Source organism: Paenibacillus taihuensis (assembly GCF_003386535.1).
In the GTDB taxonomy this organism is placed as follows: domain Bacteria; phylum Bacillota; class Bacilli; order Paenibacillales; family Paenibacillaceae; genus Paenibacillus_Z; species Paenibacillus_Z taihuensis.
This window is the reverse complement of record NZ_QTTN01000018.1, coordinates 57,672-115,342: the sequence shown is the minus strand read 5'-3', so window position 1 is coordinate 115,342 and position 57,671 is coordinate 57,672. Positions and strand designations below refer to the sequence as shown.

The 57,671-nt window shown below is 47.3% G+C and carries 59 protein-coding genes, 1 pseudogene and 1 riboswitch (2 of these 61 cut by a window edge); of the genes and pseudogenes, 52 read left to right on the top strand and 8 right to left on the bottom strand.

Annotated elements, in window-relative coordinates:
• Positions 1 to 183, bottom strand: the 5' portion of a protein-coding gene (locus A8990_RS16245; protein ID WP_116190092.1) for an ArsR/SmtB family transcription factor. The gene continues 132 nt to the left of window position 1, outside the view; only the first 183 of its 315 coding nucleotides appear in the window; its start codon is at positions 181 to 183; its stop codon lies beyond the left edge, outside the window.
• Between the two features lie 207 nt (positions 184 to 390).
• Here A8990_RS16245 and pstS point away from each other — a divergent pair, with 207 nt between their 5' ends.
• The 6 genes from pstS (at position 391) to A8990_RS16215 (ending at position 5,332) form a co-directional block, all read left to right on the top strand.
• The gene (pstS, locus tag A8990_RS16240; protein WP_220376815.1) at positions 391 to 1,455 is read left to right on the top strand and encodes a phosphate ABC transporter substrate-binding protein PstS; all 1,065 of its coding nucleotides are present in this window, start codon (positions 391 to 393) and stop codon (positions 1,453 to 1,455) included.
• A gap of 108 nt (positions 1,456 to 1,563) precedes the next feature.
• On the top strand, positions 1,564 to 2,562 hold the full coding sequence (pstC, locus tag A8990_RS16235) for a phosphate ABC transporter permease subunit PstC (RefSeq protein ID WP_116190090.1): 999 nt from the start codon (positions 1,564 to 1,566) through the stop codon (positions 2,560 to 2,562).
• The gene (gene pstA, locus A8990_RS16230; protein WP_220376814.1) at positions 2,559 to 3,413 is read left to right on the top strand and encodes a phosphate ABC transporter permease PstA; all 855 of its coding nucleotides are present in this window, start codon (positions 2,559 to 2,561) and stop codon (positions 3,411 to 3,413) included. Before pstC ends, pstA begins: the two co-directional genes overlap by 4 nt.
• Positions 3,414 to 3,423: 10 nt before the next feature.
• The gene (pstB, locus tag A8990_RS16225; RefSeq protein ID WP_116190110.1) at positions 3,424 to 4,182 is read left to right on the top strand and encodes a phosphate ABC transporter ATP-binding protein PstB; all 759 of its coding nucleotides are present in this window, start codon (positions 3,424 to 3,426) and stop codon (positions 4,180 to 4,182) included.
• Between the two features lie 35 nt (positions 4,183 to 4,217).
• The gene (locus tag A8990_RS16220; protein WP_116190088.1) at positions 4,218 to 4,922 is read left to right on the top strand and encodes a winged helix-turn-helix domain-containing protein; all 705 of its coding nucleotides are present in this window, start codon (positions 4,218 to 4,220) and stop codon (positions 4,920 to 4,922) included.
• A gap of 101 nt (positions 4,923 to 5,023) precedes the next feature.
• The gene (locus A8990_RS16215; RefSeq protein WP_116190087.1) at positions 5,024 to 5,332 is read left to right on the top strand and encodes an ArsR/SmtB family transcription factor; all 309 of its coding nucleotides are present in this window, start codon (positions 5,024 to 5,026) and stop codon (positions 5,330 to 5,332) included.
• A 39-nt stretch (positions 5,333 to 5,371) separates the two neighbouring features.
• Here A8990_RS16215 and A8990_RS16210 read toward each other — a convergent pair whose 3' ends face one another.
• Entirely contained in the window at positions 5,372 to 5,824 is a 453-nt protein-coding gene (locus tag A8990_RS16210) for an arsenate reductase ArsC (protein ID WP_181909612.1), read from the bottom strand.
• Between the two features lie 475 nt (positions 5,825 to 6,299).
• On the opposite strand from A8990_RS16210, the gene A8990_RS16200 reads away from it, so the two are divergent.
• From A8990_RS16200 to A8990_RS16060, 26 genes and pseudogenes are all read left to right on the top strand, one after another.
• On the top strand, positions 6,300 to 6,647 hold the full coding sequence (locus A8990_RS16200) for an ArsR/SmtB family transcription factor (RefSeq protein WP_116190084.1): 348 nt from the start codon (positions 6,300 to 6,302) through the stop codon (positions 6,645 to 6,647).
• A 56-nt stretch (positions 6,648 to 6,703) separates the two neighbouring features.
• Positions 6,704 to 8,122: an NAD(P)-binding domain-containing protein gene (locus tag A8990_RS16195; RefSeq protein ID WP_116190083.1), complete on the top strand. Its 1,419-nt coding sequence runs from the start codon at positions 6,704 to 6,706 to the stop codon at positions 8,120 to 8,122.
• Between the two features lie 575 nt (positions 8,123 to 8,697).
• Positions 8,698 to 10,020, top strand: a complete 1,323-nt coding sequence (locus tag A8990_RS16185; protein ID WP_116190081.1) for a TniQ family protein — start codon at positions 8,698 to 8,700, stop codon at positions 10,018 to 10,020.
• 2 nt (positions 10,021 to 10,022) lie between these two features.
• Positions 10,023 to 10,382, top strand: a complete 360-nt coding sequence (locus tag A8990_RS16180; RefSeq protein ID WP_116190080.1) for a hypothetical protein — start codon at positions 10,023 to 10,025, stop codon at positions 10,380 to 10,382.
• A gap of 83 nt (positions 10,383 to 10,465) precedes the next feature.
• A complete protein-coding gene (locus A8990_RS16175) occupies positions 10,466 to 13,186 on the top strand; it encodes a Mu transposase C-terminal domain-containing protein (protein WP_181909610.1) in 2,721 nt (906 codons plus the stop codon).
• Position 13,187: 1 nt separating this feature from the next.
• A complete protein-coding gene (locus A8990_RS16170) occupies positions 13,188 to 14,429 on the top strand; it encodes an AAA family ATPase (protein WP_116190078.1) in 1,242 nt (413 codons plus the stop codon).
• 126 nt (positions 14,430 to 14,555) lie between these two features.
• Positions 14,556 to 15,926: a TniQ family protein gene (locus A8990_RS16165; protein ID WP_181909609.1), complete on the top strand. Its 1,371-nt coding sequence runs from the start codon at positions 14,556 to 14,558 to the stop codon at positions 15,924 to 15,926.
• 102 nt (positions 15,927 to 16,028) lie between these two features.
• Entirely contained in the window at positions 16,029 to 16,292 is a 264-nt protein-coding gene (locus A8990_RS16160; protein ID WP_116190076.1) for a hypothetical protein, read from the top strand.
• 549 nt (positions 16,293 to 16,841) lie between these two features.
• Complete coding sequence (locus A8990_RS16155; RefSeq protein WP_116190075.1) at positions 16,842 to 17,051, top strand: hypothetical protein; 210 nt, start codon at positions 16,842 to 16,844, stop codon at positions 17,049 to 17,051.
• A 38-nt stretch (positions 17,052 to 17,089) separates the two neighbouring features.
• Positions 17,090 to 17,410 (top strand): ArsR/SmtB family transcription factor, encoded by a 321-nt coding sequence (locus A8990_RS16150; protein WP_245996056.1) that lies wholly within the window; start codon positions 17,090 to 17,092, stop codon positions 17,408 to 17,410.
• Positions 17,411 to 17,458: 48 nt separating this feature from the next.
• Positions 17,459 to 17,935: an ArsI/CadI family heavy metal resistance metalloenzyme gene (locus A8990_RS16145; protein WP_116190073.1), complete on the top strand. Its 477-nt coding sequence runs from the start codon at positions 17,459 to 17,461 to the stop codon at positions 17,933 to 17,935.
• The gene (locus A8990_RS16140; protein ID WP_116190072.1) at positions 17,926 to 18,414 is read left to right on the top strand and encodes an arsinothricin resistance N-acetyltransferase ArsN1 family A; all 489 of its coding nucleotides are present in this window, start codon (positions 17,926 to 17,928) and stop codon (positions 18,412 to 18,414) included. The genes A8990_RS16145 and A8990_RS16140 overlap by 10 nt, the downstream gene beginning before the upstream one ends.
• A gap of 137 nt (positions 18,415 to 18,551) precedes the next feature.
• Positions 18,552 to 18,983, top strand: coding sequence for an arsenate reductase ArsC (locus tag A8990_RS16135; protein ID WP_116190071.1), 432 nt, complete (start codon positions 18,552 to 18,554; stop codon positions 18,981 to 18,983).
• Positions 18,984 to 18,995: 12 nt separating this feature from the next.
• On the top strand, positions 18,996 to 19,310 hold the full coding sequence (locus A8990_RS16130) for an ArsR/SmtB family transcription factor (RefSeq protein ID WP_116190070.1): 315 nt from the start codon (positions 18,996 to 18,998) through the stop codon (positions 19,308 to 19,310).
• 18 nt (positions 19,311 to 19,328) lie between these two features.
• Positions 19,329 to 20,774, top strand: coding sequence for an arsenic transporter (locus tag A8990_RS16125; protein ID WP_116190069.1), 1,446 nt, complete (start codon positions 19,329 to 19,331; stop codon positions 20,772 to 20,774).
• Positions 20,774 to 21,199 carry an arsenate reductase (thioredoxin) gene (arsC, locus tag A8990_RS16120; protein ID WP_181909608.1) on the top strand — a complete coding sequence of 142 codons (426 nt, stop codon included), beginning with the start codon at positions 20,774 to 20,776 and terminating at the stop codon, positions 21,197 to 21,199. Before A8990_RS16125 ends, arsC begins: the two co-directional genes overlap by 1 nt.
• Positions 21,200 to 21,713: 514 nt before the next feature.
• Positions 21,714 to 22,109 carry a hypothetical protein gene (locus A8990_RS16110; protein WP_116190067.1) on the top strand — a complete coding sequence of 132 codons (396 nt, stop codon included), beginning with the start codon at positions 21,714 to 21,716 and terminating at the stop codon, positions 22,107 to 22,109.
• Positions 22,110 to 22,126: 17 nt separating this feature from the next.
• Entirely contained in the window at positions 22,127 to 22,753 is a 627-nt protein-coding gene (locus A8990_RS16105) for a right-handed parallel beta-helix repeat-containing protein (protein ID WP_181909607.1), read from the top strand.
• Positions 22,728 to 22,979: a right-handed parallel beta-helix repeat-containing protein gene (locus tag A8990_RS16100; RefSeq protein WP_116190065.1), complete on the top strand. Its 252-nt coding sequence runs from the start codon at positions 22,728 to 22,730 to the stop codon at positions 22,977 to 22,979. Before A8990_RS16105 ends, A8990_RS16100 begins: the two co-directional genes overlap by 26 nt.
• Before the next feature lie 136 nt (positions 22,980 to 23,115).
• Positions 23,116 to 23,386 (top strand): annotated as a pseudogene (locus tag A8990_RS16090) (S1C family serine protease); the annotation flags it as partial.
• A gap of 361 nt (positions 23,387 to 23,747) precedes the next feature.
• Positions 23,748 to 23,924, top strand: coding sequence for a cold-inducible protein YdjO-related protein (locus A8990_RS16085; protein WP_116190062.1), 177 nt, complete (start codon positions 23,748 to 23,750; stop codon positions 23,922 to 23,924).
• A gap of 49 nt (positions 23,925 to 23,973) precedes the next feature.
• Positions 23,974 to 24,450, top strand: coding sequence for a GntR family transcriptional regulator (locus tag A8990_RS16080; protein ID WP_116190061.1), 477 nt, complete (start codon positions 23,974 to 23,976; stop codon positions 24,448 to 24,450).
• An 80-nt stretch (positions 24,451 to 24,530) separates the two neighbouring features.
• A complete protein-coding gene (locus tag A8990_RS16075) occupies positions 24,531 to 25,673 on the top strand; it encodes a YecA family protein (protein WP_116190060.1) in 1,143 nt (380 codons plus the stop codon).
• Positions 25,674 to 25,803: 130 nt separating this feature from the next.
• Positions 25,804 to 26,787: an SWIM zinc finger family protein gene (locus A8990_RS16070; protein ID WP_116190059.1), complete on the top strand. Its 984-nt coding sequence runs from the start codon at positions 25,804 to 25,806 to the stop codon at positions 26,785 to 26,787.
• Between the two features lie 2 nt (positions 26,788 to 26,789).
• Positions 26,790 to 27,296 (top strand): hypothetical protein, encoded by a 507-nt coding sequence (locus A8990_RS16065; protein WP_116190058.1) that lies wholly within the window; start codon positions 26,790 to 26,792, stop codon positions 27,294 to 27,296.
• Positions 27,297 to 27,419: 123 nt separating this feature from the next.
• On the top strand, positions 27,420 to 28,307 hold the full coding sequence (locus tag A8990_RS16060) for a fructose bisphosphate aldolase (RefSeq protein ID WP_116190057.1): 888 nt from the start codon (positions 27,420 to 27,422) through the stop codon (positions 28,305 to 28,307).
• A 353-nt stretch (positions 28,308 to 28,660) separates the two neighbouring features.
• Here A8990_RS16060 and A8990_RS16055 read toward each other — a convergent pair whose 3' ends face one another.
• Complete coding sequence (locus A8990_RS16055; RefSeq protein ID WP_181909606.1) at positions 28,661 to 30,937, bottom strand: helix-turn-helix domain-containing protein; 2,277 nt, start codon at positions 30,935 to 30,937, stop codon at positions 28,661 to 28,663.
• 266 nt (positions 30,938 to 31,203) lie between these two features.
• Here A8990_RS16055 and A8990_RS16050 point away from each other — a divergent pair, with 266 nt between their 5' ends.
• The 7 genes from A8990_RS16050 (at position 31,204) to A8990_RS16020 (ending at position 39,040) form a co-directional block, all read left to right on the top strand.
• Positions 31,204 to 32,109, top strand: coding sequence for an ABC transporter permease (locus tag A8990_RS16050; RefSeq protein WP_116190109.1), 906 nt, complete (start codon positions 31,204 to 31,206; stop codon positions 32,107 to 32,109).
• A 60-nt stretch (positions 32,110 to 32,169) separates the two neighbouring features.
• On the top strand, positions 32,170 to 33,006 hold the full coding sequence (locus tag A8990_RS16045) for a carbohydrate ABC transporter permease (protein ID WP_425463911.1): 837 nt from the start codon (positions 32,170 to 32,172) through the stop codon (positions 33,004 to 33,006).
• Between the two features lie 50 nt (positions 33,007 to 33,056).
• Complete coding sequence (locus A8990_RS16040; RefSeq protein ID WP_116190054.1) at positions 33,057 to 34,685, top strand: extracellular solute-binding protein; 1,629 nt, start codon at positions 33,057 to 33,059, stop codon at positions 34,683 to 34,685.
• Positions 34,686 to 34,773: 88 nt separating this feature from the next.
• A complete protein-coding gene (locus A8990_RS16035) occupies positions 34,774 to 36,528 on the top strand; it encodes a glycoside hydrolase family 35 protein (protein WP_116190053.1) in 1,755 nt (584 codons plus the stop codon).
• Between the two features lie 35 nt (positions 36,529 to 36,563).
• A complete protein-coding gene (locus tag A8990_RS16030; protein ID WP_116190052.1) occupies positions 36,564 to 37,826 on the top strand; it encodes a Gfo/Idh/MocA family protein in 1,263 nt (420 codons plus the stop codon).
• 148 nt (positions 37,827 to 37,974) lie between these two features.
• Entirely contained in the window at positions 37,975 to 38,628 is a 654-nt protein-coding gene (locus tag A8990_RS16025) for a M48 family metallopeptidase (protein WP_116190051.1), read from the top strand.
• A gap of 16 nt (positions 38,629 to 38,644) precedes the next feature.
• Positions 38,645 to 39,040 carry a hypothetical protein gene (locus A8990_RS16020; protein ID WP_116190050.1) on the top strand — a complete coding sequence of 132 codons (396 nt, stop codon included), beginning with the start codon at positions 38,645 to 38,647 and terminating at the stop codon, positions 39,038 to 39,040.
• Between the two features lie 121 nt (positions 39,041 to 39,161).
• Here A8990_RS16020 and A8990_RS16015 read toward each other — a convergent pair whose 3' ends face one another.
• The 3 genes from A8990_RS16015 to A8990_RS16005 all read right to left on the bottom strand — a co-directional run bounded on the left by A8990_RS16015 (position 39,162) and on the right by A8990_RS16005 (position 42,960).
• Entirely contained in the window at positions 39,162 to 39,752 is a 591-nt protein-coding gene (locus A8990_RS16015; RefSeq protein ID WP_147306819.1) for a PilZ domain-containing protein, read from the bottom strand.
• 143 nt (positions 39,753 to 39,895) lie between these two features.
• Positions 39,896 to 40,540 (bottom strand): PAS domain-containing protein, encoded by a 645-nt coding sequence (locus A8990_RS16010; RefSeq protein ID WP_181909604.1) that lies wholly within the window; start codon positions 40,538 to 40,540, stop codon positions 39,896 to 39,898.
• Between the two features lie 75 nt (positions 40,541 to 40,615).
• Positions 40,616 to 40,697: riboswitch (cyclic di-GMP riboswitch) on the bottom strand.
• Positions 40,698 to 40,914: 217 nt separating this feature from the next.
• Positions 40,915 to 42,960 carry a methyl-accepting chemotaxis protein gene (locus A8990_RS16005; protein ID WP_116190048.1) on the bottom strand — a complete coding sequence of 682 codons (2,046 nt, stop codon included), beginning with the start codon at positions 42,958 to 42,960 and terminating at the stop codon, positions 40,915 to 40,917.
• A 232-nt stretch (positions 42,961 to 43,192) separates the two neighbouring features.
• Between A8990_RS16005 and A8990_RS16000 the strand changes: the two genes are divergently transcribed.
• The 5 genes from A8990_RS16000 to A8990_RS15980 all read left to right on the top strand — a co-directional run bounded on the left by A8990_RS16000 (position 43,193) and on the right by A8990_RS15980 (position 48,177).
• Positions 43,193 to 45,568 (top strand): polyprenyl synthetase family protein, encoded by a 2,376-nt coding sequence (locus tag A8990_RS16000; protein WP_116190047.1) that lies wholly within the window; start codon positions 43,193 to 43,195, stop codon positions 45,566 to 45,568.
• A 229-nt stretch (positions 45,569 to 45,797) separates the two neighbouring features.
• Complete coding sequence (locus tag A8990_RS15995; protein ID WP_116190046.1) at positions 45,798 to 46,379, top strand: TetR/AcrR family transcriptional regulator; 582 nt, start codon at positions 45,798 to 45,800, stop codon at positions 46,377 to 46,379.
• A 17-nt stretch (positions 46,380 to 46,396) separates the two neighbouring features.
• Entirely contained in the window at positions 46,397 to 47,044 is a 648-nt protein-coding gene (locus A8990_RS15990; protein WP_181909603.1) for a DUF2306 domain-containing protein, read from the top strand.
• 1 nt (position 47,045) lies between these two features.
• The gene (locus tag A8990_RS15985) at positions 47,046 to 47,660 is read left to right on the top strand and encodes a VC0807 family protein (RefSeq protein ID WP_116190044.1); all 615 of its coding nucleotides are present in this window, start codon (positions 47,046 to 47,048) and stop codon (positions 47,658 to 47,660) included.
• Between the two features lie 16 nt (positions 47,661 to 47,676).
• Positions 47,677 to 48,177 (top strand): GNAT family N-acetyltransferase, encoded by a 501-nt coding sequence (locus A8990_RS15980; protein ID WP_116190043.1) that lies wholly within the window; start codon positions 47,677 to 47,679, stop codon positions 48,175 to 48,177.
• A gap of 2 nt (positions 48,178 to 48,179) precedes the next feature.
• Here A8990_RS15980 and A8990_RS15975 read toward each other — a convergent pair whose 3' ends face one another.
• The gene (locus A8990_RS15975) at positions 48,180 to 48,659 is read right to left on the bottom strand and encodes a CcdC family protein (protein WP_116190042.1); all 480 of its coding nucleotides are present in this window, start codon (positions 48,657 to 48,659) and stop codon (positions 48,180 to 48,182) included.
• Positions 48,660 to 48,920: 261 nt separating this feature from the next.
• Between A8990_RS15975 and A8990_RS32150 the strand changes: the two genes are divergently transcribed.
• From A8990_RS32150 to A8990_RS15955, 4 genes are all read left to right on the top strand, one after another.
• Entirely contained in the window at positions 48,921 to 49,382 is a 462-nt protein-coding gene (locus A8990_RS32150; RefSeq protein ID WP_245996053.1) for an SEC-C metal-binding domain-containing protein, read from the top strand.
• Positions 49,383 to 49,615: 233 nt separating this feature from the next.
• Complete coding sequence (locus A8990_RS15965; protein ID WP_116190041.1) at positions 49,616 to 50,692, top strand: ABC transporter substrate-binding protein; 1,077 nt, start codon at positions 49,616 to 49,618, stop codon at positions 50,690 to 50,692.
• Between the two features lie 31 nt (positions 50,693 to 50,723).
• The gene (locus A8990_RS15960; protein ID WP_116190040.1) at positions 50,724 to 51,641 is read left to right on the top strand and encodes an ABC transporter permease; all 918 of its coding nucleotides are present in this window, start codon (positions 50,724 to 50,726) and stop codon (positions 51,639 to 51,641) included.
• Positions 51,641 to 52,435, top strand: a complete 795-nt coding sequence (locus A8990_RS15955) for an ABC transporter ATP-binding protein (RefSeq protein WP_116190039.1) — start codon at positions 51,641 to 51,643, stop codon at positions 52,433 to 52,435. Before A8990_RS15960 ends, A8990_RS15955 begins: the two co-directional genes overlap by 1 nt.
• A gap of 266 nt (positions 52,436 to 52,701) precedes the next feature.
• On the opposite strand, the gene A8990_RS15950 is transcribed toward A8990_RS15955, so the two are convergent.
• Positions 52,702 to 53,562: a LysR family transcriptional regulator gene (locus tag A8990_RS15950; protein ID WP_116190038.1), complete on the bottom strand. Its 861-nt coding sequence runs from the start codon at positions 53,560 to 53,562 to the stop codon at positions 52,702 to 52,704.
• 162 nt (positions 53,563 to 53,724) lie between these two features.
• Between A8990_RS15950 and A8990_RS15945 the strand changes: the two genes are divergently transcribed.
• From A8990_RS15945 to A8990_RS15930, 4 genes are all read left to right on the top strand, one after another.
• A complete protein-coding gene (locus A8990_RS15945; protein ID WP_116190037.1) occupies positions 53,725 to 54,231 on the top strand; it encodes a GNAT family N-acetyltransferase in 507 nt (168 codons plus the stop codon).
• 86 nt (positions 54,232 to 54,317) lie between these two features.
• The gene (locus A8990_RS15940; RefSeq protein WP_116190036.1) at positions 54,318 to 55,814 is read left to right on the top strand and encodes a stalk domain-containing protein; all 1,497 of its coding nucleotides are present in this window, start codon (positions 54,318 to 54,320) and stop codon (positions 55,812 to 55,814) included.
• A 353-nt stretch (positions 55,815 to 56,167) separates the two neighbouring features.
• Entirely contained in the window at positions 56,168 to 57,157 is a 990-nt protein-coding gene (locus A8990_RS15935; protein ID WP_342772885.1) for a glycosyltransferase, read from the top strand.
• Positions 57,154 to 57,671 carry the 5' portion of a glycerol-3-phosphate acyltransferase gene (locus A8990_RS15930; protein WP_116190034.1) on the top strand. Its footprint extends 100 nt past the window's final position, so the window shows 518 of its 618 coding nt (coding positions 1-518); it begins with the start codon at positions 57,154 to 57,156; its stop codon lies off the right edge, out of view. The genes A8990_RS15935 and A8990_RS15930 overlap by 4 nt, the downstream gene beginning before the upstream one ends.

Here is a 57,671-nt window from a genome sequence, read left to right as displayed (position 1 = left end):
ATTGATGATCCCACCAGTTTTTAATTTTTTCAGGTGTTGGCTTACATTAGGTTGTGTTGTCTTGAGAATTTCAACGATATCGCATACGCACATGTCCTTATGCTTCAATAAGGCGAGTATGGTTAGTCGCGTTTTATCAGACAAAAGTTTAAGGGATTCTGATATTTCTTCAATCGATTCCAATTAAGTTACACTCCTTTCGGGCTTAGTATCTTATTTCACTATGTATTATACTCACCGTCACTTATATAAGTAAAGCGTTATATTAGTGATCACTAATTTAATGTTTGGATGACATTTCGTTAACATTGTGAAAACAATTGAGCTCTAACATTGGGAATGCATCGAGATATTATCATGTACTAATATACAAACAAGGAGTGGGAAGTAGTGTCAAAAAAATGGAAGTGGTTTTCTATCGGAATGGTGGCAGCAATGACAGTTGTAGTTTCTGCTTGTGGTTCAAATCAAGGTGAAACTTCGGATAATTCTTCATCCTCAAAGGAAATTACAATTACTGCCGCAGGTTCAACATTCGTTAACCCATTGTTCTCTAAAATGTTCTCCGAATATAACAAACTTCATCCAGAAATCAAGATCAATTATCAATCCATCGGTTCCGGTGGCGGCGTGAAACAACTCACAGAAGGAACTATCGATTTCGCGGCTTCTGATGCCTTCATGTCAGATGAGGAAATCGGTGCAGTGAAGAATGGTGTTGTACACATCCCGGTTACTGTAGGCGCTGAAGCAATTATTTACAATATTGATGGTGTCGATAAAGGTCTCAAGTTAACTCAAGAAACGATATCTGATATTTACTTAGGAACAATTAAAAAGTGGAACGACCCGAAACTAAAAGCCGATAACCCAGATTTGAACCTTCCGGATCTAGAGATTACTCCTGTGTATCGTTCCGACGGTAGCGGCACAACCGCGATCTTTACGGACTACCTCAGCACGGTTAGCCCGGAGTGGAAGGAGAAAGTTGGACAAGGTAAATCCGTACAGTTCCCAGTTGGGGTTGGCGGTAAAGGCAATGAGGGTGTTGCTGGGCAAGTAAAGCAGACACCTGGTTCCATCGGTTACGCGGAACTTGCGTATGCAGAAAACAATCATATCAATTACGCTCAGCTGCGTAACAAAGACGGAAAGTTCGTTTATCCATCTCTCGAGGCAGCTACGATCGCAGCTGATGATGCAGCTCAAAACATGCCGGCAGATACACGTGTCTCCATTGTAGAAAAAGCAGGGGAGAAGGCATACGGCATCGTTGGCATTAGCTGGGCGCTTCTGAATACAAATTACGCTGACGCAACGAAGAAGCAAGTAATTACGGATCTAATCAAGTGGGTATACCGAGATGGCCAGCAATATTCGGAGCCGCTATTCTATGCTAAGATCCCTGATGGCATCGCAAAGATCAACGATGACAATGTAGCGAAAATTAAATAACGAACCTGGTATTACATGCTGATTGTTCAAAGGTATAAGTTGGTGTTGATTCACCTCCTTATACCTTTTGTTATCAGCTATTATCCACTGGGAAGGGGAACTGAATTTATGAACAGCCATGCTCAGCTTCAAACTGAAGTTCAGCAGAATGCCTCCTTGCAGCAGAAGATTTACCAAAAAAGGCGCTTTCGCTGGATGGATCATGGTTTTAAGTGGTTAACTTTCAGCTTTGGTTGCATCATTCTAATCATGTTTGTCTGGATTATTCTAGAGCTCACAAACGAGTCAAAGCAATCGATATCCAAGTTTGGACTAGGGTTTATCTTTAGTCAGGATTGGAACCCTGTGAAAGGTGAATTTGGTGCTCTCCCTTTCATATATGGAACAATCGTCTCGTCTCTGATTGCGATTATTATTGCAGCCCCAATCAGCATAGGGATTGCATTATTCTTAAATGAGATGGCTCCGAAGTGGTTAAAGCAGCCAGTTGCCTTCATGATCGAACTTCTTGCAGCTATCCCAAGTATATTGTATGGACTTTGGGGATTGTTTGTTATGGTTCCGTTTATCCGGGATTGGCTTCAAAAGCCGATATCTAAATACCTTGGTGGATTTCCCTTGTTTTCTGGAGCACCAATTGGACTTGGCATGCTCACTGCGGGCATATTGCTGGCCATTATGATCATTCCGATTATTACGGCGTTAGCTCGTGATGTGATTCGCGTTGTTCCGACCTTGCAGAAGGAAGGGTACCTTGCTTTAGGAGCAACAAAGTGGGAAGTCATTTGGAAAATCATTTTACCATTTGCAAGACCGGGCATCTTAGGGGCTTGTATTCTTGGACTCGGTCGAGCATTGGGCGAAACCATGGCTGTCACGATGGTTATTGGAAACCGCGCAGAGATAAAAGCTTCATTGTTCGCTCCAGGGCACTCAATGGCAGCTGTAATAGCAAATGAATTTACTGAGGCAACCGATGATATTTACCTTTCTTCATTGATTGAAATTGGATTGTTGCTGTTTCTAGTTACTTTTGTATTAAACGCAGGAGCTCGCTTCCTTATTTGGACAGTAGCCAAGGGATCCAAGGGAGGGGTAAAAGGGTGAATCCAAAACGATCAAGCAGAAGAAGAAGGATGAATGTTGTAATGCTCGTTATTGTCGTCTTATTAACGTCATTAGCACTTATCCCGCTGATAAGCATTTTGAGTTATATCATCTATAAAGGTGCGCCGGCGATTAACCTTGATTTCTTCACTAAACTTCCAGCAGCTGTGGGGGAAACCGGTGGAGGCATAGGCAATTCCATTGTCGGGACATTCGTATTGATCTTAATTGCTTCATGCGTGGGGCTTCCCGTTGGGATTATGGCAGCCATATATCTCAATGAATATATGCCAAAGGGCATGTACTCATCGACGATTCGCTTTGTAATAGATGTGCTACTCGGTATTCCTTCCGTTGTTATTGGCATTTTTGCATATCTGGCATTTGTAAAGCCAATCGGGCATTTCTCAGCTTGGTCAGGTGGTTTAGCATTGGCTATCATTATGATTCCCATCGTCACCCGTTCGACTGAGGAGATTTTAAGACTTACACCGAATTCCATGAGAGAGGGTTCCTATGCCCTCGGCATTTCGAAATGGAGAACCATTCTGCATATTGTCCTTCCCTATTCAATCAAAGGTATTGTGACTGGTATTATGCTTGGTATTGCTCGTGTTGCTGGTGAGACGGCACCACTTCTGCTTACTGCATTCGGAAATCATTTTTGGAATACATCGATCTCAGAGCCCATCGCATCTTTGCCGGCTCAGATTTTTGAATATGCAAAATCTCCATTTGATGACTGGATACAGAAAGCCTGGGGAGCTGCATTTGTCCTAATCATGCTCGTCCTGCTAATTAACATTGCAGCACGGTCTTTGACGCGCAGCAGACTCAAAAATGTGGACTGAGGTGAACGTAATGGCTCAAAGAATGAGAACAGAAAATTTGAAGGCCTGGTATGGAATGAATCAAATCCTTAAGGGCATTACGATGGATATTGAGAAAAACGCAATTACAGCAATCATAGGACCATCTGGATGTGGCAAATCCACATTCATCCGATGTTTAAATCGCATGCATGAAGTAAATGAGGGCACCAGGGTTGAAGGGAAGGTTTGGTTTGAAGACCAGGATATCTATGCCCAGAGCATCGACCCTGTGGAATTACGAAGCCGAATTGGAATGGTTTTTCAAAAGCCAAATCCATTTCCTACAATGTCTATTTTTGAAAACGTAGCTGCGGGTTTAAGATTACATGGTATTCGTCGAACTTCAGAGCTTAATGATGCTGTCGAGGAAAGTCTACAAATGGCCGGCTTATGGAATGAAGTAAAAGATCGTCTCCAGCACCCAGGGGTAAGTTTGTCCGGTGGACAACAGCAACGGTTATGTATTGCACGAGCTCTCGCCGTTAAACCTGAAATATTACTTATGGATGAGCCTGCTTCCGCACTGGATCCGGTTTCAACAGGTCATATTGAAGATTTGGCTATCAAATTAAAACATCAGGTCACGATTGTAATTGTTACTCATAATTTGCACCAAGCAGCAAGGATTTCAGATCGTACAGCTTTCTTTCTAAGCGGCGATCTAATCGAATATGATAATACCAAGGACATGTTTATTTCGCCATCTGATAAAAGAACTAACGATTATATATCCGGTCGATTCGGGTAAACCGTAAAACAAAATTGAAGGAGGCGGCATTAGATTTGCACACTGACCAAGATAGTTCGTGGATTGATTTTGTTCCAAAACGAATTGGTATTCTAGTGTCGGATTCCACTTTAACAAACATGATCGAATATGGCTTGAAAAGAAAGCATTATTCGGTCAGAGTCTTTCCAGGAGACCAAAAATTTCTTAGTTCTGATTTAACATTGGATGTCCTTATTGCTGATTTATCCCGATTATCGGAAATTCGCCTAGATGCAATCACTTTTCCAATCATTATAATCCATGAAAGTTCTCTGAAGATTAACCTGGATGAACTAACTATTCCCGGGGTAAGTTACTTAGAAAAGCCTTTTGAGTTCGACCAGTTGCTTCACGCCATTCAGAGTGTGATACATCAAAATAATGCTGCCAAAAACGAACTGCAAGTATCACAAACCCATCTTGCATTTCGTCTTCATGGAATAGAATTATATCCTACAGGCATGGAAATTGAATGTTCGAGCCAAAGACTACACTTAACTTGGAGAGAGTATCAGGTTTTTGTAACGTTACTTGAAGAAAATGGGCATATGGTAACTACACAAGCGTTACTCGATATTCTGTCCGAACGAATTTCAAATCAACGAACATCATTAACCCAATGTATCAATAAGCTTCGTCAAAAGCTACGCTGCTGTAGAGATCGTATTGAAATTCACACGGAAATCAATGAAGGTTACCGGATGCAAATTACCATATAATAATATAGCATTGAGTTAATACTCTCTTTACAAATCGAAAATATGATAAGGATAGTTGGATTACCATCTTAATCGTCGAATTTTATAAGGGAGAGAATTACTTGGATTCGTTAAGCATGATGGCGGAGGACTTCAAGTTACTCGGAGATAAGACCAGATTGAATATACTGGCGTTATTGAGAGTAAAAGAAATGTGTGTCTGTGATATTGTTGAGCAATTAGATGTTTCACAGTCAAGCACGAGTCAGCATTTGAGAAAGCTGAAGGCAGCAGGGATTGTGAAAGAGGAGAGAAGGGGACAATGGGTGTACTACTCTCTTCATATGGAAGGGAAAGCATACATTCATGATGCGCTCAAATTCCTGCCAGATATAAATTTGATAGCAAAACACGATACCTCTTCGTGTTAAATATAAAGGCCAAGAACGATACGTTCTTGGCCTTTATATTTAGTTTATTGTCAGACTTTTATCGGCGAGCGCATTATATTTTTGCAGCAGCTTAATGACTTTTTCCTGAATTTCATCTCTTGCTTCGCGAACCTGATCAATTGATGCGTTGCCGCCTGCCAGTGGATCTTTAATATTCCAGTGCTCATTGCGAATGCCAAATGGAACAATAGGGCAGCGCTCTTGTATCTCATCACATAACTTAATAATAACCGTTGCTGACATGAAGAATTTCATGTCTATTTTTTTGGATTGGTTTTCGGAAATATCAATCCCTAGTTCTTGCATGGCCTGGGCGGTAAGTGGATGAAGAGTACTCGGATCCAGCCCAGCGCTTCTAACAATGATATCGTCTCTTCCTAGTGCTTTGACAAAAACTTCAGCGATTTGACTGCGGCAACGGTTTTGACCGCATAAGAAATAAATGCGCAGCTGACGTTGAGTGTTATCCAATGAACACACCATCCTCACATATTTGATAAATTTAGTATATAATTGAATTGTTATATTAGTATTAACTTATATAAAGATATGTTGATTTGTTTTTAAAAAATTAACTGGGACAGGCGGGTATTGTAAATCAACTTTTTTTGATTTAGTCTTGATTTCCCTTTTCTGTCATGATACCATTGATTCATCAAAGATTTTTGATTTAACAAGAGGCGGTATATCCCAATGACAATAATGCAATCGACAATTGATCAAGTTGAACTCCTTAATCTAGGGGGAAGAAAAACCATTACAATCCAAAACGCGACTGGAAGTATTCAAATCGTTGGTTTGGACAATATTGAACGGCTTCGGGAATTCTTAAATGAGTTACACTCGGCCAATTACAACATGAGAGACCCATTTCTAAATAAGAAAATATAGAACTTCATACTTACAGCTGTCATTATGCATTCATAGTCGGTTTGGAGGTCATTAAATGATTAAGGAAATCCCAGTAGTCGATAATCGCAGGATATCTGTTGATTTTTCTAATTACGAAGCAAAGTTCAAAGCACTTGCTGATCAGAAACGGCTTCAGATTATTTATGAGCTAACACAACGAGGAAATACCTGTGTATGTGATCTTGTTGAGATTGTTGACATGCAACAGTCCAAGTTATCCTACCATTTAAAGATTTTATTAGATGCTGGTTTGATTCGGCGAGAAACAAGAGGCACATGGAGTTATTACGAATTGAATACAGACGAGATGAATGGTCTTCTTTCACAAGAACTTTGCTGCATTTTTCGTAATGGCGATAAAAAATCAGGCGATTGTTGCTGATTTTTTTTCTAACTAATTAATCAAAATAAATTGATATAACAATGGAGGTATTTGAAATGAGTAAATGCTGTGGAGCTTCAATTCCCGTAGAATTACCGGTTAAATTGACTAAGGTTTCGTTGAATGACCAAGAAAAATTGCCTGTTGCCATTATCGGAGGAGGACCTGTAGGTTTAGCTGCAGCTGCTCATCTGGTTACCAAAGGAGAGTCCTTTATTCTCTTTGAAGCAGCTGCTCAAGTTGCCGGTAACATGAAATCGTGGAGTCATGTACGAGTCTTTTCCCCTTGGCAGTACAACATTGATAAAGCAGCCAGACAGCTTCTTGAAGCAAGCGGGTGGTCTTCTCCAGATAAGGATGGATTACCAACGGGAGGTCAAATCATTGAGGAGTATCTTGCTCCTTTAGCTGAGTTGCCTGAGATAAAACCGAACATCCGCTTCAATACCACAGTGACTTCAGTTAGCCGTAAAGGTATTAGCAAGATAAAAACAGCGAATCGCGAAAAGATGCCATTTGTTTTGCATGTTCTAGAGAACGGAGAGAATAAAGTCTACGAAGCTAAAGCTGTCATTGATGCATCAGGTACTTGGTCCTCACCTAACCCTGCTGTATCCGAGGGCGTTTGGACGGATAGTGAGCTTGCGATTCGAAACAAAGTAACTTATGGGATTCCAGATATAACTGGCAAGGATCGGGATCGTTACGCGGGCAAAAGTGTATTGGTGGTTGGTAGCGGCCATTCAGCGATAAATGCCTTGTTAGATCTGGCCAAACTGAAGGAACAAGAGCCACAAACGACCTTGTATTGGGTGATTAGAAAATCTAATGTCAATGAAGTCTATGGTGGACAGGGCAATGATGGTCTTCCTGCGCGAGGGGCACTGGGTACTCGTCTGAAGAAATTAGTCGACTCAGGCGATGTTACAGTATATTCGTCTTTCTTGATTGAAAAGTTTGGGCTTTCCGATGAAAAAATCGTTGTAATCGGTCAAAGTAACGGAGAATTTATACAGATTGACTCGATCGATGAGGTCATTAGCAATACGGGATCTCGTCCGGATTTAGGTTTTCTCCGAGAGGTTCGAACAGATATCGATAGTGCAATTGAAAGCGTGCGTGAATTGGCACCGCTTATCGATCCGAACTTTCACAGTTGTGGAACGGTAAGACCTCACGGGGAAAGGGAACTGCGTCAGCCAGATCCTAACTTCTATATTGTAGGATCTAAGAGTTACGGACGTGCACCAACGTTTCTAATGGCTACTGGCTATGAGCAAGTCAGATCCATTGTTGCAGCTCTCACAGGCGACTGCGAAGCAGCAGAGAAAGTGGAATTGGAGCTGCCTGAGACCGGTGTATGCAGCACTACGTACTTTGGTAAGCAAAATGTTAATGTGATAAATGATGATGCGGGCAGGAGCTGCTGTGGTCCGGCTCCTGATGCAAAAACATCCTCTTCCTGCTGCGGTTAACTAATGTTGTATGGTCAGATAGATAGCGATATATCGTTGTTGAAAAAGGCAGAGCTTGATTATAGCTCTGCCTTTTTGCGTGCCTAATAATGCAGTCTTACTTAATGGGCTTAAAAGAAAGAAATCCATATGTAGATATTAAATGACTCCAGCACCAAAAGGACACCATTAATATTTAAATAGAAATAAATTATTATATAAATATCGAATACAAAATAAATTTGAGGAGTGAGGGGAATGATGTATTTCACAGGGTTAGCTTCTGTTACTTCATGCGGAATTGTATATGATTCTCGAATGTACTCATGTCAAAGGGCCATAAGCGAACAATGGTTTAGTTCTCCAAAGCACATTGGAAACGAGGTACCTATTCTATTTCTGGAGGAGGATACTTCAGTTATTTATTTAGATAACAATACAGAGCCCGTTGATATTTGCCGAGAGATTGAATTCAGACTTTTTGAAGGGGGCCGTTTAACTGAATACTATCATGCACTTGATTGTATAAAAGAAGCCAGGAGGGGATATATCCAAGCAGGATTAATAATCACTTCAAAAGGAAATGTCCAACGGTGATGACATATCGTAATTTCCAAAGCTGGTATGAAGAGTTACCTTCACTTCATCACACTACAACACGGTTATACTCACTCGCTCCTATCGGTCGCGGGACTTGTTATGTGGAAAGTCTCTCCGGTTATATTGCAAGATTGGCGGCTGAGCATTGTACGACAACTGGGCGGTTGTTTACAGACGTGTTCAGTTCATATCTGGACAAACATTATTTAAACGAAATTGTTAAAAGAGGTGGGAATGGTTTCTTTGACGCTGCTCACATGATTAACGGCAATGCGCGTGCAGCGGAGCAATTTTCAACCATGATGAGTAACTTGACAGGGGTTGCGGAGTTTACTGATTTTACATTGCATCGCTTTAGAATGATTATCCCTCAACGTGGCTTGCTCAAAAGGCATAAGACATGGTGCGGTGATTGTTATCGTGAAATGAAGCAATCACAGACAGGTATCGTGTTTGAACCTCTTATTTGGCAGATCGGGGTGGTAAGTATCTGTAATGAGCATAATCGCGTATTAATGGATCGCTGCCCAGAGTGTAATAAGACGAGCCTAGTGTTAGATCGTCGAAGCATTCCGGGACATTGTCCCCATTGTAAGGCTTGGCTGGGAAGACACAGTGGCTTAAGTGCAGAAAATGATTATGAGGCCAAGATGAGAGCAGCTATGATTAAGCGTCTCTTGGAAAATAAAGTGCCCCTAAAAAGAAGCGGCATTGCTTCGTCGCTTTCGAGAATTATTGTGAGCAATGATACCAATTCAACAGAGCTAGCCAGGAGACTAGATGTTCCCAAAACAACATTTTGGACATGGACTAACGGAAGAAACCTACCGTCGCTTATTGAGGTCATTCGAATATGCAATAAATTCGGAATCGATATTGTTGACTTTTATCAAGGGCTCCCGAATGGTGAGCATTTACCGGTTATTTTTAAGAAGCGGAAGAAGAAAACCAACCTCAAGCTAACAACTCGCCCATTATATGTGGTCAAACAGATGGCTAAAAGTATTGTTGCTGATAATACGAATGGTCATATGCATGTTCAGGCCATGGCGGATGCACTTAGTTGTAACAAGAAAACCCTATATAATCACTTCCCTGCACTATGTAAGGCTCAATCAATAAAGCGGCAGCGGTTTTTGAACAAGCAGAAAGAGGAGCGAATCGATAGGCTCCGGTATGAGATTGATGATGCGTTTAATGAGGTTACTCGTTTTGAAAGACCCACAAAGAGGCGACTAGAGGGTCGCTTAGGGAGACCTTGTGTTTTCAGAGAACGTGAGATAAAGGATCACTATAAGAATTTGAGAGCAGGAGGCTAGCCATGAATGAAATGATCAAAGAGGTAGAAGAAATAATTAGAGTGCAGCAGCATCGGATCAAGCGAAATGAACTTAGTCATGAATTTCCCTACATGAGCGAATATGACCACTTCATTCGGCTTGCTTACTTATATAAAACGTTGGAGATATGGGAAGCTTGCCATAAGTTAATGTTGAAGTACCAAAAGAGACGTGAAGTTCCAGTTGGTGCAATAAATGCTGAGGCCATTGAACAGATACTGAAGATGGCTCATCGATACCCAGGGATACGAGTCGAAACGCTGGAAAGAATCGTTGAGTATGTAAAGACACTAGAATGGAAACTGGAAGAGAAGGAAAAGAACATAGGTAATTTTGTCTAAAATTTCTGAATATTTAGTATTTATGTCTGATGATGTTTGTTATACTAATGGCGAATGTCGGCTGCAAAGAAAGGGGAAATTCGATGTTTCCGGCTAATCTAGTCAACCTATTCATCAGAAAGGGAATTACTTCTGAAACACGCAAGGTGGTTGAAAACATCCGTTCTTCGGAACCGTCAAGAAGAGTTAGAAGCGGAAGAGGGAACACGCCTGGTTTTTACCCAAGCAAGAAGATGAGAGTGACCATTCAATTCGAGAGTCATCGTGTAGAGTTAGCGGGGATCTATGAAAAAGAACATGATAAAAATGTATATGAGTATTACGATCAGCCTCCTCCGTTTACTATAAATTATCAGATAAACGGGAAAAATAGCGGACGAATGTACCATCCTGACTTTTTTGAAATTAGTGAAGATTTTATCGGATATGAAGAATGGAAGACAGAAGAGGAATTGATTAAATTATCTGAAGAGAAACCATACCTCTTCAAACGTACGGATGATGGAGAGTGGTATATGCCACCGGCCGAAGAGGCTGCCAAGAAACTTGGGTTGGGATTTAGAGTCCGGTCATCAAGGGACCTTAATTGGGTTTACTTAAGCAACATACGCTTTCTTGAGGATTATTTGCATTCAGAGAATCTCACAATCGATGAAAATGCTAATGAGGCTATTTTACGCAAAGTAACGGATCATCCAGGGATTTGTATAAAGGAACTTTTGGAAGAACAGGTTGGTTATACTTCTGATGATATCTATACGTTGATCGTAAGTGACCAAATTTATTTTGATTTGTATAAGACTCGAATCACTGAAACGGATAGAGCACGAGTATATCCCAATAAAGAGATGGCACTTGCTTATTCATATTTAGATGCAGATCGAAGCACCAGCGGACTTCAAAAAAGTATTTTGGATGTATCTTTAGGCAGTTTGATTCAATGGGATGGTAGAGCTTTTGTTATCCTAAATGTGGGAGAAACTCTAATCTCACTGCTATCACAAGATAGTCAAAAAGAAGTTGAGTTACCTCACGATAGTTTTCAATTTTTAATAGAAAAAGGAAAGATTACAGGAGTTGAACGGTCGGGTTCTGAGAAGAACTCTGAGGCATTGGAAAGACTTAGAGGTGCTTCCGAAAATGATTTAGCAATGGCAAACGAGCGATATCGTAAAATTGAACCTTTACTGCAGGGATGTTCACCTCATGACATTAATGTCTCGGAACGAACATTGCGTGACTGGGTTTCAAAGTATAAAGCGGCAGAACAATTATATGGTTATGGCTATATTGGTTTACTGCGTAACGGAACTCCTGGAAATAAAAAGTCAAGATTCCCGGTAAAAGTGGTAGAACTCATGGATACTTATATTTCTGAGCATCTAGAAACGATTATTAATCGTAATGCTTCTAGTGTATTTCGAATGCTTATTGATGAGTGCCAAGACAAAGGATGGGTTAGACCTAGTTTTACAACATTTTTAGCACGAATCGATAAACGCCCAGGTTACGAAGCAACTCTTAAGAAGGCCGGTAAAAAAGCAGCATATCAAGAAGCACCAAGGTATTTAGAATTGGAACTCACCACTCCAAGGCATGGTGAGTATCCGTTTGAAATTTGTCATTTGGATCATACGCGACTAGATATAGAACTGATCTGTTCAAAAACAAAAAAGAACCTTGGGCATCCGTGGGTTACTTTTCTAGTGGATGCATTCACCCGTAGAATCCTTGCTCTTTATTTAACTTTTGATGAACCGGGATATCGATCCAATATGATGGTGCTAAGAGAATGTGTAAGAAGACACTCTAGGTTGCCAAAAACTATTGTGGTAGATGGTGGAAAGGAATTCAGCAGCACATACTTTGAAACTCTGCTTGCTTTCTATAAGAGAGGGAAACTGCTGCGAGAAGGAAAGCCCAAGCACGGTGCTGTGATAGAGCGTTTATTTGGCACTACAAACACAATGTTCATAAACAACTTACTCGGGAATACGCAGCTAATGAAGAATGTTCGACAAGTCACAGCAGAGGTGAATCCCAAGAATAATGCAATCTGGCCATTCGGTAAGTTTCTTGACTTATTAAAAGCGTGGGCATATGAGATATACGATACGATTGAACATCCCGCTTTAGGAAGAACTCCGAGAGACGAGTTCATGACCGGAATTGCAAATTCGGGAAAACGAACATCAACTTATACAACCTACGATGAGACTTTTATAATGCTTACTTTCCCTACCACAAAAAAAGGTACCGCAAAGTTAGATCCAAGTAACGGAATTAAAATTAATCATATCTTCTATTGGTCCGAAAGCTTACTTGATCCTGAGTTTGCAGGTAAACAGATACCCGTAAGATTTGACCCATTCAACATGGGGGTTGCATATGCGTATATTCGTAACACTTGGATATATATGAATTCCGAACATTATGCTATTTTTGTTGATCGATCTGAAAAAGAAGTTCAGCAAGCATTTGAAGAGCTAAGGCGGAGAATGAGACTACGGGGTGAAGAAGTAAGTGTGACAGCTTCCAAAGTTGCTAAGTTCTTAAGATCTGCTGAATCCCAAGAAGTTTTAATGTTACAACAGCTTCGAGATAGTGAAGTAAGAAGTACATTTACAGTTATTGATGGTGGTAAGGCAGGCAGTAATCAAGCTGCTCGAAATAATAAAGAAAAGGAATCAAATAAACGAGATACTTTTACTGTTTATTCTAACCCTGTCGAAGAGTCGAAAAATAAATCAACAAAATCAGATCATAAACAAATGAATAAATACTCTAATTTTGGGGAGTTTTAAAATGCCTGATAAATTGATATCTGAGGATACCAGTGAGGAAATAAAAAGTTTTCCTGTTAGTCTTCTCGAAGAGTCAAATGAGGCTAAAATAACATACTTCAAAAATTATACAGTAGGGCATCCATTGCTGATGGAAGCATATCAAAAGACGTTGGATAATATATTCAGTAACTCAAGCCAAAACATTCATTTCTTATATGGTCCTAGTGGTGTGGGTAAAACCACCATTTTTAAAAAACTGCAGCGAGACATTGTTCAAAGAATGTTTTCCGTACTTGAGAAAGATAAGGGGAGAATCCCGTTTGCTGCTTTAGAGGCTCCATCTTCAGATACAGGGAGTTTTGATTGGAAGGATTTCTATATACGCTTGTTGGAAGAGTTAAAGGAAATAGCAATAGATTATAAAGTGGACTATGATGATTTGTTTAATAATGCTGAGTTTGAATCAAATTTTAGTGATCCAAATAGAAAATTACGAAATGCATTAGAAAAGGCGCTTAGAAATCGACGACTTGTTACACTAATCATTGATGAGGGTCAGCATATGATGAAGATGGCTAGTGGCAGGAAATTAAGGAGCCAGATGGATTCTATAAAATCGTTAGCTTCTTTATCCAGAACGCCAATTTTACTGATTGGAACTTATGAGTTGCTACAATTCACAAATCTAAGTGGTCAATTAGCAAGGCGAAGTGATGATGTACACTTCGAAAGATATAAGATTGAGAAAAAAGGGGATATGGAGAAATTTGAAAATGTTCTCTTTATGTTTCAGAAAAATATGCCCTTAGAGGTTACGCCGGATCTTGTTAATTACGCGGACTATTTTTATGAGAGGTCAATTGGCTGCATCGGTATTCTAAAGGATTGGCTGGTCAAAACCCTTGATATGAAGCTGCAAAAGGGTAATAAGAGTTTACTAATTGATGATTTTCAAGAGTACTCATTATCACTTGATCAGTGTATCAAAATAATCCGTGAGGCGCGCGAAGGAGAAATGAAACTTGAGGATAGCGAAGAAAAGAAAAATTTCCTCTACAGTTTGCTTATGGCCAATGGGAAACCAGTGGAAGATACGGAAGAAGAGAAAATAAAGAAAGAAGAACCGCAGAAACAGAACGAGAAACAGACTAATAAACCACGTGGTAAAAATAGAAGGCCAGGAACTCGTAATCCAAAACGAGATAAAGTGGGTGGCAAGAGCGAAGAAGTTGAAACGAAGAGTGTCGAGGAGGTAGGGTGAAATTACATGCAGCGGCTAGATAAGTTATGCCATACACTTGTTTTCCTACCGGAAGGTTCTATCCGCTGCACATAATGGCTTGCAATATCAGATTGAAATGGCCTTATGGTTTGGGAGGCTGCTAATTTGAGAAAAAGTTTTGAGGTTTTAGACGTTACATCACTGGAGATTCCTTTAAGGAGTAAGATAATACTTGTTGAGGCGATTGGGAGAGACACACTTGCTATTGAGAGTTTAACGAGCCTTATAAATCGGACTGCAATGGAACATAGCATTACAACCGGTACATTTATTAAATCTCAATTGTTACCTTACATTCTTAATGATGTAGAAGCCTCTCTGACTAAAGAGGTAAATACGTATTATCGTCTTATAAATAGGTCATTCTCGATTAATGAAAATACACTGTTGGGTCGCAGCGTAATTAATGCTATGCATGACTTAACATTTGGTAATGGGTTTTATGATTTAACACTTATAGGGATTTCAATTTTACTAAAGCAAAGTAGTATTAGAACGAGTAGAAGTTGGTGCCCAGTTTGTTTTTATGAAGCCGAGGAGTTAGGGAATCCTATATACGAGAAATTAATTTGGAGTTTGAGTTGTGTAACGACATGCTTAATACATAACTGTTATTTATGTACCGAATGTTTGCATTGCAAGACAGAGTTAAAGTATCTAAATACCTCTTCAAGAGTAGGATACTGCGACAATTGCTTTCGATGGTTAGGAGAAGAATCAACTCCTATTAACTCAACGGATATTAATTGGCAGCATTGGGTTCAAGAAAACTTAGATTTTTTATTATGTAATCAAACATTTATTAATGAAAACTTAGACAGTATAAGAATAGTTGAACAAATAGGATTAATCTTTCAACAATTAAGGAAAAGCAAAATTAGTAAAAAACAGCTTGCAGATATTATGGGTTACAACCGATGTACACTATTTGAATGGATGAGAGGCGCACATGGTATTGCATTAGAATCATTATTACTTTTATCATATTGCGTCGGTATATCAGTCGAACATCTATTATTCTCAGATATGTCTAAACTAGTTATTTCGAATGTTAAGCAAGCTCCTGAAAGTGTGCGTGGTGGCAAACGCGATACAACAATAAAAACAACAATAGCTGCCAGAGGTGAGTTTCTTCAGAAAATTATTTCAAGGAATGATTATCCGCCGCCTAAACTAGGAGATATCGCAAAGGAACTTGGTTATAAAAGTAATGAATCATTACGTGGTTTTTTTCCGGTAGAGTGTAAAATAATTGGGGAGCGGCATAAGGAGTTTAGAGCTAAACAGAGTGTAGAAAACAATATCAGCTTAAGATCGAAGGTTAGACAAGAGATTATTGAATGTTATAAGGAAGGTTACTATCCCTCAAAAAGAAGGTTGGAAGACAGGTTGGGCCAGAGGGGGTTGTTCATGAATTCTAAGTTTAATGAACTTAGAAAGGAAGTCTTTATTGAGTTTGGAATTCAACCTAGATAATCGGCACTACAATTATATTTCACGGTATGATGCTAAGGGGCTAATCCGAAATCGGAGAGGCTCCTTTCTGTTTCTCCTTTATTATTAGCAGATACAATTCAAATGAAAAAACTTTTTTCGGCAAGCGATTGGTTTAAAAAACTTTTTTCGGCAAATGCTTGGTTTAAATCGGGTGCAAAACGTGGGCAGAAAGAAAGCAAAGCATATGTTTTTCGGCAAAGATTTGGTTTAAAATGCGGCAAACTTATGGTTCAAATCATAGTGGTTTTTGCTTTGAACCATAAGTTTGCCGCCGCGGCAACGCTAAAGCCAATTAAATGGCAAACAACAACAAACTTACGCTTTAGCAGCTTAATAACCTGTTAGCGTGCTCCTACCTAGCATCGCCCATGTGACTAGACTAGGGGCTAACACATAGTGGGATACGCCGCTCGGTCTCCGCCTGGGGTCGACGGAAACTTGAGGGACTTGAAGTCCGCGGATAAACAGATTGGATTCATAACAGAAAGTTAATTAAACTATTAAGCAACATTATAGTATTAAACAGAATAAAGCATTGTTAAAAGTCCGTGATGTGATTACGGACTTTTTTGTTGTTGAACTCTATGATGATAATCAATGTAAGTTAAGATAACCAATGGATAACAACCAAATGGACCAAGACAATTATTTCACGATCCATTAAGCAGGTGTGCCATTTCTTAAATAATATAGTGATGTAATTCCCAAGCCGAGCACTCATTTGTGACACAACCACAAATCGCATGAGTAAAAACCTGTGCTCATAGCCCAAGGCTTTTCATCGTTGGATCAATAAATTTTGATTTAACACTTGACCTGCAGATATTACCATGGTAAATTTGAATCAAGGAATTAAATCAAGAAAAATTGATTAATATATGGAGGTAGTTTATAATGTACATGAATCCATATGTTTTTGAAAAGTTGGCTAAACAACATCAAATTGAACTTGACCAAAAGTCACGCACAACGTGGATGTGGATTGAACCAATCAACAAGATAGGTATTATACAGCAACTCACCGGAAGTTGGACTCGGAAGAAAGCTGTCGTTTCAGAAGCAGCAAACGAGGTGTGCTGTGGTTGCTGCGTCGTTACTTTATAAAGTAGGTGATCAAGGTGAAGAAAGAAATCCCGGTTAACATTGCAACAGCTTCGGTTGTGTCATTTGAAGAATATGAACAGAAATTTAAAGCGTTGGCGGACCAAAAGCGTCTACAAATTATGTATGAGCTTTGTCAACGTGGAAATACATGTGTTTGTGATCTAACCGAAATCGTCGATATGCCCCAATCCAAGCTCTCATACCATCTCAAGATCTTACTGGATGCCAACATAATTAAAAAAGAGACCAAAGGCACCTGGAGTTATTACGAACTCAATTCGGATGAAATTGGATCGTTGCTTTCCGAGCAGTTGTGCTGTATTTTTAGACCCAATATCAATTCGTCAGGCTGTTGCTAATTTTTTTATTTAAATAATCAAAAAAAATTGATGAAGGAGTGTTTACGTATGAAAATGCACGTAGCCATTAACGTTAGGAAGTTGGAACAATCGCTCGAGTTTTACAAAAAGCTTTTTAACGCAGAACCGACCAAAGTCAAGGAAAACTACGCTAAGTTCGAACTTGATAATCCAGCATTACATTTTTCATTGAACGTACGTCCATATGACAATCGTGGCGTTTTAAATCATTTCGGCTTTCAAGTACAAAACACGAAAGAAGTGCTAGCGACAAAAGCACGTTTGCAAGAGGCGGGTCTGGTTTCGTTCGATGAAATGAATACTACGTGCTGTTATGCGGTTCAGGATAAAATTTGGGTATCGGATCCCGAAGGTAATCCGTGGGAAGTATTCTATACCAAAGAGGATAGTGAATTCGAAGCAGCTGAGGATCACGCAAACGTTCAACAAGATGTTTGTTGTGTTACGCCTGCTCCTCAAAAAGTAGAGCTTACAGATATGCGGGTTAAAAACAAATGCTGCTGATTCGCAGGGCTCTTTCCTCTGATCTTGCAAGTGTTCTAGCCATTTACAATCAAGGCATCGAAGACAGAATTGCTACATTAGAGGATAAGCCAAAAGACGAATCATACATGAGTCAGTGGTTTGAGAACCATCAAGGACGTTTTGAGGTTTTAGTTGCCGAATACGCCGGAGAAGTCATCGGGTGGTCAGCAATAAATCAATACAGTTCAAGATGCGCTTACGACGGTGTCGGCGATATCTCAATTTACATTCACCGTGATTGGCGCGGTAAAGGCGTTGGAAGCCAGTTGCTTCAGAAGCTTGAAGAGGCGGGAAGAGAAAACAAGTTCTACAAATTCGTTCTCTTTACGTTTCCTCATAATATGCTTGGGCAAGGATTATATCATAAATCCGGGTATCGAGAAGTAGGCGTGTTCCAAAATCAGGGCATATTGGACGGAAAGTATATTGATGTTATGGCGATGGAGAAATTGCTTTAAGGCTATATCGCCCGCTGGAATCCGGCGGGCTTTTTTATGTATGGTTTCGTTTACAAAACCTCAACATATAATTAATTGATTATATAAGTAAATCATTATATGATTATTACATGATTTCCACTTTATGAGGTGATTATATGAGAAGGCCATTGCGCATTTATTATTTATCGATCTATAGCCGATGTCGTACGCAAATGGCGGAAGCGTTCACTAGGCACTTTGCGGGCGATCATGTCATCGTTGATAATGCGGGTTTAGAGGAGAGCGAAATTCATCCTATGGCCATTGAGGTCATGAAAGAAGTCGGAATAGACATTTCATCATATCAGCCCAAGCGAATCAATATGAAGTATTTCACAAGTGCTAATATCGTCGTGAAACTTTGCGAAAAAGCAAATGAGAAATGCCCTGTCGTTCCATTTGATATATTAAACGTTCAATGGGATATAACCGATCCGACGCCTAAGACTGGTGAACAAGGAAGTATTGATGAGTTTCGAGCAGTGCGTGATGAAATAAAAGAGAAAGTACTACAGCTGCTGGAAGAACAGCGGGTGATCGGTGCGTAAGGGAGGCTTCAAATGGATCAAATTCAAGTGATGGCAGATCAATTCAAATTGCTTGGCGACAAGACTCGCCTTACTATGCTTGCGATGCTGAAGGAACGAGCGCTTTGCGTATGCGATCTCGTCGAGTTTCTTGAGACATCTCAACCGAATGTTAGTCAGCATCTGCGAAAGCTAAAGGATGCCGGCCTCGTAAACGAAACACGGAAAGGGCAATGGATTTATTACTCGCTGAATATCGAGGACAAGACATATATCGGAACTATCTTGAATCATATCCCGTCCTTGAAAGAGAAAATTGACAACTTAAAGAATGACTGCTGTGAGTGATTTGGGTAGGGGGTTAATATGACGATCGTCGCGTTTCTTATATTTTTAATTACATTAACGTTTGTAATTTGGCAGCCAAAAGGACTTAATATCGGCTGGTCAGCAAGCGGTGGAGCCATTCTTGCTCTAATATTCGGAGTCGTGAATTTAACAGATGTCGGCACAGTAACCGGTATCGTGTGGAATGCGACTCTTGCATTTGTAGCCATCATTTTGATATCACTTATTTTAGATGAGATTGGTTTCTTTGAGTGGGCTGCCTTGCATATGGCGCGTTTGGCAAAAGGCAATGGTAAGCTAATGTTTGTGTACGTTGTTCTCTTAGGCGCAGCTGTGGCAGCGTTTTTTGCAAACGATGGTGCCGCGCTTATATTGACACCGATTGTTCTGGCAATGGTACGTGCGCTTAAATTTGACCAGCGAATGATTTTGCCGTTCATCATGGCAAGTGGATTTATTGCAGATACGACTTCGCTCCCATTAGTGGTCAGCAACCTCGTTAACATTGTGTCCGCCGATTATTTTGGGATCGGGTTTGTCGAATATGCCAGCCGGATGATTATTCCGAACTTGTTTTCTCTACTGGCAAGCCTTTTGGTCTTGTTCCTGTTCTTCCGTAAGAGCATCCCTGGTAATTATGATTTGAAACAACTTAAAAAGCCTGCTGATGCCATCAAGGATAAGAAGATGTTCCAGCTGTCATGGATTATCCTAGCTGTTCTTCTTGTTGCCTATCTGGTGAGTCAATTTATCCATGTACCGGTCTCGGTCATTGCTGGCATAGTTGCAGTATGGTTTATTCTGGCTGCAAGACGCAGCCCAGCCATTCATACTTGGAAGCTCGTAAAAGGTGCCCCATGGGCTGTTGTGATCTTCTCCATTGGTATGTATGTCGTAGTATATGGGCTTCGTAATGTTGGACTCACTGACGAGCTCGGAGATGTCATTCAAGCAGTGGCCGATAAAGGACTCTTTATCTCCACGCTGGGGATGGGTTTCCTTGCAGCGATATTGTCTTCGATCATGAACAATATGCCGACGGTTATGATAGATGCCCTTGCCATTAAAGGAACGGCGACAGGGGGTGTTATCCGAGAATCATTGGTTTATGCGAATGTGATTGGTAGCGATTTGGGTCCGAAAATCACACCGATTGGTTCACTCGCAACTCTTTTATGGTTGCATGTGCTATCGCGTAAGGACGTAAAAATCACTTGGGGCAATTATTTTAAAACAGGTATTGTACTGACAGTTCCAACGTTGTTTATCACACTTACCGGACTTTATCTGTGGTTGCATCTAATTAACTCGACAACCATTAACGTTTGGATTTTAATTGCTGTGATCATGATAATTGCAATCGCTGGTGCCCTGCTGGTTAAAGCTATATTCGGTTCTAAAAGAGAACGTCTAGAAGAAGTGGTACAAATCAAACAAATACATGACAAGGGAGATCGACCATAATGAATAACAAGCCGCTCGTTTACTTTCTATGTACAGGAAACTCATGCAGAAGCCAAATTGCCGATGGATTTTTAAAAGCTCTCGGCGGTGATAAGTACGAAGTAAGAAGTGCAGGACTCGAAGCTCATGGCTTAAACCCGCGTGCTGTAAAAACCATGAATGAAGTGGGTATTGATATTTCGAATCACACATCGGATGTCATTGATCCTGAAATTTTGAAGCAGGCGGATTACATCATTACTTTATGTGGACACGCAAATGATAATTGCCCAGTTGTTCATAATGACAAAGCGGAAAGATGGCACTGGGGCTTTGACGATCCAGCAAAGGCAACAGGTACAGAAGAAGAAATCACAGCCAAATTCAGTGAAGTCCGAGATTCGATTAAAAATCGCATTGAGCAGTTTGCGAAAGAAGGCAAATAAGTAGATATCAAAATAGAAACATCATGCTTTTCATGACACCACGATCTTCATGGGTGGAGCAGATGATGTTTAATTAATATTAAGCCGCCGCAGATGGCGGCTCTCCAGATGCTATTAATGGATGAATTAATCGAGTAGGAGGAGGCTCCGTCCCCACCGTACATGCGGGTCCGCATATGACGGTTCCAGAAGGTTAACAAAGCTCCAAATAACGAGAAAGCATACTCTTCAGCCCTTTCGCTTCCAATAGGAAGTCGAAAGGGCATTTTTTGATTTTCGGGACATTTCCCGTGCGCCAAGCCTTGAATTTTCCATAATCAGATTGTCCATTTCGGAACACCGAGCGCTCGGAGCTCGCAGAGTCGAGTGCGCAGTCTGGCGAGCGCCTATTGATAGCCAAAGGTGTCCGCTAAATCGTCATAATTCGTTCGCTATACTAGCTCGAAGGAGTCATGTTAGATGCCGCCTGTAACGGATACACTTATTACGGAATGATCTAAGAGGGGTGAAAGAATTGAAGAATAAAGTTGGTATGCTGTTGGCATCTTGTCTGCTAATCGTTCTGTTGATAACGAGCTGCTCTTCAGCTAAAGAAGTACAAGAACCAGATCCTGCATCAATTAAGGTTGCGCTTTCCACTAATCCGTCACCTGCGACCGTAGGAAAGAAAATTCAGCTATCCGCAACAATTATCGGATTGTTGGATACTGATGGGGCTGAAGTTCAGTTCGATATTCGAGAACCGGATAACTCGGGAATGCCTGCTCTTGTGAATGCTACGCTTAACAAGGATGGCACTTTCAAAGCGAATCATGTATTCGAGAAAGCCCAAACCTATAAAGTGTATATCCATTTATACCAAAATGAGCTGCATATATCGAAGAAAAGCGAATTGGTTGTTCAGCAATGAAAGAAGCTGGGCAAACAATGATTCGGTCTATTCTTATGCTGATCTGTACGCTATTTATAGCTAGCGGATGGATGGAGTTACAAGCGATTGCAAGTCCTGCTGCAATGAGCGCAGACCTTATTCAAACGCTTATCGATAAGGCGCAAGACGGCGATACTGTTCGTATTCCGCCCGGTTCCTATGAAGGACGCATCCTCATTAATCGCCCGATTCAGCTTGATGGAGGCGGTGCGGTCACCTTAAGGAATACGGACCAGAAGAGTACAGTCGAAATAACCGCAAAGGGAGTTGCGCTAAAAGGGCTTATCGTCGTTCATGAGGCTCGAGATAAAAATGCGGCTGTCTCCGTCTCGTCGGATGAGGTGCGTATAAATTCGCTTGATATCCGTACAGGTGGATATGGCATTCTGCTGCGCAAAGCTGACCGAGGCATTGTCGCAAACACAAAGATTGAATGGCTGGAAGACGCCAATGCAGCTGCCGCGAAGACGAAGATCGTCAGACACAATGGCATCGATCTATTCAATTCGCACCTGAACGTCATTCAAGGCAATACGGTCTCGAATATGAACGACGGCATTTATTTGGAAAGCAGCAATGGCAATACCGTGATTAACAATGCAATTGACCATCATGGGCGTTGACGATGCCGTGGTCACCGGCAATCAGTTCGTGAAGCAAAGCGAGAATGTCAACTCGCAGGGGCTACTGTTGTTCGATGTTCATACGTCCAGGGTGGACGACAATATTGTAGAAGGCAATCGCGTTGGCTTCTATATGGAAGATTCGTCGGACAACGTGCTAAGCAACAATCGCGTGCTTCGAAACTACGGGCATTCAACTGCTCGATTCCGAGAACAACCGGTTTAACGACAACGATTTTATCGGAAACGTGATTGAGGCAGAGGCGACGGATAGCAAGAATAATCAACTTCAAGGGAACTATTGGGATGCCTTTAAAGGCATCGATAGCGATGGAGACGGCGCAAGCAACGTGGCATATGCCATTGGCGACTGGGTCATTGCGATCGGCAATCCGTACGGCTTGGATCACACGATGACAACAGGCGTGCTTAGCGCGAAGGAACGTCCGATTACGGTCACGGGCGAGGATGGTTCCGAAAACCGATGCGTCGATTAACCCGGGCAATTCGGGTGGTCCGCTGCTCAACGCCAAAGGCGAGGTGATCGGAGTGAATACCGCAGTTAACTCTGAAGCCCAGGGCATCGGATTCGCCATTTCATCCGCTACGATCAAGGATGCGGTGAAGCAGATGATGGCGGAAACGACGACAGAGAGTTCATTCTAACTGTATTGGATGTCGCCGAAGCTAGACAGGAAATCCACAACCGAACGAGGTTGTGGATTTTTGCTGTGCAATTCTGGCTGCACCATTTTTCGATTTTTTCCAATAAATGCTGGGCAAAGGGAGCAGGTTTGTCGTGCAGCCTCCTGCCCATAAAATCCCCACTGCGGACAGCTTGATGCATACGTAGCGTTAATGTTACAATTGAACTAATAGTGTATATGTCCGACATATTGAGCCGGTCTGCTAGCACCTTATTGTGCGCTGGGAGAACGGCTTTTATTTATTGCGGATTATCGAAAAGTCTGCAAGAAGTGGAAGGGGAGTGTCCATGTATAGACAAGGAAAGAAGCCAGTCAGTGAGCATGTTTACGCCGATACAAGTGTTTGGCAATGCCCGCAATGTGTCTGTTGGTCAAGAGTGGAGTTTATAACCGCGGAAAAGCCGCAATGTCCCTCTTGTCATACCAGTATGAGTCTTAAGATGAAGAATATTCGGATCGAATAGTAGGTCGCGATTCGTCTCCTCCAGCACAAACCACATCCATAATTAGGATGTGGTTTGTTTTTTTAAGGGCCATCGGATTCGGAAGCAGCTGCTTGCCGCAGAGCGTGCTGCGAACGAAGCGGGATCCGTGGCATACCGATTGTTCGGTGAGCGATGTCTGCGCATCGAGAGATTGTATCGTTTAAATGACGAACCCTACATTCATTACACGCACTACCTGTCGAACCGGGCTGCGGGAATCGAGCTGCCCGATCTGAGCGAGCAGTCGCTCTATGATTTGCTGGAAGAACAGGAAGTGTTGCTCGGCAAGTATCGCGATGAATTTTCCGTCACGGCTGCATCGCCGGCTCCCGACTTGGCCGCTCTGCAAATAGAGGCTGGAACACCGCTTCTCAAACATTCGCGTTATGCGTACGACGAGAGCGGGGAGCTAATCGAATACAGCGAAGGCTATTATCATAACGAACGTCATCCTTATGTCGTCAATTATGACGTTTTAACATCGACATCCCTCTTTCTTCGTTGAAGGAGGGATGTTTGCCTTCAATTTCAAGATTAGAGTACAATCGGAGTAATGTTTAAAGTGCGAAGGGGTTTATTACGAGTATGGATAGGCAAAAAGAGTTACTGCAGCTAAACGTGGCCAATGCGATAAAAGGACCGGCTGTAACCAGCTTAAAGGATATCCTCGCGGAGATTACGAAGGATCGGCTTAATTTCATTGCTTCCAATTGCGCGCTTGCGGGGCGCTCCAAGCTGAAGAAGCAAGAGCTCGCGGATGCGCTGTACGAGCGAATCACGAACCCGGCGTTCGTGCGTTCGGCGTTCATTGCGGCTGAGCCGAAAGAATGGGAGCTCATTAACGCGCTGATGAGCGTTCCGTACATTCAAGAGAATGAGATCATGCCGGACGCGTACCTATTCCTGATGGATAAAGGTCTGGTGTTCAGCTTCCTGGAGCAGGACGAGCTGTTTATTGTCATGCCCAAGGAGGTCAAAGCCGCATACAAGAAGCTGGATCGGCGATCGTTCGAGGAAGAACGCAGCGTAAGCCAGCTGGTGCTGCGGTATATCGAAGCGGCAGCGAATCTATACGGCATCTGCCCGGTGGAGAAGCTCATCGCGATCATCAACGAGCAGAACAACATCAGCTTGACCGAGGGAGAGTTCAATGCGATTCGGTTATCCGTCTCGGACAAGATGCTGTATTGGGATATTCAGAGCGGGCTTATCCTGCACGAGGCATTAGAGGGAGAGGGCTTGGAGGATTATCAAGAATTCCTGGAGAGCGTGAAAGACAAGCCGTACTATATGCCTCCGAAGGAAGAACTGCTGCGTTATGCGGAGCTCGATTATTTCGAGATGACGCCGCAGTTGGAAGCCTTGAAGAGCCATATTGTGGAGAAGCTGGGCAGAACGGAGCGGCAGGCGGAAGCCCTCATGGATGATATTCAGCTCGCATGTGCGATGGAAGAGCCGCTTGCAGTAATCATGGAAGAGTTCGAGATCCGGAAAATCCGCCTGAACAAGAAGCAGCTTGAAGAGCTTATGCCAATAATTATCGCTGTGAATAATACGACGAGAATGTGGTCCAATCGCGGCTTTACGCCTGACGAGTTAAGCCCGAAGCCGAGTCCGAATACGAATAACAGCAATGTCGTTTCGTTCGCGGCGGCAGCTTCGAAAATCAGCAGAAACGACCCATGCCCATGCGGCAGCGGGAAGAAGTATAAGAAGTGCTGCATGTAGCAGCGAAGGGACACCACAGAAGAGGTGTCCTATTTGCATTGTTCTGTTGTATGTATCTAACGCCAGCAATTTGTACTTGCCTGTCTGATGATCGAATTAAGGAAAATCAAGAAGTGGGGGAAGGATTCGTGTGAAGCTGAGCGATTTTGAGAAGGTTGTTCCTTCCAGCATTGTGGAGAGGGGAAAAGAGTATTACAAGAATTTCCATGTTGTTGAGCTGGAAGAAATCGATGACCGATTCTATCGTGCAGAAGTAGAAGGCAGCGATTACTACGAAGTGAGAGTGCAGATCGACGAAGCTAATGAGATTCAGTTTACGTCATGCGATTGCCCATTCGACATGGAAGCGATCTGTAAGCACCAAGTAGCCGTATTCTTAGAGCTTCGCAAGTATCTGTCAGATACGAATGCGAACACAAAGCTGAAATCTTCCCAGGCGCATCTTTCGGACCAGCTAAACGCTTTGAGCAAGGAACAGCTAGTATCACTTCTGGTGGATTATGCGCAAGAGATGAAAGAGGTAAAGAGTCGTCTGGAAGTCTATTTTATGCAATTGAGCGAAAACGAGGATATGAATCAATATGTGAAGTTGATTCGAACCTATGCAAAGAGGTATGCGGAGCGAGACGGCTTTGTATCCTATCGGAATGTTTCTCGAGCCGTTGAAGGCGCGGAGATTGTATTGGAGAAGGCTTGGGAGGCTGACGATAAGGGCGAATCTGTGCGAGCGGCGCAAATAAGCTTCTGTGTATTGCATGAAATGGCGAAATTGATGCCATCAAGTGACGATTCGGATGGCATAATAGGGGGGCTAATCGACCAATGTTTGCAATTGATCGCGACGGTGGTCGAATCAGAGGAATCGCTTTCACCGAATGTGAGAGTGGCCTTACTGCATACGTTGTTGCAAGCAGCTCAGAGTGAAGAGCTTACGGATTGGAAGCTGCCTTTGCTTGAGATCGCGGCTGGAGCTGCCCAAGATATAGAAGCCAGACGGCAATGGGAGGATTGCGTTTTGAGGCTGGAGCTTAAACAACAAGCGAGCGGACAAGGTACGGATTCTTGGATACCAAGAAAGGGTACCCTGGACTTGTTTCCCGGTGGAAGAAATTAAGGTTGGAAGTTAACAAACTAACGGGTGAACTGAAGGCTCAGCGTGAACTGACCGAGGAGTTTGCCGCATCAGGGGAGTACGAATATTACTTGCAGTTGAAGGCTTTATACGAATCAGAGGAATGGCCTTATGTATATGACCGAGTGTTGGCGGCATTAGAGAAAGGAAGAGGCTGGAGTGCCGATTCCATGTATACGAAGCTGTTAATCGAGGAAAAAGAAACAGCGAGATTGCTGGAATATGTCAAACGTCATCCCGGCAGCATCGTTGATTATTATAAACACCTGATCCGACAACATCCATCTGAAGTTTACCAACTGTTCGAGAACTATATTGAAAGTGCAGCGAGGCATGCATCTAACCGTAATCAGTATAAGCAGGTATGCCAACTCATTCGTAAGCTTCTTAAGGCTGGAGGGGAGCAGCAGGCTGAGCGGATTGTAGAAGGCTTGCGACAGTGTTACCCTAATCGGCCAGCTTTCTTGGATGAGCTGGGCCAGATTAATTAATTTTTAATAGGGATCTTTAATCGTGCGAACAATAACACAGTTAATTTTGAATGTGTTTTATTGTAAAATAAGGGAAGCAAAGCTACCCACCAGCCATCAGGCGATAATGAGGAGGAAATTTCGGTGAATCAGGAACAATTGAAACGCATCCGTTCTGGCAAGGGCTTTATCGCAGCGCTCGACCAGAGCGGTGGCAGTACACCAAAGGCACTTCTGCAATATGGCGTTACGGAGGACAAGTATTCCGGTGACGAAGAGATGTACGTTCGCGTTCACGAGATGAGAACACGAATTATTCAGAGTCCGGCATTCAGCTCGGAATCGATTCTCGGCGCGATCCTGTTCGAGAATACGATGGACCGGAAGATTGACGGGTTATACACCGCCGATTACCTGTGGGAGAAGAAGGGAATCGTACCTTTCCTGAAGATTGACCAAGGGCTAGCTGCGCTAGATGGAGGCGTGCAGGTGATGAAGCCGATTCCAGGGCTGGATGAGCTGCTCGCGCGTGCGAACAAGAGACATATCTTCGGGACTAAGATGCGCTCGGTCATCAAAGAGGCAAATCCGGAAGGCATTCGGAAAGTAGTGGAGCAGCAGTTCGAGGTCGGCAAGCAGATTATCGCGGCAGGACTCGTACCGATTATCGAGCCGGAGGTAGATATCAATAGCACGGATAAGGAAGAGTCCGAGCGGCTGCTCAAGGCAGAGATTGTGAAGCAGCTCGAGTTGCTTCCGTCGGATGCCCTTATCATGCTGAAGCTGTCTATCCCAACGGTGGATGACTTCTATCGCGATCTGATGGATGATCCGCATATTATTCGAGTGGTCGCGCTTTCCGGTGGATACGAGCGAGAAGATGCCAATACAAGATTAGCGCGCAATCATGGCCTCATCGCGAGCTTCTCTCGTGCATTGGCAGAAGGACTTACAGCGCAGCAGTCGGATGAGGAGTTCAATCAGCTGTTGTCCGGAACGGTACAATCGATTTATGAGGCTTCAATTACTTAGTACGTATCGAGTTATTGCTTGAGAGCCCGGCCCTATGAGGCCGGGCTTTTTGATGTCGAGGAGCATCAGGCGATGTCTATGCTGGGAGTCGATTGCCATATGTGGCTATAACGGAATAATCCATTATAAAACAGCCAAAACCAACAAAAATGGAGTCTATGTTGGATAAATCCACTCATTTCAGCCTAAAACTCTACGTTTTCGTCTAATTCTCCAAAAATGAGTGGAAATATCCAATATAGCCAATAGAAATCGCTAATTCCGGCAAAAATGGTTGGATTTTTCCGCTATAGCTATAGTCTAAAGCTCGACCCTGCAGGGTCGGGCTTTTTTTGGCCGAAATTTGTAATTCATCACTCACTCGCAGAGGAATTGCCGTCTGCAACAACCTCCGCGTTCCTCCGATACTCCGTCGGCGTCACGCCCGTAAATTTCTTGAACGTGCGGTTAAATGAACTGAGCGTATTGTAACCGGACTTCAAGGCAACATCTTGAATCTTCAGCTCCGATTGAAGCAGGAGGGCCCAAGCTTGCTTGATGCGGAACTCGTTGACATAGTCCACGAAATTCGCCCCCATCATCTCCTTGAAATACGTCGACAAATACCCGCTCGTAATATTCAGCTTGCTGGCGATAATATCGAGCGACAATTCTTCGCTGAAGTGCTCCTCCATATACCGAAGCGTAAAGCTGATAATCGGATCTTTCGTATCCTTCTTCGATCGAACCAGCCTTCCTGCCTCGCCGATCAGCTCCTCGAAGTATTCGTCGAGCTCTTGGGCCGTATGCCGCTTATCAATCGTCTTGGCTATCCCGCTCAATGATCCGTTGTCGATTTGCAGCCCATGAAGCACGCGCAGCACTTTATCCGTCGTCTCTTCTGCAAACCGATGGAACCTAGAAGCGCTGAGGTTCTTCTTCTTCATCTTGGTCATCATCCGGCGCAGCGCTTGGAGGGCAAGCGTATCGTTCCCCTCTTGCAGATTGACGTTCAACTCGTGCTCCAGAGCGGCGGTAGGCAGCATAGGCTGCGCGTGCACTTCGCCGGCCTGCAGAATATGCGTCGCATCATCGAAAGGTCTCAAGCCGGCTAGCTGCAGCACCTCTTGGTAAGCGCTCGTCATCTCGGACGAGTTCTCGTAATAGGAGCTGACGGCAATGGCAAAGAAACTGTAGGCGCTATCCGTATCTAGTACGGCTTTGATGCGATCCAGCTCAGACCGGAGGCGCGCGTCATCGCCATCGTTCAGATAGACGACGGACAAGATTTGGTTCGTCTCGATCTGAAAAGTTTGAGCGCCTGTCATGGCATGGCCTATCGCTTGAATGAGGTATTCCCGGATATAGGCGACAGTTCGCTCTTCTTGCCCGGCGATCTCATTCCAATAGCGCGCCTTGAAATTCATTTGGAACAGAATGAACCGATAGGGACGGCTATCCGCTTCGAACGCCGCATCGGTTTCTTGATATTCGATACGAATACGCTTCAGCAAATTCATAAGCGAATAATTTCGCAGATGGCTCTGCTTATGCTGGATGCTGCGCTGTGCTTCCTGGTTAGCCTTGATCATATGGCCGATGTTGGCATTAATAAGCTCGAATTCGTTCGCAGTTCCGAGAGCGAAATCTTTGTTTTCGTTCAAGCTCCGTATGGACTCTACGATTTTGCGCACCGGATTATTGAACCGCTTGCTGAACAGCACCGACAGAGCGGCGCTAATCACCACCGTGACGAACAGCAGCACGATAAGCGTGACATTCAGCTTGAGGAGTCGGTTGGATATGCTGCTCCCTGGGATGATATTGACGTAGGTAAGCCCGGTTGTTTTGCCTGTCTGGTAGAAGTAGTAGTTGCCGTTCTGTTTGACCCAGTCCTTCCCGGACGCAAGTTCCGGCAGAGGCTGGCTGGCCGTCAACCCGGACGAATAGAGCAGCTCGCCCTGCGGACTTAGCATATAGAAGTTGTTGTTAATCGATTGATGATAATCGCGATAGAACGAATCGACATCGATAAAGGCGAGAAACTCGTAATCGGGATAAAGCTTGCTGCGGAACAAATAGGGCAGCACATGCTCGGAATTCGCATCCGGACGAGATGCCGTGTCGCTGCTGAAGGAGTCGACTGCATACAGCTTCGAGTCGGAGCCCGCCTTCATCAGCTCCTGCTGCCAGAAGTCGGGCGTATGGCTGCGGCTTACATAGTGCTCGGTGAACATGACGTCGAGACGGTTCCCGCGGCTGTTGTCCAGCACGAAACGATGCTTAACATCGTAAACCAGTACATTTTTCAGATAGAGCTGCGGATTGAGGGTGAGCTTCTGGATATCGTCGATGACGTTTCCGGCAGTGAGGTAATAATGCTTCGACTTCTGCAGTTCACCCAGACTCTTGTCCAAGTAGAGACCGACGAGCGCGCTATTTAACAGGTCAAAATACTTCTCCATTCCATAGGTCGTATGTGTCAGGTTCGCATCGTTATAGGTGATGATTTCACCGTGAATGCTTTGCCTGAACAGACCGAGCGACACGAGATTGAACGATACGAATAAGAAAATGATCGCGATGAAACTCATCATGATCTTCGCGAAGATAGAACGGGTGTTGATTCTTAACTGCATAATCTGCCGCACGAATAGTCCCCTTTTGCTCAAGTGTATGATCCGATTTTCGAAACCTGTGCAATTCTTCGGATATCTTGAATTTTGCATGATTCTAGGCATAAATCGGATATGCCTTTGACAGTAGAACCCATATTATAGCCATAGTTGCAAAAAATCAAGACGCGTCCACTCCGTACAAACAACGCATATAAGGGGGATCATCTTTGAACCACTACAAGCTTACAGGCCATGCCGCAACCACGCCGGCCGTTGCCTCCAGGAAAGGGAGACGCTCTATAGCCTCGGTGGCGGGCAAGCTGTGGAATGAGCGCTATTTGTATCTGCTGCTTCTCCCCGGACTTCTTTACTTTATTATTTACCGGTACGTTCCGATGCTCGGCAACGTCATTGCCTTTCAGGACTTCAGTCCGTTCCAAGGCTTCCTGCACAGTGACTGGGTGGGGTTGAAACACTTTAAGAAGGTCTTCGAGGATCGTGAAGTCATTCGAGTCATTTGGAATACGCTTTATCTTTCTTTCTTGCAGATCGCATTTGCTTTCCCGGTTTCGATAGCGCTTTCACTTATGCTGAACGAAGTTCGGGGTGAACGGTACAAACGGGTCGTTCAATCGCTCGTCTATCTGCCGCACTTCTTGTCTTGGGTCGTCGTTGCCGGGATCGTTACCGTCATGCTCAAGTCGGACGGCATTGTGAACCACTTTCTGCAAACCGGATTTGGCATTCCAGCAATCCCATTCCTGACTGCCCCGCACTGGTTCATGCCGTTAATTGTGCTGGAGGTCATCTGGAAGGAATCCGGCTGGGGGACGATCATCTTCCTTGCCGCTTTGGCTGGCGTCAATCCTCATCTGTATGAGGCAGCCGTCGTCGATGGCGCCAATAAGTGGAGACAGATCTGGCACATTACGCTTCCTTCGATCCGAAGCACGATTATTATTTTGCTCATTCTTCGTCTAGGCAGCGTGCTGGATGTCGGGTTTGAACAGATTTTCCTCATGTTGAACCCGCTGAATAAGGAAATTGGCGATGTGCTCGATACGTACGTGTACTACAAGGGAATACAGAATTCGGATTTCAGCTTTGCAACGGCAGTCGGCTTGTTCAAGTCGCTCGTCGGGCTGATCTTGATCGTCGGTGCCAATAAACTAGCCAAAAGGTTTGGCGAAGAAGGAATCTACTAAGGGGCGAAGCACGTGGTTAAAAATCATACAATACTGGAAAAATTAGGTGGAACGCTAAATGTGGTCCTGCTTGCCTTGGTTGGACTCCTGATGTTGTTCCCGTTCTACTACATGATCGCCACTTCGTTTACTTCGGGAGCGGAGAGCGCGACGAAGACATTTGTGCTGTTTCCGCAGAAATGGGTCACGGACGCGTATCAATACATTTTCAATTCCAGGGTGTTTGTCCGTTCGCTCTTCGTTACGGCCGGCGTTACGGTCGTCGGATCGCTGTTCAGCCTGCTTCTGACCTCAATGATGGCGTATCCGCTCTCGCGTAACATTACCGGTCAACGATTCTTTCTGTTTCTCGTCCTATTTACGTTTGTGTTCGGCGCGGGTATCATTCCTACCTATATGGTGGTGAAAGCAACGCACCTGATTGATTCGTATTGGGCGCTTATTATTCCCGGGGCGATCAATTCGTTTAATCTGATCGTGCTGAGGCAGTTCTTCCTGGGCATCCCGAATGATCTGACGGAGGCTGCGGTGCTCGATGGCGCCAACGACTTGCAAATATTCGCACGCATCATCATGCCGCTGTCCAAGCCTGCGTTAGCTGCTTTCGGCTTGTTCTACGCGGTGACGAGCTGGAACACCTACTTCAACGCGCTCATCTATATTAACGATCCGGACAAATGGACCGTGCAGGTTATTCTGCGGCAGATCGTTATTCTCAGCCAGCGGCTGGACTCCCTGTCGGACGGCCAACAGGCCGCGATTGCACAGGCTGCTCCGCCTGGCGAAACCATTGGCATGGCTGCGATACTAATCGCGACGGTTCCGATTCTCGCACTCTACCCGTTTCTGCAAAAGCACTTCGCGAAAGGGGTGATGCTCGGCTCCGTCAAAGGCTAGCCGGATGCTTCATGCACGAATTGCGAAGGCAAATAGAGGAGGTCAAACGTATGCGAAACAAGCTTGTCTCATCTTTACTTATTGTTGCGTTATTCAGCTCCGTTCTGGCGGCATGTTCTTCTAAAGACAATAGCACCGGCAATGGCAATGCCAGCAGCAATGCCGGTGGCAATAGCAGCGGCAATGAAGCGACTGCAGCTGCCGACAATGCGAAAGACCAGAAGATCTCGATCGATTGGTTCGACGGAACGTGGGAAGATCCGGTTCCGGGTCCGGACAGCGAAGCCGTGAAGAAGATCGACGAGAAGTTCAATGTCGACTTCAAGCCGCAGTACATCCCCTTCGATACGTACGAGGAGAAGCTGGCGGTAAAGATGGCGTCAGGCGACATTCCGGACGTCATCGGCATGGAATCGGTAGACGCGAACTATATGAAATGGGCACAGCAAGGCGCATTCCTGCCGCTGGACGAGTTCCTGAAGCAATATGAATCGACCAAAGCAGTGCCTGATTATGCTTGGGATTCGCTGAAGGTAGACGGAAAGGTGTACGGCATCCCGACCTACTTCTCGCCGAAAGGCGGCAAGAAGCCGGTTATCCGGAAGGACTGGCTGGACAAGCTCCACCTGAAGATGCCTACGAATTATGACGAGCTGAAGCAGGTCATCATCGCATTCACGAAGAATGACCCTGACGGCAACGGCAAAGACGATACAATCGGGCTCGGACTTGCCAAGGGCATTTATTACGACCCTTCGTTCGGTGCGTATTATGGCAACGCGACCTGGTACAACAAGAACGGCAGCGGACAATACATTCCCGGCGCTATAGCGGATGGGAATAAGGAGAAGGTTACCTTCCTCGCAGACCTGCAGAAGCAGGGCATTCTGCAGGCGGACTGGGCTGTGACAGCGTACAAGGATATCTTCAAAGCGTTCAACGCTGGCAAGGTCGGCGTTTGGTATGAGCAGCCTGGCGGCAGCGGAAACAACGGCATTCAGTTCGACGTGCTGAAGCAGAACGCTCCGAGTGCCGAAGTCGTGCCGATTCCGCCGTTCAAGGCTCCGGACGGATCGCAAGGGCTTACCATTAGCGGCAGCTGGTACCGGATGTATATGATTTCTGCCAAACTGAAGGATCAGCCGGAGAAAGTGAAACGGATTCTGGAAATGATCGACTACTTCCACAAGCCGGTGAACTTCGATCAGCGCAATTCGCAGAACGAATACTTCGACTGGCTGTACGGCGGAGAAGGCAAGGGCTACCAGATGGAGAACGGGGCAGCGCAGCCAATCGCAGAGAACCGTTCGAATGTCGCTCCAAGCGCCTATATTACCGATGGCGGCTGGTTCATGAAGGATGAGGATTTATTCGCATTCCCGAAAATGGCCAAAACACCGGCAGAGCAAGCCTTCCAGCAATCGCTCGCGGACTTGCTGCACGGTTCGAAGTTCTACGTTAACCCTACAGGCCGGATTATCTCGCCGATTCTGATGGAGAAGAGCGGAGAGCTGCAAGAGTATATAACAACGGAGACGACCAAGATGATCTTCGGCGAAAGACCGCTGTCCGACTGGGACAAGATGGTCCAGGAGTATTTGGATAAGGGCGGCAAGGACATGATTGACGAGGTGAATAAAGCTCTGGAGGCTAACAAGATCCAGGGTGAATGGAAGTAAGAGATAAGCTAGCGGGACAGCACGGACGACCGTAGGTTCGTGCTGTTCGACTATATACACATTCTTTGGCAAGCGAGGTATAGCGACGATGCCCATATTGACGACTAATAAGCAACAATTCCTGCTGGACGGCGAACCATTTCGCATCTTATCCGGCGCGATTCATTACTTCCGCGTCGTGCCGGAATACTGGAAGGACCGCCTCTGGAAGCTCAAGGAGGGCGGCTTCAATACCGTTGAAACCTATGTCGCGTGGAATATCCACGAGCCTGCCGAAGGGCAGTTCGACTTTGAAGGGATTGCGGACCTGACGCGCTTTATTGAGATTGCCGGCGAGCTTGGCCTGCATGTCATCGTCCGTCCTAGCCCGTATATTTGCGCGGAATGGGAATTCGGCGGACTGCCTGCGTGGCTGCTTGCCGATCCGGGCATGCGCCTGCGCTGCTTGCATCAGCCGTTCCTGGGCAAAGTAGATGCCTACTACGACGTGCTGCTTCCGAAGCTCGTTCCGCTTCTTGCAACGAACGGCGGCCCGATTATCGCGATGCAGATCGAGAACGAATACGGCAGCTACGGCAATGACAAAGCCTATTTAGCCTACCTGGAGCAAGGCATGAAGAGCCGAGGCATCGATGTGCTTCTGTTCACATCCGATGGACCAGGTGACTTTTATCTACAGGGCGGCATGATGGACAGGGTGCTCGCCACCGTTAACTTCGGTTCGCGTTCGAAGGAAGCGTTCGAGAAACTGACCGAATATCAGCAGGACAAGCCGCTCATGTGTATGGAATTCTGGAACGGCTGGTTCGATCACTGGGGCGAGCAGCATCACACGCGTGATTCGGATGACGCTGCGGCCGTGCTGGATGAGATGCTGGCAGCCGGCGCGTCAGTTAATGCGTACATGTATCACGGCGGCACGAACTTCGGGTTCTATAACGGTGCGAATTATGCCGACAACCAGCACCAACCGACGATTACAAGCTACGATTACGATGTGGCGATCAGCGAGTCGGGTGACTTGACGGACAAGTTCTATAAATACCGCGAAGTCATTTCGAAGTATGTCGAGCTTGCACCGCTAAACCTGCCGGAACCGATTATGAAGAAGGCCTATGGCCGCGTCGCCATGACGGAGCAGGCATCATTGTTCGCATCGCTGGACAACCTCTCTGTGCCGGTCAACCGCACTTGTCCGGAACCGATGGAGCAGCTTGGGCAGAATTACGGCTTCATTCTGTACACCACACATGTGATCGGACCGCTTGCGGCTACCCGCCTTAATCTTCAGGACGTCCATGACCGTGCGCTCATCTTCTTGAATGGCGAATACAAAGGCATGATCGAGCGCAATTGCAAGGACCATGACGTGCTGCTGGAAATACCGGCCGAAGGCGCTGAGCTTGAGATTCTAGTGGAAAATATGGGGCGCATCAATTACGGCCCATACTTGAAGGATGCCAAGGGCATTACAGAAGGCGTGCGACTTGGCCCGCAATTCCTCTATCACTGGACGATTCGATCGCTGCCGCTTGATCAGCTGAATGGTCTCGAGTTTCAACCGGAACCATCGAAGTCGCAGCAGGGGCATCCAACGTTCTATCGCGGGCATTTTCAGGTGGACGAACGGGCCGATACCTTCCTTTCACTTCAAGGCTGGACGAAGGGCGTCGTATTCGTAAACGGCTTCAACCTTGGCCGCTATTGGGAAATCGGTCCGCAGCAGACGCTGTACATACCGGCGCCATTATTGCGCGAAGGCAGCAATGAACTCATTATTTTCGAGCAGCATGGCTGTGAACAACCCGAGGTGTCGCTGCAGGATAGCGCATTGCTCGGATAAAGAGATTGCAATCCTATTTACTTGGGGAGATAACGATGAAACAACTTACCGCGATACTGATTGGGGCAGGGGCGAGGGGCGCGAACAGCTATGCGCCGTTTGCGCTGGATTACCCGCATGAATTGAAATTCGTGGCTGTTGCCGAGCCGGATCAGACTCGGCGCGAGCAGTTCGCCCTGAAACACGCGATCCCGGAACAGCAGTGCTATGCATCATGGGAGCAGCTGCTTGCGGGTCCTAAGACGGCCGATATTGCCGTGATTTGCACGCAGGACCGTATGCATTACCATCCGACCATACAGGCTTTGAATAACAAGTATCATGTTCTGCTCGAGAAGCCGATGTCTCCTGATCCGAGAGAATGCTTGGAGATGGAGCAGGCCGCCCGTGACAACAATTGCTTGCTGTCGATCTGCCATGTGCTGCGTTATACGCCGTTCTGGAATACGATCAAGCAAATTTTGCAGGAAGGCCGCATCGGCGAGGTCGCTTCGATCCAATTGAATGAGAACGTGGGCTACTGGCATATCGCGCACAGCTTCGTACGAGGCAACTGGAACAACTCCGCAACGTCGAGCCCGATGATCCTGTCCAAGTCTTGTCACGATATGGACGTCCTTTCCTGGCTGATGGATCAGCCGTGCACGCGCGTGAGCTCCTACGGATCGCTGATGCATTTTAACAGCGCGAATGCGCCTGAAGGCTCCACGGACCGCTGTCTGGACTGCGCGGTCGAGTCGACCTGCCCTTACTCCGCGCCGCGGTTTTACTTGAGCGAGCAGTTCAAAGGCTGGGCGCGCCACTTCACGCCTGAGCTGACGAAAGAAAATATCGTCCAAGGGCTGCGCGACACCAATTATGGGCGCTGCGTATACAGAAGCGATAACAATGTCGTCGATCATCAAGTGGTGAACATGGAGTTTGCGAACGGCGCAACCGCGATGTTCAGCATGAGCGGCTTTACGTTCGACCAGGAGCGTAGAATTCAAATTATGGGGACTCGCGGAGAATTGCGGGGGGAAGATAACGTCATTACCTTATATGACTTCCTAACCCATCAGAAAACCGAGATTACGATTCCTACGCAAATGAGCGGCCATGGCGGCGGGGATGCCGGCATCGTTCGAAGCTTCCTAACGGATGTGCGGAACTACCACGGGCAAGAGACGTTAACTTCGGCTGGCGCTTCCGTGCGCAGTCATCTGATGGCATTCGCCGCGGAAGAGTCGCGGCTGAACGGGGGCAAATCGATCGAGCTTGCCCAGTATGCGGAGGATTTACTTACTCTAAACTGTTAATTCTATAGATTTTTTTCCAGAAATGGATTGAAAGAGAGTGCCGGATGAGGTACTCTCTTTTTTAATGCTCAATCCTAGGTCTGTCCATGAGGTCGGGGTTTTCATTTGATGGTACAATACAATCACTAACAATGACGGATGGGCGATTATGAAGATCGAAATAGGACAACGAAATATCGAAGTACACGTGGCTTACGGAGCCAGAGGCAAGCTCTCGATTCAGATCGAATCGAGCGGGCTCGTAACGGCGAAAGCGCCAAATGGGATGAGCGAGGACATCATTATCCGGGCGGTGAAGAAGCACGAACAGCAGATTACGGCTCGACTGGATGCAATCGAACAAGCACGCCAAGCGCCGGGGCTGCGGGAATATCAAGAGCAGGGCAAGTTTCTGCATCTTGGCCGCTATTGCATGCTGACGGACCTCATTGATGTGACAGGACTGGACGAGGAAGAGCTAAGGCAGCGGCTGAAGAAGTTTTATTTTGCAAGCTGCAAGAAAGTGGTGCTGGAACGGATTCAAGGCTATCAGAAGCAGCTGAAGGTGATGCCGAAGTCGGTCGAGATCGTCGCGTCCGCCACCAAATGGGGAAGCTGCAGCTCGAGTAAGCAGCTCACCTTTAACTATCGCCTAGCTATGGCACCTGTGGAAGTGATTGATTATGTTATCATTCATGAGCTTTGCCACCTTCTTCACATGAATCATGATCGGTCATTCTGGAGAAAAGTCGGGAGCATCATGCCTGACTACAAGGAGAAAGAAGCGTTTCTGGCACGATACGGGCAGGCGATGACACTGTGAAGCGGAGGCTTGAATCATGAGAGAAGAAATCATTATTCAATCAGCAGCAGGTATTGGAGCTGTAATATTGGCGGGCATTGCGGTGTTTCAAATTCTGCTTTTGTTCGGGGCGCCATGGGGCGAATATAGCTGGGGCGGCAAGTACCGTGGCGTTTTGCCGCGCGTGCACCGATGGATGTGCTTGCCGGCTGCGATTCTACTTATCCTCATGGCCTTCGTGTTACTCGTACATACGGATATTCTGGCGGCTGACCTTTTTCCTACGGGTATCTTGGTGTGGGTTATGACGATATTTCTCGGCATCAATACGCTCGGAAACGCGGCGTCGAGAAGCCGAGGGGAGCGGCTTGTAATGACTCCTTTGTCGGGGATTTGTTTACTCTCTTGCTTGCTAGCGGCAATATTTGAATAAATGATCATACCCATGCTCGCTGAATTTGGAACTGGCAGCTTCTAAAATCATAACACCCCAATGGTTATGGGCATCTAACCATCGGGGTGCAGTTCTCCGTTCACGGAAGCTTGTCCGGCCTCTACTCCGGTTTTTGAAGGTTCGTGCTCCGCAGATAATGAACTTTATCCGTATGGATAAAGCTGCAACCCGGAACAAGCGAATTTCGCTTCAATTTAATTGCAAATTGGTTTAACAGCTGACATAATGACGCTCGATCATCTTCATCAATCGAGAATTCAACTCCGTACTGGAACAAGTCCTCTTGAAGCTCCCGGAGCCATACGATTTCACCATAAAGCTTAACCCTAATTCCTATAATTTCGGTTTCAAGCTCCAATATGACTTCGGGATGGACGGACAGCTTAATGAAGGAAAGGAACCGTAAGCCGCCGGGGCCAATATCTTCAATAAGAACATCCGTTTTTCCTAGTTGGAGCGCTTTGCCCTTTAACCGGGCGATGGTCATCGTTGCGCCTAAAGGCGATGGGAGGCTGATTCGGAAATATCGCCGCTGATTTTGAAGAACCCCAGTACTCTGCCCGCTATGAGCATCGGACGGTTCGAGCTTGCCGACTCTTAACTGTTGAGCGAACTGCTCGGCAGGTATGGGTTTGCTGAATAAATAGCCTTGAATTTCATCGCACTGTTGTTTTCGCAGCAATCGCTTCAACGATTTCCTTATCCGGATTGTCCTCGCTTAAGTCCTGAATAAAGTAATGACGCCAACGACTCGGTTGTTCATCATGATCGGGACAGAGGTGCTGTCCACCATAATTCTTCGGCCCGTCCGATGGAAGATGGAGAACCGCGAATTTACGGTTTCGCCTTTGAGCACGTCTTGGAAGGAGCGAAGACCTGTTCCTTATGCTCCGGAAAGACGAAGGAATGAAACGGCTTCTGGCGAACATCTTCTTGCGTATAGCCGCCGCTCTTCAAGGCTGCATCATTGACGTCCAAGACGTTCCCGTCCAAATCAAGGATAAAGGCGGTGTCGCTAAGGTTGGCAAATAATGATTTATAGCTCTCCTGCAAATAGTTGCTGACCGTAATATCCTTGGCTATGCCAAAGATACTGACAACTTGGCCGTCCAACAGATTCGGGATATAGACGATATCTAATTCGACAATGCTGCCTTCCTTATTGGAGGCTGACAAATTGAAGTTCTGAGCCTCGCCTTGCCTGGCTTTGTTGAAATAGTCCATCCTTCTTTGCAGCTGGTCTTCTGTATATAGCTGCGACAGGTTGTTCGATATTTCTTCCGGCGTGTAGCCTAATACTTGAGTGAACGAAGCATTGGCTTCCACGATATTTCCATTGAAATCCAAGTGGTATACAATATCAGGATGGTTGGCAAACAAGGAGCGATAAAAGTAATTCGAGGATATGCTATTCGCCTGATACGCCCCGTCATCTTGCATCCGGTCGTTCAGCTCTTTATTGCTGTTCTCTGCCCCCAATATATTTCCCCCGTTCAATAAAAAATGCCTACTTCGCGAAAAAGTAGGCATGCCAAATAGTTTGTTTATCACAATTTGGGCAACCCAGCCGCCATAGTTGAACTTTAGGCCTGAAGCTTTGCGTCCTCACCTTTCGATGAGTTTGCCTTTATCGGAATTGTCGAATCACATTACGGCAAAACGGTTTACATTGTTTTAAAGTTAAAACAATATTTCATTAAATCGAATGATATTTTCCATTTTAAACGGAATGAATATAGGCGACTGAGATTCTCTTTAGGTTTTCAGTACGAATTATAACATATAAAATGAGAAAGTAGAATTGTATCCATTTGGATAAATAGGTCCGTAGTCTCGAATCGGGGGCGCGTTGCTCAAATACGGAACTTCGCAACCTGGCTCTTCAAGTCCATCGCCAGCTCTTTAATGCCTTCCGCATGCTCGGCCACAGTGGTAGTCGCATCATACTGAGTCGTGCTTGTCGCGAGCACCTCTTCACAGGAAGCTGCAGCTTGCTGGGAAATGGAAGAGAGGTTCACTGTCATGTCTTGGATCCGGTGGCTGCTATTGTTCATGACGTCTGTTTCAGCGGTTAGATGATTTACTTGCTCGGTAAGCTGCTGAACCGCGCTCAATATATGGTGAAACGCACGATTGCTGCTCGCGATCAAGGTCTGCTGGGTATTATAAATCGTTTCAACCTCATTGATCTGATGTACGATTTGATTCATCTTCACGCTGTTATGCTTGACGAGCTCCGTAATGTCCTGCACTTGCAGTTGCACCTGGCCGGACAGCTTCTTCACTTCCGCTGCAACGACGGCGAAGCCTTTGCCCGCCTCGCCGGCCCGCGCCGCTTCAATGGAGGCGTTAAGCGCCAGCAGATTCGTATGGCTCGCGATTTCAGAGATCATGCCGACAATCCGCGAGATCTCCTCGGATTCTTTGTTGTATATTTGAACGTCTCGGACAGCGTCCTTCACATATCGGGCGCTTGCGCTTGTCATATCGGTAAGCTGCTGAATGATTTGGCTGCCATCAAGTCCGAGCTGCTCCGTTCGTTTCGTTTCATCCGCGATAATCGATATGGATTGGGTAACTTGATTGATGCTGGCGGTCATGGTATATGCGATCGAAGCACCATCGGCCAAAGCGTCTGCCTGCGTAATTGCGCCTTCACTAACCTCGTTAACAGATGCCGCCACTTCGCGCGATGATTGCGAGAGCTGCTGGGCCATCGTCGAGATTTGCACCGTCTTATCCTCCAGCTGCAGCGAAGCGTGCTGCACGCTCGACACGATGGATTGCAAGCTCTGCACCATACCATTGAAGCTGGCGGTCAATTCACCGATTTCATCCTTCGACCGCACCTTGGACTGCACGTTCAAATTCCCGTTTTCCACTTCCTTCATGCTCGCTTTTAACGACATGATCGGCTTAATCATCCGATTCGCCAGCACAATTGCAATACAGGCAGCGACCATGATGGCAATGATCAGCACGACAATCGTGAACTGACGCAATCCTGCAAGGTCACTGGATAAGATGGACACCGGGATATACGAAATAAACGCAAACGTATCGTTCATAAAAACATGATAGGCAACCAGTGAATCCTGCTTATCAAACTCGGCGGACTGCGAACCGTCATGCTTGTCGAACACATCGTGGATTAGGTCAGCCTGACTGAGCTGCCCGCCCGTGAATAACTCGTTCGAGTCCCGAGTCACAAGCGCATAGTGGATGGGGCTAGTCTCCACGATACCGATATATTTCTGAAAATCCGGCGCGCCTATTACCATAATTAGCAGTCCGGCCACGGCAGCAGAAGCCTTCGCATTTCGGACTTGGGTGATCAGCAGCAGCTTCTGATTATCGGAGACCCATCGATGCGGCTCTTGGCCTTGCATCGCTTCTTGGAACCACGGCTTGCTCGCGTAGCTGTCCGAAAGATTCGAGCCATAGGAGATCCCGCCGATCGTCTCGTTTCCATAGGCATGGATGGAAGTGATGAAGGGAACGTCAGCGATTTTATCAACGATATATTTATTAATATCTTTCAGTACCGGCGTTCTCGCGGTTTCATCGTTATACTGCTCGGGGTGCTGGAGCAGATTTTGCGTGCCGGAGTTATTCATAATCTGAAAAGAAATGTTCTGCAGCTGCTTCATCGTCCGATTCAAATTATCGCTAATAATACTGTTCTCGTTAGCGACGAATTGGCGGGAATTCTCCTGTATAATGCCGGATGACTTCTTGTAGGCGATGGCGTTCACGGCCGAGAGGGAGGCTATGAGAACGATAACCATCACGAGTGCCAGCTTAGTCCTTAGCGAACGGAATTGGAATGCGAATGAGAGTGTGGATGTAGTTGTTGAAGTGGATGCGGCCGGAAATCGTTTCGTCGGTTTCTGTATCATGGCGGTTTTCTCCTTTTGTAGGTGGAGATTTGAAAGCGCTTTATTTTATTAATCATAGTAGCTCCGCCATGCGCGTACAATTGCAATCATCTGTAGAAAATTGGGGTTTCCTAGAAAATATTGTTATCGGAGCGCCGGCTTGTAACCGAGGCCCCTTGTTGCCCGTATGAAGAGATAACGAACAGAGTCGTGAACGACATCACATCATGTGGAACTGGGGGAGAGGCCAACGATGGAAGCCTTAAAGGTTAACGCCGATAACGGATATCGGCGAGCGGAGCAGAAGGCTGCCCGCTATTTCGAAACATTGCACAAACAGATCATGCAGCAGGCACATGTGCCTGCCCTAACAAACGCGCTCCAGCAGTGGAAACGAGCGCATACCCGCCGACGTGTGTGGTGGTCGCTGTTCCCGAAGGCGCGCAGAGGGCCGGCCGCGAGCGACGGTCATCGCTATATCCAGTGGCTGCAGCATAGCGGCAAGCTGGATGATTACTTGGAGCGAAGCGTGTCCTATATGTACATGAGGGACTTGGGGAGATCGGTCGGTTCAGCGGATACGCAGGCGAGGATAAAACGGACAGCAGAGGATATCAAGCGCAAGCTGCAGCACGCAGCGGGGGAGAGCGAGAAGTCGGAGCTGCTCAGTCTGGCGAGTCTGTATCGGTGGGCGCAGAAGGAGTCCGTCGAGACGGCTGTGATCTGGGTTATCGGCAAGCTGAAGCGGGTAGCGGCTCATATTCCGGAAGGAATGAGCGCCGAGCATGCGCAGCGCAAGCTGATCAAGATTATTCTTGGCGTCGTGCTGCATGCACTCGAAGAGATGACAGGGCATGAAGCTTCGGCGGAGCGTGCGCGGAAGCTGGACGAAGCGATCCGGTTAGGGTATTGCTACGGACTGACGTACCCGTTCATAGACGATATTCTGGATGCGCAGGTGCTGACCGATCACGAGAAAATCCAATATACGCAGATGATTCGGACGACACTGCTGACAGGCGTGGTACCGGCTGCGGTCGAGTGGAAGGGAGCCAATCGAGCGCTGCTGCACTATGCGCAGGCGGAGCTGCAGGAAGCGTTCGCGACCATTAAGCGGAATCAGCCTCCATCGAGGCAGGCTGCGTTTCTTGAGCAGGCATTTGTGTTCTTTCAATCGCAGGAACTGGATAGAGCCAAAGATATATCCGACGCCACTTACACGAATGAAGACCTGTATGTACCGATTATTTTGAAATCTGCCTCTTCACGGCTGCTTGCTCGTTCTGTCCTTGCAGCCCAGCATGACGAGGCATTTGAACAGCATACGTTCTTCTACGGCATCTATAACCAGCTGGCGGATGATTTTGCAGATATGGAGTCCGATCGGGAGGACGGCGCGGTGACGCCGTACACCTACTATTTGACACATCGTGAGCAGCGCCCGGACCTTATTAATCCGTACGAGTTATATTGGACGGTCATATTCCATCTCATCCAGCATGTCTATCAGGCTGACGATCAAGCGCGCGAGATTATTCTCGACCGGGCCATAAATGGGCTCAGACGATGCAAAGAGCGGATTGGCGCAGAGAAGTACGATAGCCTGATGAAGCAATTCGCCTTCGGCAGCACGGCGTTCAACCGTCTTATTCAGGAGATGGTGGATAAGGCGGAAAATGTGGACTTCTTCGATAAGCTTCTGCGGGACCGGCTCGTTGGCATGCTGCGCGACAATCAGAAGCTGGGGCGCGAGTTCCAAGAAACCGTGCACGAGGCTCGGGAGCAGATCAACGGCGCTTTGCCGATTGCGAAGTCGGATGGACTTCTGCCGATGAAGGAGCTATTAATTGATGCGGCTAACTACAGCCTGGCCGGAGACGGGAAGCGGCTTCGCCCGATTATGACCTGGGTGATGGGCGTCCAGCATTACGGGCTGCCGGCTTCCGCGCTTGTCCCATTGCTGCGATCGCTGGAGTACATGCACACGGCTTCGCTAATCTTCGATGATCTGCCTACGCAAGATAACGCGCCAACGCGAAGAGGGAGGCTTGCGCTTCACGAGCTGCATAACAGCGCGACTGCGGAGCTGACAGGCTTGCTCTTAATCCAGCGCGCGACGCAGGAACAGGCTTCGCTCGAGCAGTTCGACGCGGAATCAGTGCTCGCCTTGATCCGCTATTCGGCGGGCGCGGCTGAAGAGATGTGCGCCGGTCAGGCGATGGACTTGGCATCGAAAGGCAAGCAGCTGTCGCTCGAGGAGCTGAACGCGATCTGCTTCCACAAGACCGGTCTCGCGTTCGAAGCAGCCTTAATGATGCCAGCCATCCTCGCCCGAGCCAGCGAGCTGGAGACTGCAGCGCTGAAGGCGTTCGCGTATCATGCGGGAATCGCGTTCCAGATCAAGGACGACCTGCTGGACGCGGAAGGCGAGGCGCATGTACTTGGGAAGCCCGTCATGCAGGACGCGGCGAACAATACATCGACCTTCGTTACCGTTCTTGGCCTAGAGGGTGCGCGCAAGGAAATGTGGGCGCATTACTGTCAGGCCATAGAAGCCCTCGGTCAACTGCCGCGGCGATGTGATTTTCTGAAGCATGTATTGGATTATATGATTAACCGGGAGCGTTAACCGAGGTAGAGGTAATTGTTCATGTAAATGTAGATGTAAATGTAGATGTAGATGTAGAGGATGTAGAAGCAGATCCACAACCGCACAGGTTGTGGATCTTTTTTTGCATTGGAATTTCCAAAAGCTTTCAAATCAACTCTTTACAGACCGTCGGTCGGTATGGTATATTTCGTCTCGAAGAAACCGACTGCCGGTCTGTAAGCCCGGTCAACGAAGGGACGTAGCAGCTATGACCACAATGAGATCAAGCTTTCACACGATAATGGATGCCGCAGAGGCGCTGATTCAAGAGAAAGGATGCAGACAGACGACGCTCCAGGATATCATCCAGCATACAGGAATGTCCAAAGGCGCCATCTATCACTATGTCTCCAGCAAAGATGAATTATTCGGACTTGTGCTCAAGTCGCGCGTTGAGCAGATTAATGCCCGGTTCTCGGAGATTGTCACGAACCCGAATATGTCCGGACTTGGCAATCCGCTGCAGCTCATCGCCGAAGGGATGGTCCGTTCAACGAGCCATCAGGACGTAACGAACAAGATCTTCATCTACTTGCTCAGTCAGATGGACAATGCCAAGGTCGAGGCGCTCGTGAAGGAGATCTACCGCTACACGCTCGAGATTTGCACGAACTGGATTGAGGTCGGCAAGATGTATAAGGTCATTCCCGCGGAGGCCGATGGATCGAAGATTGCGGAGATGCTCGTCATGTTCATGTACGGCTTGCGTGTGCAGAATACCATCCTGCAGGAGCAAAGCCGGATGACGGTACAGGACCTGATTTCGTTTATGACCAAAGCTTTAAGTTAAAGGAGGGCATGGTTAGCATGCTGAGTAGAAAGATCATTTTACCCGCGATTTATGTGTGTTCCTATTTGTTTACCTTCTATGTGGTGCTCCAGTATATCGTCTATAAGCCAAGTCAGGCGGGAATGGTGTCCGCCAAGCTGGATGACAGCTCGTTCCCTTACGCAGTATGGAAGCTGTTCTTCTACCCTCACATTCTGCTCGGCATTGCCGCGCTGCTCCTTGGTGCTTACCAGCTGACGCGGCGAAGCCGCCGAAATCCGGTGATGCACAAGAGGCTGGGCAGAATCTATGGAATTGCGATTTTGATCAACGTGCTTGTCGTCCCTTATATCTCGCTCTACGCGACCGGGGGCAGGCCGTCGACCATCGCATTTCTAGTCTTGGATGTGTTCTGGCTGGGAACGACGGCCATCGGCATCAGATTCATTATGAACAAGAATGTGCGCCAACACAGGCAGTGGATGCTTCGCAGCTACGCCATCACCTTCGTATTCGTCACCTTTCGTATTGTTCTGGGGATTATCCAATTCACAATCGATGCACCTATGAGCTTCACGTTCCCCCTCGCTGTCTATCTTTCCATTGCGCTGAACCTGACTCTCACCGAACTGTATCTCACCAAACGCGGCCGCAAAGCCTCTCAACCTATTGAAGGAGTGGTTTAGTGTGTTCAAACGTCTATATGTCATCTTTACACTTTTAATTAACGGGGTTGTGCCCTGGGCCTTATATGTTTGGTTGTCCGATTATATGAGCAGCTTGGCCGCGCTATCCGTTGCGACGCTAATTCCGCTGATCGACAATTTGATTTATCTGGCAAAGCACCGCAAGCTCGATGCATTCGGTTCCCTGATGCTATTCACCTTCGTTCTTACCATTGCACTTGTACTGATAGGCGGCAGCGAGAAGATACTACTCGTCCGTGAATCGCTCATTACCGCGGGTGTCGGAATCGTGTTTCTCGGCTCCTTGTTCTTCACTCGGCCGATTATGTACCATCTGGCTACGCGCTTCGTTGCGGGGAATGATTTTCCGAATAGCTGGGGATATGCGTACTTTCGTTTCGTCATGCGTCTGATGACCACCGTTTGGGGGATTATGCTGACGGGGGAGGCGGCCGTTCGGGTCTATATGGTCTACCGTCTATCGACGGAGAGATATTTGGCGCTTTCCAACATTGTGCTCTATGGCTTCATTGGCGCTGCCGTGCTATGGACGGTCGCGTATCGCCGCCATTCTGCAGCCAAGTTTCTTCAAATCAAGCAGAACAGAGCCTTATAGACGAGGGGAGTGCAAAATGGTCATCGTCCCGTTATCCCAAGAAGACAGGAAGAGCCTCATGCAGCTGTATCGCGAGGTCACGTTAAGTCTCAACCGAACGGGTATCCGTCAGTGGGATTGGTTCTATCCGAACCGATTTGTCATTGGTCGCGATATGAAGAGAGGAACATTATTCGGCATCCGCGATGGGCAGCGGGTCATTGGCGCAGTCGTTGTGGACCGCCGGCAAAGCAGCAGGTACGCGCCTTTGCTGTGGAGCGATCGAGCGGGGGAGCCCGCATGCATTCACCGGCTTGCGGTACACCCATCCTATCAGGGGCAAGGAATCGGCAAGAGACTGCTGCAGTTCGCCGAGCAGCATGCGCAGCAGTCGGGCGGTACGAGTATCCGTCTCGATGTATACACCGGTAATCCAGGCGCGGTCGGCATGTACCGGCGGGCGGGATATGCCGAGATCGGCAGGATCAGCTTTCCGATGCGGAAGGTACCTTATCTTTGTTTCGAGAAGCTGCTCTGAGGCTAACTCTGGATAGAGACTCTATCCTTGAACAAGCGCCTGAACTTAATGAACGAAACAATTCTCCATGGAACGAGATAGCCCATTGCAACCATGACGAAGAGCGCCATGAGGTTCTGAGGATTCATATCGGAAAATTGCTGGCGAAGCGCGAACCGAACGATTACGATGCCTACGAATGCTGCGATAAATCCCCAGTTCTTCTGCGTATAGATCTGATCGTCCGCTCTCACTTCATAGTTGGTTGTCCAGATGAGCGGAATCGAGAAGATGACCCCAAGCCCGAAAGCTCCGGCAAAAGCCCAAGCAGGCTCGTTCACATCCGGATTGAAAAATAAGGTAACCGCAGGAATCATAAACAATAACGGGACCAAGATGCGATAGCCGTTTCCCCGAACAGGCCGATACATGCTTCTTGTTCTTCGCCACAACACCAGGACTGCGATTGCGGCAATCATGACATAAATAGGAGCTCCATTCATTCCAAACACCTCTTATCGTTTGCTATCCTATATTTTAATGGCTATCATTTGTAATTTGGTTGCCATTTTTACATATTTAAGGATAACTTCATATTTGAGAGAAGAAGCTTGTTTTTCTAGCTCATTCGATCGCCGCTCTCTAGCTGGAAACTAATAGCTGGCCCTTTTTTCGCTCCTAGAGTAGGCTTATCCCGAGAAACGTGGTAAAATAGCTTGGTTATGAAGTCATTTGTTTTGGCGGATAGAAAGGGTCTAACATCAATGGATTTAGCAATTAGAACGAAACTGAGCGATATGTTGTCGGCACTGACCAAGGATCGCCTGAATCAAATTGCCGCAGCATGTGAACTTGCTGGCCGTTCGAAGCTGAAGAAGCAGGAGCTCGCGGATGCTCTCGTTCAGCTCCTCACTGATGCTGAATTTGCGCAAGCGAATCTGCTACACCAAGGCATGCCGGAAGAGATCCGGGAACTGCTGGGCAGTGAACCGGTCGCAGAGGCGCCTAAAGCGACTCAGGAGCAGCCGCAAGAACCCCAAGCGACACAAGCAGAGTCTCCAGCAGCTAAGCCTGCAGCACGCGTTGCAAGCCCGATTAGCGCTTCCTACAGAAGAACGATCACAGCGCCTCGCCGTCCGGTGACCTCTGTCAAGATTGGCAGAAACGAGCCGTGCCCGTGCGGAAGCGGGAAGAAATATAAGAAATGCTGCTTGCTTGTAAGCTAAGCACCGCCAAGACCACATCCTGTTGGATGTGGTCTTTTTGCTCTTTTTGCTTCAGATATATATTTTTTTAAACAATTGACGAACCTGTGAACTCCTCTTAATATATATAAAAAGCATGTTAGCGTTCACAAGGGATTCTGCTAGAGTTAGACTTTGTTGCTGTTTGGCGATAAAGCACTGCAGTTTTTCAGGGCAGAGGCATAGCTTTACACACGAGAGGGGAAAGAAGCAATATGAGAAAATGGTCTATATTCGTACTTGTATGTTCTATCGTTCTAGTAATCGTGGGTTGTGGCAGCAAGAAAGAAGAGACGAACAACACCGCTGCGGCAGGGAATAACACAACAGCCAACTCGAATGCTCCGGCTGCTGCCGAAAATGACACGCCAGCGGAAAAATCGTACAAAATCGCAATTTCTCAGATCGTTGAACATCCGTCTCTTGATGCGACGCGCGAAGGTTTCTTGGCAGCGCTGAAAGATGCAGGCATTGAAGAAGGCAAGAACTTGACGGTTGATTTCAACAACGCGCAGGGCGACTCGTCGAACAACCTGTCCATCGCTCAGAAAATCGCGGCAGACAAGAACGATCTTGTCTTTGCGATCGCAACGCCATCGGCGCAAGCCGTGGTACAGCAAGTGAAGGATACGCCGGTCGTGTTCGCAGCCGTTACGGATCCATTGGCAGCGAAGATCGTCAGCAACCTGGACGCACCGGGCGGCAACGTTACTGGCGCATCGGATACGAACCCTGCGGCGACAACGCAGCTAGTTGACTTCATCGCGGCAAACTTCCCGAATGTAAAGACACTCGGTCTTATCATCAACGAAGGTGAAGAGAACGCGGTCGTTATGTCCAAGATGGCAGAAGAAGCATTGGCGAAGCATAACATCAAGCTCGTGAAGGCAGCTGTAACGAACACGTCTGAAGTGAAGCAAGCAGCGGAATCGCTGGTTGGCCGCGCCGATGCATTCTACATTACGCTCGACAACATGGTCGTTAGCGGCGTAGATTCGATTATCCAAGTCGCACAGAAGAATAAAATTCCGTTCTTCTCCTCGGACCGTGACACGGTAGAGAAAGGCGCTTTCGCAACGGTCGGCTTCAAATATTATGATCACGGCTATCAAGCAGGTCAGATGGCTGTAGATATTCTCAAGAACGGCAAAAAACCAGGCGAGATCAAAGTAAGCATGCAGGAGAAGCTGGATCTGATCCTCAACCTGAAAGCGGCCGAATCGCTCGGTATTACAGTGACGGACGACATGAAGAAGGCCGTTCAGGACCAAGCACAAGATATTATCCAGTAATCAGTATCAGTAATCGTCTGGAGGTTCACCCATGCATGCTATCTGGAATTCCATCCCTGGAGCTATTGAGCTAGGCTTGCTATACGCCCTCATGGCACTCGGCGTTTACATCACGTTCCGCATTCTCGATTTTCCCGATCTTACGGTGGATGGGAGCTTCACAACCGGGGGAGCCATCGCAGCGACGATGATTACCCACGGTGCATCACCTTGGCTTGCTACCATCGCTGCTTGTCTCGGCGGCTGTGCGGCAGGGGCTGTTACTGGCCTGCTGCATACGAAGGGCCGGATCAACGGACTGTTATCGGGTATTCTCATGATGATCGCGCTCTATTCCATTAATCTTCGGATTATGGGACGTCCGAACATTTCGCTGCTTGGCGAGGGAACGATATTTAATTCGCTCTCCATTCTTGCCTTCATGGTTGGCGTCGTGCTCGTCATCGTGGTGCTGCTGAACTTGTTCCTGAAGACAGATCTCGGCCTTGCGCTGCGGGCAACGGGCGACAATGCGCGCATGATCCGCAGCTTCGGCGCACATACCGATCATACGATTATTCTCGGCATCAGCTTGTCGAACGGCTTGGTCGCGCTATCCGGCGCGCTCGTCGCTCAACAGGCGGGTTACGCGGATAACTCGATGGGGATCGGGATGATCGTCATCGGTCTTGCTTCCGTTATTATCGGGGAAGCGATTCTAGGCGCGAGAACGATTCTGTGGGCGACACTTGCCGCTGTGTTCGGCTCGGTCGTGTACCGGATCGTCGTTGCGATGGCGCTGCAGGTCAGCTGGCTGGACGCATCCGACCTAAAGATCATTACAGCCGTTATCGTTATCGTAGCGCTCATTATTCCAACGGCTCAGCGGTCTTGGAAGCAGAAGCACGCTGCGCGCAAACGCTCTGCGGAATTGGCCGACATGCTTACGGCTGCGGGAGGTGAGCGCTAATGCTGGAGCTGTCTAAAGTGTCCAAGCTCTTCTTCCCTGGTACGCCGGATGAGAAGGCGGCGCTCATCGGCATTAACCTGACGCTGAAGCCGGGCGATTTCGTAACGGTAATCGGAAGTAACGGCGCGGGAAAATCGACGCTGATGAACATTATCTCCGGCGTCGTAACTCCGGATTCAGGCGATGTGCGCATCGGCGGCAATGTGGTGTCGGAGCTGCCGGAATACAAGCGGGGCCGCTGGATCGGCCGCGTCTTCCAGGATCCGATGGCGGGTACTGCGCCGCATCTGACGATCGAGGAGAACTTGGCGATTGCGTATGTGCGCGGCAAGAAGCGCGGACTTAGCTTTGGCATTACGCGCTCGAAGCGGGCGTTCTTCCAAGAGCAGCTGAAGAAGCTGGGCATCGGCCTCGATACGCGGCTGAGAGCGAAGGTCGGGCAGCTGTCCGGAGGGGAGCGCCAGGCGCTCAGCCTGCTGATGGCGACGTTCACCGAGCCGCAGATCCTGCTGCTCGACGAGCATACCGCAGCGCTTGACCCGGCGAGAGCCGAGCTTATTACGCGCCTGACGGAGAGCATCGTACGCGAAATGAAGCTAACGACGTTAATGGTCACGCACAACATGGAGCAAGCGATTCGCCTCGGCAACCGTCTCATTATGATGGACAAGGGCCGTATCATTCTCGATATCGACGAGGAGCGGAAGAAGGGCCTGACGGTCGAGCAGCTGCTTCGCGAGTTCGAGAATATTAGCGGTCATAAGATGGCGGACGACCGTGTCGTATTCGGTTAATCGTAACCGGAGGAAATAGTTAAGACGAAGGCTGTCTGGGCGAATGTGCCCGGGCAGCCTTCCTTTATGATGCGTGCCCAGAGGCATGCATCTTCTAGCCAGCTTATGAGTAGATGTAAAAATCCATCTATTTGAGGTGATTCCGCTCGGCCAACCACGAATAAATGGAAAAACCCATTTATTTTGAGCGTTACAGAGGTTTTGCACAAAGTAATGACCGGAATAACTGGAAATATCCAGTTATTCGAAATTATCGCTGACGTGCATCATACCCTGTGACTCCCCAGCAGCTCCAGCCCCAGCTGCACAGTGCGATGCTCCCGCTGCTCGGCGAGATATTGTGCATAGGCTGTAATCGTCGGCGTCTCAAAAGCGCAGGGAAGCCGGAACAGCCGCTGCGCATCTAGATAAGGCTGCGCGATGGAGAGAGGCATAAACCCGAAGCCGGCACCCTGCAGCAGCATCGTCAGCATAATGGCGGAATGGTCCGTGTGCAGCGCGGGCACGAAGCCAGCGCCTGCCACGCCGGCGAACCAATCGGGGAAGGGGTAGCCCCATTCGATGTGGCAGTAGGACGCGGAACGAAGATCCGCCTTGTGTACCGGCGCCTCTCGATCCACGGCCGAGACGAGTATGAGAGGATCCTCGAACAACAGCAGCTGCGACACCTTCGGATGATCAGGAGGATCGAAGCGGACCGAGACATGAACAACGCCGTCGAGCAGCAAATCGCGGATCATATAGCCCGGATCGATGTTGCTGAGGAATTTAACCGCAACCTCGGGATGATTCTGCCGAAACGCCAAGATATTCGGCAAGTATCGATAATGCCATACGGAGCCGGGCCCGCTTAATATTAGCTGATGCTCGAATTGCTCCGACAGCGTCAGCTTGCTCTCCGCGTACAGCCGAATCATCCGCTGGGCGTAAGGGAGGAAGGCGATGCCGGCTTGAGTCAGCTTGACATTGCGATTGTCGCGCAGCAACAATGTTTTCCCGACCTCGGTCTCCAATCCCTTGATGCGCGCAGTGACAGCCGATTGAGAGATATGCAGATGCTCAGCGGCCTTCGTGAAGTTCTGGATTTGGCATACGGCTAAGAACGCTTCTAATTGGGATGAATCCATGGCACCGAACAAACTCCTTCTCGCATGAATGATTCGATTTTTGAATGATAACAACATAAATTATTCGTTATACAAATGATAACGTCCCCGTTATGATATGGCTATATTCAGATGATATGGCTATATTCAAGACACACTAGAGGCCGCGAGGGAGGATTCACAATGTCAATCATTGCAATTGAAGAGGTACATGCCATTAACGATACCATCCTCTCCGAGCTGTCCGAGCTGCTGATCGCCGTTGTGGAGGACGGCGCATCCATCGGCTTCCTGCCCCCGATAACAGAGCTGGAGGCAAAGCAATACTGGGAAGGCGTGCTCGCGCCGGACGTTCTCCTGTTCGTCGCCCGGATGAACGGCCGCATTGCGGGTACTGTCCAGCTGCATCTATGCATGAAGCCGAACGGCATGCACCGTGCAGAAATCGCCAAGCTCATGGCGCATCCTGACTGTCGGCGCAATGGTATTGGACGCCAGCTGATGCTGCACGCGGAAGAACAGGCAAAGCAGGCAGGCCGTTCGCTGCTGGTGCTCGATACAAGAGAGGGAGACCCATCGAATCTGCTGTATACTTCGATCGGCTATACGTTGGCAGGCCGCATTCCGAGCTTCGCACGATCGGCTGGCGGCGAACTGGATGCCACGATGCTGTATTACAAGCTCATATAAGAACGAATGCAACCTTCCTCGCTTCCATACCGTCTACTGGGTAATGAGAAGCAGTCCATTAACTGGAAGAACAGGAGCGCATTCACATGAATAAGCAGCTAATTCCGGCAGCACTCGCTTTAGGCGTATTGGCATTTTCGGCAGGAGGGACATCCACATCCACCATCTATGCAGCTGCCTCGGAGCCCGCAAACACGAACACAATTGCGGCCTACGGCAGCGACTCGCTCATTGAGAGCGACGGCACCTATTGGGTATGGGGACAGAACCATTCGGTACCCACCCAAATTCATGAGCTGTCCGATGTGGCGGCTTCATTTTCCGATCGGATCATTATGAAGAACGACTTGTCCGTTTGGCATTGGGAGCCGACCGCATCGGCAACGGAATACAAGGTGGAGCCCATTCCAGCGCTGAAGGATATCGCCGCTGTTACAGACACGTGGCTCCATACCTTCGTCATCGAGAAGGATGGAGACGTATTCACGATTCCCCGTGAAGGAATCAAGATCGATTGGGACGGCATCAAGCCGCTTAGCGAAATTGATCATGTGAAGCAGATTAGCATTCATGCAGAGTATCCAAGCTATGATCAACAGGAGCTTTTTCTGAAAACAGACGGTACGGTTTGGAAAAGTAACGAGAAGCTGGAGAAGCTTGAGCAGGTGAAAGGCTTGGATCATATTGTAGAGGTCAGCGGCCGATTCGCCCTGAAGCAAGACGGCACGGTCTGGAAGCTGCCCTTTGCGGTAGACAGTACGGTGGATCCGAATGCTGCGACGCAGCTGACCGAAGTTTCTGGCATTCTTATGCTTAAAAGCATCGGAGTTGGGGATGCTTCCACGGTTGCCATAGACAAGCAGTCGCATCTCTGGTTCTGGGGGACGACCAGGACCGGGTGGTCGGATGGAACGGTGCTGCATGAACAAGAGCCGAAGCAGCTGACGAGTTTAAACGGAGTCGTAGATGCTTTTGTCGTAGAGCGCTCACTTCTTGCTTTGACCCGGAATGGCAAGCTGTACAGCACATCCACCGATCTGGAGACATTGCCGAAGGATCCCCCGTTCGAGCTGCTGACTTCCGACATTAGCAGCGTGAAAGCCGGGGCCCGCCATCTCATTATGCAGAAGAAGGACGGTTCGCTGTGGGGATGGGGCGTCAACAAGGAAGCCATGCTCGGCAATGGAGACTACGAGTTTGAGCACCTGACGCCAGTACCCGTTCAGAAGCCGATCGCAGTGGAGTTGAATGGGGAACATATTGCGCTTAGCAATGGCGTCGTTACGTTAAACGGGCAGGCTTTCATTCCGATTCGCTCGATCTTCGAGCGGATGGGGGCAACGGTCGGGTGGGATGCGAACAATAAGATCGCAACCGTTCGAAGCGCAGACAACGCCACTCAAATCGCGGTCGACTTCAAGCTGGGCACGACCAAGCTGAACGGGAAACAAGTGGAGCTGAGCAACGATCCATTCAGTACCGGCGGCACCTCGTATCTTCCGCTCCGATTCATCAGCGAGTCGCTAGGCGCGAAGGTGGATTGGGTGCAGCAGACGAACCGCATTACGATTACCATGAAATAATTCCGGACCGAGATCAGGCCTGTTGAGAAGCGCTCAACAGGCTTTTTTCTATGTAATTAGCGCGTTACCCTCATATTGCTCTTGTTTCCATAGATTTGAAATCATAGAATGGGAAGGAGACACCATATACTTGTACGGATCGCGAAAAAACGAGCGTTTCGGGGGGATCTGATATGGAGATTGTTGTTGCTATGTTGCTTATTTGCACTTGCGCCTCGGGGTTCTTGTTATTTCGCCGAAATACGCTGCCTTTATCAGGTCGGGTCACCGCCTCACAGCCACAGTCACAATTACAGCCACAGTCACAATCACAATCACAATCACAATCTCCGCCGCCTCACGGAAAGCTTTCCATCATCATTCCGGCACGAAATGAAGAACGCAATCTTCCTCATTTGCTTCGATCTCTGCAGGCCCAGACGATTGGGCATGAGAACATGGAGATCATCGTAGTCGATGATCATTCCGCAGACCGAACGCGAGAAATTGCCGAACAGTTCGAGGTGACAGTCATCTCGTGCCCGTCGCTGCCGCTTGGCTGGACAGGCAAGAACTGGGCAGTGTGGAACGGCTATCAGCAGGCAAGCGGCGATCTGATCGCTTTTCTCGATTCAGATGTCCGGCTTGCGCCGCATGCGATGCAGGCTTTGCTCGCGGCTCGGGCCAATAATGGCGGGACCATCTCAGTTGTGCCATACCACGAGGCGGAGAAGTTCTACGAGCGGCTCGCGCTCATTCCGAACCTGCTGGGGCTATACGCATTCACATCACCGATGGAACGAACCAATCCGCAAAAAGGGCTCTACGGCTCCTGCATTGTAACAACGACAGCAGACTACGAGCGGGTAAAAGGCCATGAGAGCGTAAGGGCGGAGCTGCTCGACGATCTCAATCTCGGTGCGCAGTTTATGCAGGCCGGCGTTCCGGTCACGAACTATATCGGGCATGGCACGGTGTCGTTCCGGATGTATCCCGGCGGTATCCGAAGTGAAATCGAGGGCTTCAGCAAAGGCGCGGTGCTCAGCACAAGCAAGCTCAGCCTTGGAACGACATTGCTCGTTGCCGTATGGCTCATCGGTCTTATTGCGGCAGAGACGGCTCCTTTTCTGCTGGGCACATCGTGGTGGCTGCCGTTCGCGGTCGGTTACGTTACCTACACGGCGCAAATTTATTATTTTATCCACTATACGGGGCGGTTCGGCAGATGGCTTCCTGCGCTGCATCCGATTAGTACGGTCTTCTTCATATACATTATGCTGTACTCCATTTATCAGGTGGTATTCTTTGGGCGGGTGGCTTGGAAAGGAAGGAGCATCGAGGTTGGGGGGCGGTCGAAGACATGATCGTCATCTGGACGCTGCTGGCATTTCTCTCCGGCGGACTCATGTTCTCCTATTGGCTGGGGCTGCTCGCGAACCATAACTTAAAGGAAGTAGGCGACGGCAATCCCGGCGCGCTTAATCTGTGGCAGGCGGCGGGCTATTCGTATGGTCTATGCGGCATCCTGCTTGATTTTCTAAAAGGGTACGTCCCGATCTTCTGGCTCATCCAAACGGACGCTGTCACGGGCTACGAGCTCGTTCTCCCCTGTGCGGCGGCCGTGCTCGGCCACATGTTCTCGCCTTTCATGAAGCTAAGAGGCGGCAAGGCGATTGCCGTCACGTTCGGTGTATGGAGCGCGCTCACTGCTTTCACGGCTTCGCTCGCCTATGCCATCATTCTCGCCATTCTGCTCTTAACGGGAAGGCTGCTGAACAAAGGCAAGCCGACCTCTTCGCAGGCGGACGGCTTCCAGGTCGTACTCGGCATGCTCGTCCTGACGATCTTCGTCATCCTCTTCGACTACTCGGGCGCTGT

Bases quoted from the DNA above. Each gene is read 5' to 3' on its own strand.
- A8990_RS15945 (WP_116190037.1), top strand. From the start codon at position 53,725: ATGTCAATCATTGCAATTGAAGAGGTACATGCCATTAACGATACCATC.
- A8990_RS15955 (WP_116190039.1), top strand. From the start codon at position 51,641: ATGCTGGAGCTGTCTAAAGTGTCCAAGCTCTTCTTCCCTGGTACGCCG.
- A8990_RS15995 (WP_116190046.1), top strand. From the start codon at position 45,798: ATGACCACAATGAGATCAAGCTTTCACACGATAATGGATGCCGCAGAG.
- A8990_RS16185 (WP_116190081.1), top strand. From the start codon at position 8,698: ATGACATATCGTAATTTCCAAAGCTGGTATGAAGAGTTACCTTCACTT.
- A8990_RS15980 (WP_116190043.1), top strand. From the start codon at position 47,677: ATGGTCATCGTCCCGTTATCCCAAGAAGACAGGAAGAGCCTCATGCAG.
- A8990_RS15975 (WP_116190042.1), bottom strand. From the start codon at position 48,659: ATGAATGGAGCTCCTATTTATGTCATGATTGCCGCAATCGCAGTCCTG.
- A8990_RS16140 (WP_116190072.1), top strand. From the start codon at position 17,926: ATGCTGCTGATTCGCAGGGCTCTTTCCTCTGATCTTGCAAGTGTTCTA.
- A8990_RS16130 (WP_116190070.1), top strand. From the start codon at position 18,996: ATGGATCAAATTCAAGTGATGGCAGATCAATTCAAATTGCTTGGCGAC.
- A8990_RS16135 (WP_116190071.1), top strand. From the start codon at position 18,552: ATGAGAAGGCCATTGCGCATTTATTATTTATCGATCTATAGCCGATGT.
- A8990_RS15990 (WP_181909603.1), top strand. From the start codon at position 46,397: ATGCTGAGTAGAAAGATCATTTTACCCGCGATTTATGTGTGTTCCTAT.
- A8990_RS16100 (WP_116190065.1), top strand. From the start codon at position 22,728: ATGCAATTGACCATCATGGGCGTTGACGATGCCGTGGTCACCGGCAAT.
- A8990_RS16200 (WP_116190084.1), top strand. From the start codon at position 6,300: ATGATTAAGGAAATCCCAGTAGTCGATAATCGCAGGATATCTGTTGAT.
- A8990_RS15950 (WP_116190038.1), bottom strand. From the start codon at position 53,562: ATGGATTCATCCCAATTAGAAGCGTTCTTAGCCGTATGCCAAATCCAG.
- A8990_RS16040 (WP_116190054.1), top strand. From the start codon at position 33,057: ATGCGAAACAAGCTTGTCTCATCTTTACTTATTGTTGCGTTATTCAGC.
- A8990_RS16005 (WP_116190048.1), bottom strand. From the start codon at position 42,960: ATGATACAGAAACCGACGAAACGATTTCCGGCCGCATCCACTTCAACA.
- A8990_RS16025 (WP_116190051.1), top strand. From the start codon at position 37,975: ATGAAGATCGAAATAGGACAACGAAATATCGAAGTACACGTGGCTTAC.
- pstC (WP_116190090.1), top strand. From the start codon at position 1,564: ATGAACAGCCATGCTCAGCTTCAAACTGAAGTTCAGCAGAATGCCTCC.
- A8990_RS16105 (WP_181909607.1), top strand. From the start codon at position 22,127: ATGATTCGGTCTATTCTTATGCTGATCTGTACGCTATTTATAGCTAGC.
- A8990_RS16085 (WP_116190062.1), top strand. From the start codon at position 23,748: ATGTATAGACAAGGAAAGAAGCCAGTCAGTGAGCATGTTTACGCCGAT.
- A8990_RS16170 (WP_116190078.1), top strand. From the start codon at position 13,188: ATGCCTGATAAATTGATATCTGAGGATACCAGTGAGGAAATAAAAAGT.
- A8990_RS16195 (WP_116190083.1), top strand. From the start codon at position 6,704: ATGAGTAAATGCTGTGGAGCTTCAATTCCCGTAGAATTACCGGTTAAA.
- arsC (WP_181909608.1), top strand. From the start codon at position 20,774: ATGAATAACAAGCCGCTCGTTTACTTTCTATGTACAGGAAACTCATGC.
- A8990_RS16180 (WP_116190080.1), top strand. From the start codon at position 10,023: ATGAATGAAATGATCAAAGAGGTAGAAGAAATAATTAGAGTGCAGCAG.
- A8990_RS15965 (WP_116190041.1), top strand. From the start codon at position 49,616: ATGAGAAAATGGTCTATATTCGTACTTGTATGTTCTATCGTTCTAGTA.
- pstB (WP_116190110.1), top strand. From the start codon at position 3,424: ATGGCTCAAAGAATGAGAACAGAAAATTTGAAGGCCTGGTATGGAATG.
- A8990_RS16020 (WP_116190050.1), top strand. From the start codon at position 38,645: ATGAGAGAAGAAATCATTATTCAATCAGCAGCAGGTATTGGAGCTGTA.
- A8990_RS15940 (WP_116190036.1), top strand. From the start codon at position 54,318: ATGAATAAGCAGCTAATTCCGGCAGCACTCGCTTTAGGCGTATTGGCA.
- A8990_RS15960 (WP_116190040.1), top strand. From the start codon at position 50,724: ATGCATGCTATCTGGAATTCCATCCCTGGAGCTATTGAGCTAGGCTTG.
- A8990_RS16125 (WP_116190069.1), top strand. From the start codon at position 19,329: ATGACGATCGTCGCGTTTCTTATATTTTTAATTACATTAACGTTTGTA.
- A8990_RS16175 (WP_181909610.1), top strand. From the start codon at position 10,466: ATGTTTCCGGCTAATCTAGTCAACCTATTCATCAGAAAGGGAATTACT.
- A8990_RS16160 (WP_116190076.1), top strand. From the start codon at position 16,029: ATGAAAAAACTTTTTTCGGCAAGCGATTGGTTTAAAAAACTTTTTTCG.
- A8990_RS16075 (WP_116190060.1), top strand. From the start codon at position 24,531: ATGGATAGGCAAAAAGAGTTACTGCAGCTAAACGTGGCCAATGCGATA.
- A8990_RS16000 (WP_116190047.1), top strand. From the start codon at position 43,193: ATGGAAGCCTTAAAGGTTAACGCCGATAACGGATATCGGCGAGCGGAG.
- A8990_RS32150 (WP_245996053.1), top strand. From the start codon at position 48,921: ATGGATTTAGCAATTAGAACGAAACTGAGCGATATGTTGTCGGCACTG.
- A8990_RS16145 (WP_116190073.1), top strand. From the start codon at position 17,459: ATGAAAATGCACGTAGCCATTAACGTTAGGAAGTTGGAACAATCGCTC.
- A8990_RS16030 (WP_116190052.1), top strand. From the start codon at position 36,564: ATGAAACAACTTACCGCGATACTGATTGGGGCAGGGGCGAGGGGCGCG.
- A8990_RS16155 (WP_116190075.1), top strand. From the start codon at position 16,842: ATGTACATGAATCCATATGTTTTTGAAAAGTTGGCTAAACAACATCAA.
- A8990_RS16035 (WP_116190053.1), top strand. From the start codon at position 34,774: ATGCCCATATTGACGACTAATAAGCAACAATTCCTGCTGGACGGCGAA.